Source organism: Leptolyngbya sp. FACHB-60, from assembly GCF_014695775.1.
GTDB lineage: Bacteria > Cyanobacteriota > Cyanobacteriia > Phormidesmidales > Phormidesmidaceae > Nodosilinea.
In genome coordinates this window covers 56,764-112,551 of sequence record NZ_JACJOX010000016.1, presented here as the reverse complement: position 1 = coordinate 112,551, position 55,788 = coordinate 56,764, and the positions used below count along the sequence as shown (strand labels likewise).

The 55,788-nt window shown below is 58.1% G+C and carries 56 protein-coding genes and 1 pseudogene (1 of these 57 only partly in view); 14 read left to right on the top strand and 43 right to left on the bottom strand.

The window, feature by feature from the left end:
- The first annotated feature begins 42 nt into the window (after nt 1–42).
- A complete protein-coding gene (locus tag H6F57_RS04640; RefSeq protein ID WP_190626491.1) occupies nt 43–633 on the top strand; it encodes a GUN4 domain-containing protein in 591 nt (196 codons plus the stop codon).
- Between the two features lie 189 nt (nt 634–822).
- Here the strand turns inward: H6F57_RS04640 and H6F57_RS04635 are convergent, their stop codons facing one another.
- From H6F57_RS04635 to H6F57_RS04625, 3 genes are all read right to left on the bottom strand, one after another.
- Nucleotides 823–1,209 (bottom strand): hypothetical protein, encoded by a 387-nt coding sequence (locus H6F57_RS04635; protein ID WP_190626489.1) that lies wholly within the window; start codon nt 1,207–1,209, stop codon nt 823–825.
- Nucleotides 1,210–1,349: 140 nt separating this feature from the next.
- A complete protein-coding gene (locus H6F57_RS04630) occupies nt 1,350–2,267 on the bottom strand; it encodes an ABC transporter permease (RefSeq protein ID WP_190626488.1) in 918 nt (305 codons plus the stop codon).
- Between the two features lie 9 nt (nt 2,268–2,276).
- Nucleotides 2,277–3,302 carry an ABC transporter ATP-binding protein gene (locus tag H6F57_RS04625; RefSeq protein WP_190626487.1) on the bottom strand — a complete coding sequence of 342 codons (1,026 nt, stop codon included), beginning with the start codon at nt 3,300–3,302 and terminating at the stop codon, nt 2,277–2,279.
- Nucleotides 3,303–3,537: 235 nt separating this feature from the next.
- Here H6F57_RS04625 and H6F57_RS04620 point away from each other — a divergent pair, with 235 nt between their 5' ends.
- Nucleotides 3,538–3,729 carry a toll/interleukin-1 receptor domain-containing protein gene (locus H6F57_RS04620; protein WP_190626486.1) on the top strand — a complete coding sequence of 64 codons (192 nt, stop codon included), beginning with the start codon at nt 3,538–3,540 and terminating at the stop codon, nt 3,727–3,729.
- A 130-nt stretch (nt 3,730–3,859) separates the two neighbouring features.
- Here H6F57_RS04620 and H6F57_RS04615 read toward each other — a convergent pair.
- From H6F57_RS04615 to H6F57_RS04600, 3 genes and pseudogenes are all read right to left on the bottom strand, one after another.
- A pseudogene (locus H6F57_RS04615) lies at nt 3,860–4,461 on the bottom strand (hypothetical protein).
- A gap of 416 nt (nt 4,462–4,877) precedes the next feature.
- Nucleotides 4,878–5,858, bottom strand: a complete 981-nt coding sequence (locus tag H6F57_RS04605; RefSeq protein WP_190626483.1) for a heme o synthase — start codon at nt 5,856–5,858, stop codon at nt 4,878–4,880.
- Nucleotides 5,859–5,949: 91 nt separating this feature from the next.
- Complete coding sequence (locus tag H6F57_RS04600; protein WP_242024853.1) at nt 5,950–7,050, bottom strand: heme A synthase; 1,101 nt, start codon at nt 7,048–7,050, stop codon at nt 5,950–5,952.
- 475 nt (nt 7,051–7,525) lie between these two features.
- On the opposite strand from H6F57_RS04600, the gene H6F57_RS04595 reads away from it, so the two are divergent.
- The 3 genes from H6F57_RS04595 to H6F57_RS04585 all read left to right on the top strand — a co-directional run bounded on the left by H6F57_RS04595 (nt 7,526) and on the right by H6F57_RS04585 (nt 9,171).
- On the top strand, nt 7,526–7,864 hold the full coding sequence (locus H6F57_RS04595; protein ID WP_190626482.1) for a hypothetical protein: 339 nt from the start codon (nt 7,526–7,528) through the stop codon (nt 7,862–7,864).
- A gap of 178 nt (nt 7,865–8,042) precedes the next feature.
- Nucleotides 8,043–8,420, top strand: coding sequence for a hypothetical protein (locus tag H6F57_RS04590; protein WP_190626480.1), 378 nt, complete (start codon nt 8,043–8,045; stop codon nt 8,418–8,420).
- A 7-nt stretch (nt 8,421–8,427) separates the two neighbouring features.
- Nucleotides 8,428–9,171 carry an alpha/beta hydrolase gene (locus H6F57_RS04585; RefSeq protein ID WP_190626477.1) on the top strand — a complete coding sequence of 248 codons (744 nt, stop codon included), beginning with the start codon at nt 8,428–8,430 and terminating at the stop codon, nt 9,169–9,171.
- Here H6F57_RS04585 and H6F57_RS04580 read toward each other — a convergent pair.
- From H6F57_RS04580 to H6F57_RS04520, 13 genes are all read right to left on the bottom strand, one after another.
- Nucleotides 9,168–10,034, bottom strand: coding sequence for an alpha/beta hydrolase (locus H6F57_RS04580; RefSeq protein ID WP_190626474.1), 867 nt, complete (start codon nt 10,032–10,034; stop codon nt 9,168–9,170). The genes H6F57_RS04585 and H6F57_RS04580 overlap by 4 nt on opposite strands.
- Nucleotides 10,035–10,114: 80 nt before the next feature.
- Nucleotides 10,115–10,570 (bottom strand): NUDIX hydrolase, encoded by a 456-nt coding sequence (locus tag H6F57_RS04575; protein ID WP_190626470.1) that lies wholly within the window; start codon nt 10,568–10,570, stop codon nt 10,115–10,117.
- A gap of 3 nt (nt 10,571–10,573) precedes the next feature.
- The gene (bcp, locus tag H6F57_RS04570; RefSeq protein ID WP_190626467.1) at nt 10,574–11,038 is read right to left on the bottom strand and encodes a thioredoxin-dependent thiol peroxidase; all 465 of its coding nucleotides are present in this window, start codon (nt 11,036–11,038) and stop codon (nt 10,574–10,576) included.
- A 104-nt stretch (nt 11,039–11,142) separates the two neighbouring features.
- Nucleotides 11,143–11,922, bottom strand: a complete 780-nt coding sequence (locus H6F57_RS04565; RefSeq protein WP_190626465.1) for an SDR family oxidoreductase — start codon at nt 11,920–11,922, stop codon at nt 11,143–11,145.
- Between the two features lie 270 nt (nt 11,923–12,192).
- Complete coding sequence (locus tag H6F57_RS04560; RefSeq protein ID WP_190626463.1) at nt 12,193–12,609, bottom strand: hypothetical protein; 417 nt, start codon at nt 12,607–12,609, stop codon at nt 12,193–12,195.
- Between the two features lie 131 nt (nt 12,610–12,740).
- Complete coding sequence (locus tag H6F57_RS04555; protein ID WP_190626461.1) at nt 12,741–13,688, bottom strand: ABC transporter permease; 948 nt, start codon at nt 13,686–13,688, stop codon at nt 12,741–12,743.
- 109 nt (nt 13,689–13,797) lie between these two features.
- Nucleotides 13,798–14,883 (bottom strand): ABC transporter permease, encoded by a 1,086-nt coding sequence (locus H6F57_RS04550; RefSeq protein ID WP_190626460.1) that lies wholly within the window; start codon nt 14,881–14,883, stop codon nt 13,798–13,800.
- A 9-nt stretch (nt 14,884–14,892) separates the two neighbouring features.
- On the bottom strand, nt 14,893–16,086 hold the full coding sequence (locus H6F57_RS04545) for a BMP family ABC transporter substrate-binding protein (RefSeq protein ID WP_190626459.1): 1,194 nt from the start codon (nt 16,084–16,086) through the stop codon (nt 14,893–14,895).
- Between the two features lie 288 nt (nt 16,087–16,374).
- Entirely contained in the window at nt 16,375–17,541 is a 1,167-nt protein-coding gene (locus tag H6F57_RS04540; protein ID WP_190626458.1) for an NDP-sugar synthase, read from the bottom strand.
- A gap of 244 nt (nt 17,542–17,785) precedes the next feature.
- Nucleotides 17,786–18,652, bottom strand: coding sequence for a segregation/condensation protein A (locus tag H6F57_RS04535; protein ID WP_190626457.1), 867 nt, complete (start codon nt 18,650–18,652; stop codon nt 17,786–17,788).
- Between the two features lie 87 nt (nt 18,653–18,739).
- Nucleotides 18,740–18,997, bottom strand: a complete 258-nt coding sequence (locus tag H6F57_RS04530) for a hypothetical protein (protein WP_190626456.1) — start codon at nt 18,995–18,997, stop codon at nt 18,740–18,742.
- 97 nt (nt 18,998–19,094) lie between these two features.
- Complete coding sequence (locus H6F57_RS04525) at nt 19,095–19,442, bottom strand: LapA family protein (RefSeq protein WP_190626455.1); 348 nt, start codon at nt 19,440–19,442, stop codon at nt 19,095–19,097.
- Between the two features lie 190 nt (nt 19,443–19,632).
- A complete protein-coding gene (locus tag H6F57_RS04520) occupies nt 19,633–20,436 on the bottom strand; it encodes a DUF3153 domain-containing protein (protein WP_190626454.1) in 804 nt (267 codons plus the stop codon).
- 123 nt (nt 20,437–20,559) lie between these two features.
- Here H6F57_RS04520 and H6F57_RS04515 point away from each other — a divergent pair, with 123 nt between their 5' ends.
- The gene (locus H6F57_RS04515; protein ID WP_190626453.1) at nt 20,560–23,361 is read left to right on the top strand and encodes a cation-translocating P-type ATPase; all 2,802 of its coding nucleotides are present in this window, start codon (nt 20,560–20,562) and stop codon (nt 23,359–23,361) included.
- A gap of 188 nt (nt 23,362–23,549) precedes the next feature.
- Here H6F57_RS04515 and H6F57_RS04510 read toward each other — a convergent pair whose 3' ends face one another.
- The 3 genes from H6F57_RS04510 to H6F57_RS04500 are packed head-to-tail and all read right to left on the bottom strand — an operon-like array spanning nt 23,550 to nt 25,221.
- A complete protein-coding gene (locus tag H6F57_RS04510) occupies nt 23,550–23,855 on the bottom strand; it encodes an urease subunit beta (RefSeq protein ID WP_190626452.1) in 306 nt (101 codons plus the stop codon).
- The gene (locus H6F57_RS04505; protein ID WP_190626451.1) at nt 23,852–24,910 is read right to left on the bottom strand and encodes a S41 family peptidase; all 1,059 of its coding nucleotides are present in this window, start codon (nt 24,908–24,910) and stop codon (nt 23,852–23,854) included. Before H6F57_RS04505 ends, H6F57_RS04510 begins: the two co-directional genes overlap by 4 nt.
- Nucleotides 24,911–24,918: 8 nt before the next feature.
- Nucleotides 24,919–25,221 (bottom strand): urease subunit gamma, encoded by a 303-nt coding sequence (locus tag H6F57_RS04500; RefSeq protein ID WP_073606824.1) that lies wholly within the window; start codon nt 25,219–25,221, stop codon nt 24,919–24,921.
- Between the two features lie 225 nt (nt 25,222–25,446).
- Between H6F57_RS04500 and pgl the strand changes: the two genes are divergently transcribed.
- A complete protein-coding gene (gene pgl / locus H6F57_RS04495; protein WP_190626450.1) occupies nt 25,447–26,202 on the top strand; it encodes a 6-phosphogluconolactonase in 756 nt (251 codons plus the stop codon).
- A gap of 193 nt (nt 26,203–26,395) precedes the next feature.
- The gene (locus H6F57_RS04490; RefSeq protein WP_190626567.1) at nt 26,396–26,830 is read left to right on the top strand and encodes an FHA domain-containing protein; all 435 of its coding nucleotides are present in this window, start codon (nt 26,396–26,398) and stop codon (nt 26,828–26,830) included.
- 91 nt (nt 26,831–26,921) lie between these two features.
- Here H6F57_RS04490 and metK read toward each other — a convergent pair whose 3' ends face one another.
- The 3 genes from metK to H6F57_RS04475 all read right to left on the bottom strand — a co-directional run bounded on the left by metK (nt 26,922) and on the right by H6F57_RS04475 (nt 29,099).
- Entirely contained in the window at nt 26,922–28,076 is a 1,155-nt protein-coding gene (gene metK / locus H6F57_RS04485) for a methionine adenosyltransferase (protein WP_190626449.1), read from the bottom strand.
- A gap of 136 nt (nt 28,077–28,212) precedes the next feature.
- A complete protein-coding gene (locus tag H6F57_RS04480) occupies nt 28,213–28,659 on the bottom strand; it encodes a SufE family protein (protein WP_190626448.1) in 447 nt (148 codons plus the stop codon).
- 176 nt (nt 28,660–28,835) lie between these two features.
- On the bottom strand, nt 28,836–29,099 hold the full coding sequence (locus H6F57_RS04475) for a DUF370 domain-containing protein (protein ID WP_190626447.1): 264 nt from the start codon (nt 29,097–29,099) through the stop codon (nt 28,836–28,838).
- 320 nt (nt 29,100–29,419) lie between these two features.
- On the opposite strand from H6F57_RS04475, the gene H6F57_RS04470 reads away from it, so the two are divergent.
- On the top strand, nt 29,420–31,174 hold the full coding sequence (locus H6F57_RS04470; protein ID WP_190626446.1) for an NFACT RNA binding domain-containing protein: 1,755 nt from the start codon (nt 29,420–29,422) through the stop codon (nt 31,172–31,174).
- 65 nt (nt 31,175–31,239) lie between these two features.
- On the opposite strand, the gene H6F57_RS04465 is transcribed toward H6F57_RS04470, so the two are convergent.
- Nucleotides 31,240–32,424 (bottom strand): class I SAM-dependent methyltransferase, encoded by a 1,185-nt coding sequence (locus H6F57_RS04465; protein WP_190626445.1) that lies wholly within the window; start codon nt 32,422–32,424, stop codon nt 31,240–31,242.
- Nucleotides 32,425–32,427: 3 nt separating this feature from the next.
- Nucleotides 32,428–34,482, bottom strand: coding sequence for a thioredoxin domain-containing protein (locus H6F57_RS04460; protein WP_190626444.1), 2,055 nt, complete (start codon nt 34,480–34,482; stop codon nt 32,428–32,430).
- Nucleotides 34,483–34,616: 134 nt separating this feature from the next.
- Here H6F57_RS04460 and nfi point away from each other — a divergent pair, with 134 nt between their 5' ends.
- Nucleotides 34,617–35,327, top strand: coding sequence for a deoxyribonuclease V (nfi, locus tag H6F57_RS04455; protein WP_190626443.1), 711 nt, complete (start codon nt 34,617–34,619; stop codon nt 35,325–35,327).
- A gap of 36 nt (nt 35,328–35,363) precedes the next feature.
- Here nfi and H6F57_RS04450 read toward each other — a convergent pair whose 3' ends face one another.
- From H6F57_RS04450 to H6F57_RS04410, 9 genes are all read right to left on the bottom strand, one after another.
- Nucleotides 35,364–35,750: a type II toxin-antitoxin system VapC family toxin gene (locus tag H6F57_RS04450; protein WP_190626442.1), complete on the bottom strand. Its 387-nt coding sequence runs from the start codon at nt 35,748–35,750 to the stop codon at nt 35,364–35,366.
- The gene (locus H6F57_RS04445; protein WP_190626441.1) at nt 35,750–36,013 is read right to left on the bottom strand and encodes a type II toxin-antitoxin system VapB family antitoxin; all 264 of its coding nucleotides are present in this window, start codon (nt 36,011–36,013) and stop codon (nt 35,750–35,752) included. The genes H6F57_RS04450 and H6F57_RS04445 overlap by 1 nt, the downstream gene beginning before the upstream one ends.
- Before the next feature lie 69 nt (nt 36,014–36,082).
- The gene (locus tag H6F57_RS04440) at nt 36,083–37,012 is read right to left on the bottom strand and encodes an Npun_R2821/Npun_R2822 family protein (protein ID WP_190626440.1); all 930 of its coding nucleotides are present in this window, start codon (nt 37,010–37,012) and stop codon (nt 36,083–36,085) included.
- Nucleotides 37,013–37,020: 8 nt separating this feature from the next.
- Complete coding sequence (locus H6F57_RS04435; RefSeq protein WP_190626439.1) at nt 37,021–38,010, bottom strand: Npun_R2821/Npun_R2822 family protein; 990 nt, start codon at nt 38,008–38,010, stop codon at nt 37,021–37,023.
- A gap of 1 nt (nt 38,011) precedes the next feature.
- Nucleotides 38,012–38,989 carry a glycosyltransferase family 10 gene (locus H6F57_RS04430; protein WP_190626438.1) on the bottom strand — a complete coding sequence of 326 codons (978 nt, stop codon included), beginning with the start codon at nt 38,987–38,989 and terminating at the stop codon, nt 38,012–38,014.
- Complete coding sequence (locus tag H6F57_RS04425) at nt 38,986–40,200, bottom strand: glycosyltransferase (RefSeq protein ID WP_190626437.1); 1,215 nt, start codon at nt 40,198–40,200, stop codon at nt 38,986–38,988. The genes H6F57_RS04430 and H6F57_RS04425 overlap by 4 nt, the downstream gene beginning before the upstream one ends.
- A 54-nt stretch (nt 40,201–40,254) precedes the next feature.
- Nucleotides 40,255–42,372 (bottom strand): ABC transporter ATP-binding protein, encoded by a 2,118-nt coding sequence (locus tag H6F57_RS04420; RefSeq protein ID WP_190626436.1) that lies wholly within the window; start codon nt 42,370–42,372, stop codon nt 40,255–40,257.
- Nucleotides 42,373–42,438: 66 nt separating this feature from the next.
- Complete coding sequence (locus tag H6F57_RS04415) at nt 42,439–43,806, bottom strand: glycosyltransferase (protein WP_190626435.1); 1,368 nt, start codon at nt 43,804–43,806, stop codon at nt 42,439–42,441.
- A gap of 234 nt (nt 43,807–44,040) precedes the next feature.
- Nucleotides 44,041–46,683, bottom strand: a complete 2,643-nt coding sequence (locus H6F57_RS04410; protein WP_190626434.1) for a DEAD/DEAH box helicase — start codon at nt 46,681–46,683, stop codon at nt 44,041–44,043.
- A 572-nt stretch (nt 46,684–47,255) separates the two neighbouring features.
- Here H6F57_RS04410 and H6F57_RS04405 point away from each other — a divergent pair.
- Nucleotides 47,256–47,708, top strand: coding sequence for a hypothetical protein (locus H6F57_RS04405; RefSeq protein WP_190626433.1), 453 nt, complete (start codon nt 47,256–47,258; stop codon nt 47,706–47,708).
- 92 nt (nt 47,709–47,800) lie between these two features.
- Here H6F57_RS04405 and gloA read toward each other — a convergent pair whose 3' ends face one another.
- The 4 genes from gloA to H6F57_RS04385 form a co-directional block, all read right to left on the bottom strand.
- Nucleotides 47,801–48,232: a lactoylglutathione lyase gene (gene gloA, locus H6F57_RS04400; protein ID WP_242024851.1), complete on the bottom strand. Its 432-nt coding sequence runs from the start codon at nt 48,230–48,232 to the stop codon at nt 47,801–47,803.
- 62 nt (nt 48,233–48,294) lie between these two features.
- Nucleotides 48,295–49,215 carry an SPFH domain-containing protein gene (locus H6F57_RS04395; protein ID WP_190626431.1) on the bottom strand — a complete coding sequence of 307 codons (921 nt, stop codon included), beginning with the start codon at nt 49,213–49,215 and terminating at the stop codon, nt 48,295–48,297.
- A gap of 356 nt (nt 49,216–49,571) precedes the next feature.
- A complete protein-coding gene (gene pheT, locus H6F57_RS04390) occupies nt 49,572–51,212 on the bottom strand; it encodes a phenylalanine--tRNA ligase subunit beta (RefSeq protein WP_190626430.1) in 1,641 nt (546 codons plus the stop codon).
- Between the two features lie 219 nt (nt 51,213–51,431).
- Nucleotides 51,432–51,965 carry a Dps family protein gene (locus H6F57_RS04385; RefSeq protein WP_190626429.1) on the bottom strand — a complete coding sequence of 178 codons (534 nt, stop codon included), beginning with the start codon at nt 51,963–51,965 and terminating at the stop codon, nt 51,432–51,434.
- Between the two features lie 208 nt (nt 51,966–52,173).
- On the opposite strand from H6F57_RS04385, the gene H6F57_RS04380 reads away from it, so the two are divergent.
- Nucleotides 52,174–52,431 (top strand): hypothetical protein, encoded by a 258-nt coding sequence (locus H6F57_RS04380; protein WP_190626428.1) that lies wholly within the window; start codon nt 52,174–52,176, stop codon nt 52,429–52,431.
- A 29-nt stretch (nt 52,432–52,460) separates the two neighbouring features.
- Here H6F57_RS04380 and H6F57_RS04375 read toward each other — a convergent pair whose 3' ends face one another.
- The 3 genes from H6F57_RS04375 to H6F57_RS04365 are packed head-to-tail and all read right to left on the bottom strand — an operon-like array spanning nt 52,461 to nt 54,899.
- On the bottom strand, nt 52,461–53,948 hold the full coding sequence (locus tag H6F57_RS04375; protein ID WP_190626427.1) for an AAA family ATPase: 1,488 nt from the start codon (nt 53,946–53,948) through the stop codon (nt 52,461–52,463).
- Nucleotides 53,935–54,366: a VOC family protein gene (locus H6F57_RS04370; protein ID WP_073606847.1), complete on the bottom strand. Its 432-nt coding sequence runs from the start codon at nt 54,364–54,366 to the stop codon at nt 53,935–53,937. Before H6F57_RS04370 ends, H6F57_RS04375 begins: the two co-directional genes overlap by 14 nt.
- A gap of 20 nt (nt 54,367–54,386) precedes the next feature.
- Nucleotides 54,387–54,899 (bottom strand): TIGR02652 family protein, encoded by a 513-nt coding sequence (locus H6F57_RS04365; RefSeq protein ID WP_190626426.1) that lies wholly within the window; start codon nt 54,897–54,899, stop codon nt 54,387–54,389.
- A gap of 175 nt (nt 54,900–55,074) precedes the next feature.
- Between H6F57_RS04365 and H6F57_RS04360 the strand changes: the two genes are divergently transcribed.
- Entirely contained in the window at nt 55,075–55,602 is a 528-nt protein-coding gene (locus H6F57_RS04360; protein ID WP_190626425.1) for a gamma carbonic anhydrase family protein, read from the top strand.
- Nucleotides 55,603–55,679: 77 nt separating this feature from the next.
- On the top strand, nt 55,680–55,788 hold the beginning of the coding sequence (locus tag H6F57_RS04355; RefSeq protein WP_190626424.1) for a type II toxin-antitoxin system HigB family toxin. 194 nt of this gene lie beyond the right edge of the window; the window shows 109 of its 303 coding nt (coding positions 1–109); its start codon is at nt 55,680–55,682; its stop codon lies off the right edge, out of view.

Here is a 55,788-nt window from a genome sequence, read left to right as displayed (position 1 = left end):
TCAGGGCATGGTTCTGGCTCACAATACCTGTAAGGAGTCGATATGGATGAAGGGTCGCAGGCTGAACTGGCTGCTCGCCTAGAGGCATTAGAGGCCAGGGTAGAAGGCTTTATTCAGCAGGGGATAACAGAGCGCATCGCTCGCCTAGAAGACGCGCTAACTCTTGTAACCGATGTGGAACGCTATCAACCCCTTCAGCGGCTGCTTAAAACTGGCAAGCTGAGAGAGGCTGACGAAGAAACCGTGCGAGTAATTTTGCAGGAGGCAGGCACCCCCGATCGCGAAGATTTAACCCCTGATGCCATTCGCCTGTTTCCTTGCAGTGTGCTGCGGGTGGTAGATCGCCTGTGGACGACCTACACAGGCGGTCGATTTGGCTTTAGCGTGCAGCTTCAGATTTACCAGGCCGTGGGCGGTACCCTTGAATCAGCGCTGGTTCAAGACGCCGCTACCCTCAACCGCCTCGGTGAGCAGGTGGGCTGGCGTCAAAACGACCAGTGGAAGACCATTGACCAGGCTCGCCATGACCTCGATGACCCCGTAGGCTGCTACCCCGTTGTGTGGTGGGATTCTCCCTACGGAGCCAAAATGGTCAACTATTTTCTTAGCCGCCTGTTTACCTGTTCCCTGTAGGGTGCGGACAGAGATGAAGCTTAGAAAACGTCGGGAGGCAAAGCCTTCACTCCGTTCTTTCATGCAGCTACTCAAAGCAGCCGTTAAAAAAATCGCCGCTGAACTCTCAGCGGCGATTTTTCGTTGTTTTGGAGTGTGTCCTTTTTCCAAAGCAGACGACTTACTGTCTTTTACCCTAAAAACAGTGGCTTACTCTTCGCCAGTTTCGGGAGTGATGACCTCAGTCGCCTCAGTCTGGGTAGGCTGGGGCTGCTGACGGCGCATGGCATCCTGCTGTAAGGTGCGGAAATTCAATGCTTCGTCGCTGATACGGCCGCGGTGCTGACGGCTAAAGTCGCTGGGGGTGCGATCGTTCATCAAAACCGCCCGGTGAATTAGATCGAAGGGGCTGCTGCTCTCGCCAAAGATGCCGCCGTTGGCATCGCTGTCCCCAAACCCTTCATTGGTATCGGCACGCGGGGTGCGGCTTGGGTCGGTGGCCGTAGACTGAGCCAAAGCTGCCGGAGCCAGAACTAATAGGCTAGCGGCGGCGATTGCGGCAGCTACCGGTCTAGAGAAAAAAATTGGGTAAGCCATAGGAGCACTCCTTGACACCATAACAACTAAGACTTTGATGCACAGGGAACCGTGCTGTCTACGCTTGCCATTGTAGCGGCTAACTCGCTAGCTGCCGACCCCTGCATGCCAGCTCTGCGATTGGCTCAACAGAGTGGCCACTAAGCAATACGGCGGCGCAGCAGAGGCTGAATGAGCCCTAACGCCAGACCACAGAAAACCACCAAAACCGCTAGACAAGCCCCCAGCGAAACAGCCGCAAAAGGCGTTTGCAGCACTGTGTCACCCAAACCCCAGACTGGGTGCAGATAGACGTAACGAATGGGCTCAATGGCGTAGGTCAGTGGGTTTAAGCTAGCCACTACCTGGAGCCACCGGGGCATAAAGTCTAGCGGAACCAAAGCCGTACTCGAAAAGAGCAGGGGCAGGTTTGTCACAAAGATCACACCGATCAGCTCAATGTGGCCAGGCAGCGCAAAGGTCAATCCTAAGCTGAGGGCCGTCACACCTAGCACCAGCGCCATGACGATAAACAGCACTAGCAGTAACCCCGGCAGGCTAGGCAACCCTGCACCAAGCACAGCGCTAAGGGCCAAAATTGCCGCCGTTTGCACCAGGCTCAGGGCAGCAATAAACAGCGCCGACGCCACCACAATGGAGTAGCGCGAGGCCAAGGGTGCCACTAAGAACCGGTTCAAAAAGCCAAACTCGCGGTCAAACATCACCGGTAGGCCAGCGTTGAGCGCACCCCCAAAGGCGGTAAACACAATGATACCTGCCCCCAAGAACTGGCCATAGTTGCGGCTTTCGCCAAACAACCCTGCCGGCACGTTCTGAAACAGCGCCCCAAACAGCACTAGCCAAATTAACGGCTGAATTACTCCGGCCACCAGGGTAGTCGGGCGGCGCTGAAGCTGAATAAATAGTCGCCGGGTCATGGCGAGGGTCTCTTGCAAAAAGGCTCCCGAGACCAGCCCTTGGGATTTGATCAGGTCAGCCTTCCAAGCTTTAAGGTCTGAATTCTCAAGGCTGGGGGCAGCCTCGCGCCGGGGGGATGGAGTGGGAATAGTGGTGCTCATGGTGTTATCCTAGCGTCCCTTCATGGCCTGTTTCTTTTCTTTCTTAAGGTCGCGCTGGCCTACGGCAGCCAGCTCCGCATCCATCAAGGTGCGGCCTGTGGCGGCCAGATACACATCGTCAAGGCTAGGGCGCGATTGGGCAATGCCAAATACTGGCAGGTCAGCGGCTTTGAGCGCCTGCTGTACCGTCAACAGCACATCGGGCTGACGGTCAACCACTAAGTTGAGAGAATTCCCCTGAGCCGAGTTGACGATCACCTCGCGCACAAAGGGCAGCTCAGCTAGCATGGTGCGGGCATCGGCGGCTTCGGCATCAGAGGTGAATTCGCGAATGCGCAGGGTGATGCGATCGCCCCCAATCTTATCTTTCAAATCGCTGGGGGTGCCGGCCGAAATCACTCGACCTCGGTCGATGATGGCGACGCGATCGGCCAGGGCATCGACTTCTTCGAGGTAGTGGCTGGTAACTAAAATTGTGGTGCCCGCCGCCCGTAGCTGCCGCAAGAAGCCCCACACTGCCGATCGCGTCTCAATGTCGAGGCCAACCGTGGGCTCGTCGAGCACCAGCAGATCAGGCTGATGGAGCAACCCAAGGGCCAGATCAAGACGCTTTCGCAACCCCCCAGAGTAGGTGCCAGTCTTTTTGTCGGCCCAGTCACCCAGCTCTAGCAGGTCGATCATCTGGTTGATGCGAGGGCCAGAGACACCCCTAGGCATGTGGTAGATATCGGCCTGAAGTCGCAATAGCTCGCGCCCGGTCAGCACCTTGTCGAGGGCAACTTCCTGGGCGATATAGCCCAGGTACTGGCGCACCAGCCGAGGCTGCTCGACTACCGAAACACCCATCACCTCAAGGGTGCCGCTGTCGGGGGTGGCCAGGGTGCAGAGGCAGCGGATGGTGGTGGTTTTGCCCGCTCCGTTCGGCCCTAACAGGCCAAAAATTTCGCCGGGCTCAATGGTGAGAGACACATCCCGCACCGCTTCCACCGCCCCGTAGGACTTCTTCAGGTTTTGAATTGTTACCGCCGCGGCCATCTGTAGAGCTAACCCCAAACGTATTGGTTCCTACATTGGTTATTCTACAGAACTCCACAGAGCGGCGGGGGCAATTGGGTTTGTAAGCAAAATCTAAATGTTTATCAGGAACTCGGTCTAGAAGCGGTTTACTTAGGGGGGGACGCTTTTCACCTCAGAAAAATCCGGTCTCTTTGGAGAAAACAGGGTTGAAAAATTAGAATTCCAAACCTCCTTACATTCCTCTAGTCGCTCTATGCCGGCCTTTGAAGACGCCTTTATTTGCTACGGACGGTCTGACAGTAAAGCGTTTGTGATCGCCCTTAAAGAGCAGCTCAAGGCCAAAGGCTTGGGGAATATCTGGCTCGACCTCTATGAATTCCTGCCGCTACCGAAACAGTGCCAAAAGTGTAGCCAGGCGATCGACGACAAGAAACCGCTTCTGTGAGCTGGTGGGATTTTAGCTGTAGACCCAATACCTTTCTCAGCGCTGTTGAGCAGGCTTTAGGAAGCAGCACTGCTTTTGGGAGCAAGCGTAGAATCGAGCGGCTTTGGAGCCAAAGAGTTCATGGCAAGACTCAGAAGCTGGTGGAGCTGAAGTACTGCTGCAGGCGATCGCGCATCTGATCGACCGGCAAGGATAAATCTACGATCTCTAACTTACCGTTGGGCTGGTAGTGCTGAATCAGTTCAAGAATCGCTGGATCAGTCTCAGGTAGTGGTGTGGCGATCGAATCCGCTAGACGCCCACTACCTGACAACACAATCGCCGGTCTGCCCGTCGCCAAATTTTCTTTCAAGTCGACTAAGGCTATCTGGCCGCCGTTGACCAAAATGGTCAGCGCCGGGCAGCCAACAGAAATTTGGGAGGCAAACTCGGCCAGCCAAGGCGACTCACTGCCCCACTCATCACCAGGGATGAGAAAAAAGTGGGTGTGGTTAGGCTCTAGGTCATGGAGGGAATCGTCGTCGTGGCGATCGCTCGGCAACCGAGCCTTACCCTGGGGCACCACCCCAATAGGGGAAATTTGCCACCCATGGTGCGGCGTGCTTGACCCATAAGGTGAATTGGTCCGGAATCGGTGCCGCCATCAAGCACCGTTAGGCCCAAAGATTGGGCTAGACGTGCAAACACCTGGTCAAAGACCGTTTGCAATCGCTCGATGCTCTCGGCAGACATCAAGCTAGTCCCTCCGATAATCACCAGAGTAGGCTGAGCTATGGGCAACTCCATGCAGTCTAGGGCCTGTAGACTCGTGGTTTGATCCGATAGCGACAACACCTGAGCACTATTGCCATTGGGGAATTGAACGTCGCTAATTTCAGGAACAAAGGGGCGCAGCATACGGCGGCAACACAATTTAAGACACTATCTCAAAGGAAACGTATTTATACGCTTCATCGTGGAGCAACCCACCACCCGTTTGCCCAACGGCTATGCTCGGCGCTATGTAAAGCACCGCAAACGATAAATTCATAACAGGGATTATAGTCAGCTTCGGCTTTCTGGAGACACACTCGTCCTCAGAAAGCTTGTAGGCTGTTCCCTCAGCCTCCTTGTGTTGATGTGCTCATTCTGTTTGCTCGGAAATTGACTTAGAAGGGCAGCATGCTGATTAAGGGCTCTAGATGGCTTGAAAGGCTTGCCACCAGGGCACGGGTCACGGGCCAGCTATCGACTACCATGCCGGCCGACAGCAGCATCATGTAGAGAATGGAGAACTTGAACAGTCCTTTGGCCAAGTCGCGATCGCTCGGCGCTTGCAGCAATGCCCAGGCCCGCTGAATGAACATAACTCCTAGCACTAGGGCGATCGCCGCATACACCGCACCAGTCGCTCCTAGGGGAAACGTCATCATCAGCGTCAGGGGCACCAACACCAGGGTGTAGTACCAGATCTGCTGCGCCGTGGCCTCGTCGCCTGCGATCACCGGCATCATCGGCACGTTGACCTTGGCGTAGTCATCTTGAATTAGCATGGCCAGTCCCCAAAAGTGGGGCGGCGTCCAGATAAACACGATCGCAAAAAATAGCCATGCCGCCAGGGGCAGATCGCCCGTCACTGCTGCCCAGCCCACCAGGGGTGGAATCGCTCCGGCAGCGCCGCCGATAACGATGTTTTGAGGCGAAGATCGCTTCAGCCAGAGGGTATAGACCCCCACGTAAATGGCAATGCCCAGCATGGCCAGCCCGGCGCTCAGCAGGTTGGCCACCCAGGCTTGCAGGCCAAAAGACAGCACCGCCAGCACCCCAGCAAACACCAGCGCGTCGCGCACCTGAATGCGTCCGGCGGGAATGGGACGGTGGCGAGTGCGCTCCATGTCAAAGTCAATGTCGCGATCGTAGACGCAGTTGATGGTCTGAGCCGAAGCCGCTGCCAGGGTGCCGCTCAGCAGGGTCACCATCAACAGCACCGGGTCGATTTCGCCCTGGCTCGCCACCCACATCGCCGCTGCTGTCTCAATCAGCAGCAGGGGGATGATGCGGGGCTTGGTGAGCTGCACATAGCTCTGCACAACGGCCTTAAAGGTCTCGTGGTGCCGAGTGGGGGCAGTCCATGTGGTGGTCTGATTCATGCAAAAAATCCTAAATGGTTTTAAAGCCGTAGCTGTCAGCTCAACGGGTTCGAAAAAGGTGGTAACAACCTCATTACGACGGCGAACGTCTTTAGACCTCGGCGGTAGAAACTGTGGGAGTAGAGGGGGTTTCGGCGGTGCCCAGACGACCATCCTCAGGGGGCGACTCTAGGCGACTCTGGGACAGATCGCTGCGCGCATCGCGCCAGGCCAGCACCGTAAAACACACTAGGGTGCCCACCAGCGCTGCCCCCAAGGTGTGGTGAGCTACCGTCAGCGGCTCAATTTGTAGCCGGAGCCGAAAGGTCGCAATGCCCATCACTAGCTGAAGCACCAGCAGCACGCTGACCAGGCTGCCTAGCCGCCTTAAGGGATAAGTTAGGGCTGGAGTGCGCCACACTGTCCAGGTCAGCGCCAGCACCATGGCTGTGGTGGGCACAATGCCCAGCAGATGGCTATTCATCACCTGGCACAGCTCCTTGAGCCCTAGGCACTGGTGCGCCGCCCAGCGTGACCCTACCAGGCCCCCCAGCAGGCATTGGGTGTAGACCACGGCCAGTGCTGCTAAGCCAATCCAGGGCAAACGACCCACGGTGCCGGTGCTGCGGTAGGGCAGTAGGCAGCAGGCAATGACTAACATGGCGCTAAAGAACAGTAGTGCCGTACCTAGGTGGGCTGTGACAATGTCAAAGCGCAGCAGCTGGGTTACCGTCAGGCCCCCGAGCGCTCCCTGCACACCAATGAGCGCCAGCGCCCCTACCGCTGCCCAGGGCAGCCAATCGGGCACCTGCCGTCGATACCACAGGCTGAGAGCGACCAGCCACAGGGTGCTGAGACCAATTAGGGCGGCATCGAGCCGGTGGAACCACTCTAAGAACACCTGGAGGTTCATCTGCTGCTGAGGCACCAGTTGGCCGTAGCACAAGGGCCAGTCAGGGCAGGCCAGACCCGCATTCATTACCCGGGTAGCGCTGCCTACAGCCATGAGGGCGAGGGTAGCCACGGCAATCTTCCAAACCAGTCGACGAATGCGATCGACCGGGGTAGGAGCAGCGTTATTGTTGGGCCACAGCGCTTCACGGGCTGTAGCCGGGGATAAAAGCGAGGGAAAGTTTGCGGCCATGCCATCTCCAGCGGTAGCAATGCGATCGGGGAACGGGCTTCGGATGGCGTTTTGGGGCGTTGTCCCCAAGCTGCTGAGCCGAGCGAAGCTCCGTAGGAGTAAACACTCAAGCGTATGATTACAGAACTAAATACATACCTTAGTCCTCATACCTGGGTTGTTACTTACTACTTTAGAGAGGTAAACCCTTGATTTGGCAAAGCTTTAGGGTTTTCTTTGGGATTTGAATGGTGTGCCGGGTGGCTATATATAAACTGGCTTTGTGCCGTAGCAAGACACACAACGTAACCTATCGTTACTTTTGACGAAGGTTCGGGGCGAGGCTGGGGCGACAGGGGTGAATGGGTGAATGGGTGAATGGGTGAATGGGTGAGGGCGATCGCCAGTCTAGGCACCCACCCTAATCGCCCAGTGACACCCAGGTGACACAATGGGGTGGCCCAATTGTTTGGCTGGATTAGCTCCAATGAGTGAAACGTTTTGGCTTCAGTGGCCAGCCAAACCGACGACTCTGTTTAACCGATCGCAACGAGATACTGCATCTATGAGCACCCCCCTCACCTTCAACCTGCCCCAGGGATCTGTTCGCTTTACCTTTTCGGTAGAAGCGGCCCAGTCTCTTAAGGCCTCTCTAGACGAGCTGATGACTGCGCTGAAAAGCGCTGCTGCCCAGGGGGGAGACACCAGTCGTCGGATTCCCCAATCGCTGATGGAATATCGCCACAGCGGAGAGGTGTTTCTGGAGGTGTTTTGCAATCCCAACATTTGGCCCAGCCCCTTTGCGGCCAAGGTGCTGCTGACCTTGCGGGACGATCGCATTCGCGTCACCACCGAGGCCGAGCTGTCGCAGATCTATGACGACGTCATCACGTATCTGGGCTAGAGGGTACTAAGTTGCCTCTCTATACCCCAGGTGGGATAGTAGCCTGAGATGCCACATCCAATCGGAGAGGCGCGATAGAATATGAGCGCCAAAGACCGCCGGAGCGGCATTGGTTGCGTTTAGAGCGGTCTGCTTTGACCATCAAGCGCTTGATTTGGAGTTTTTAAGGCAGCAAGCTATGTACCCTGATGACCTGTCTCAAACCTTGCAGAAGGGAATTCGCGTTACCCTCGGGGCCACCGCATCGTTGATTGAAGCCATACAGGACCCCGAAACCTCAAGCCAAAAGTTTTCTGAACTGGGCGGCGACGTCAACCGCCTCACCGAAGAGTTAGAGGTCAAAGGCGAGGTCACCGAGCGTGAGGCCCGGCAGTTTGTGGATGGATTGCTCAGCCAAGTGCCTAACCCTTTTGGCGGCTCTAACTCGGCAGCCGGTGAGACCACAATCACCACCGTGGCCAGCACTGTAGTCGACACCGCTGTGCAGAGCGATCTAGAGGCCCTTACCCTTGAGCTGGCGACAATTCGCCGTGAGATTGAGGCGCTCAAGGGCTAAGGCAAGCATGGTTGGCACCGCCACATCATCTCCAAAGGGCAAAGCTGAAGCTCCGGCGATCGCAGAAGACACTGATCTGGCGATCGCCGAGCGAGAGATCTACTTTATCAGCGGTCTCGGTGCCGACTGGCGGGTGTTTCAACGCTTGCAGCTAGAGGGCTATCGGCCCGTGCACATTCTTTGGCAGCGCCCTCAACGCCATGAATCCATCGAGCAGTATGCTCAGCGATTGCTGACTCAGGTGACGGTAGAAAACCCGATTCTGGTGGGGCTTTCCTTTGGCGGGCTAATGGCGATCGAGATGGCGAAGCTCTGTTGCCCGGAGCAGGTGATTGTGATTTCTAGCGCGACTACTGGGGCGGAAATCCCGGCCTACTTTAAGGTGTTTCGCTGGCTGCCGGTGCAACTGGTGGTGCCCTTTAAGCAGCTGCTGTGGGCAGTGCATTGGCTTTTGACCTGGCTGTTTGGCCTCAACAACCGCGATGACTGCTCACTGTTTAAGCAGGTGTTGGTCGATACCGATCCCTGGTTTCTCAAGTGGGCCATCAATCAGGTGGTGAGCTGGCAAAATCAGGTGGTGCCTGAGGGTTTGGTTCACATTCACGGCAGTAGCGATCGCGTCTTTCCCTTTGGCTACCGCAATGCCGATGTGGTCGTGCCCGATGGCGGCCATCTGATGGTGCTCACCCGGGCCGAAGAACTGTCTCAACTGCTGATGAAGACGCTGACAACTAGCCCTGTGGAGAGCTAAGGCACCGTTGAGCTGGGTTGAGTGGGTGCCGCAGGTGTCTTGCGCACCTGAAAGGGCAGCTCGGGGAGCTTGAGCTGATCGAGGGCGGTTGCAATCTCCTGCTCATCCACTCCTAAGGATGTATGGGCGGCGGTGAGTTCGCGGTATTGGGGATCGGGCAGGAGGCGCAGCCAGGTCTGGGTGAGCTGGTGAGTCACGGAGTCAGCGGCGGCAGCCTCTAGCACCAGGGTCGGCAACCAGAGTTGGCCTAGCCCCTGGTGTAGCAGTTCGCCGTTGATGGCGGCGGTGCGGCGCTGAAAAAGCGTTTTGCAGGCAGCAGGGGACTGACGCAGGCAGCGGCGGCGATCGCGCAGCGCTCTGACCCAGGCGGCTTTACCCAGCCAGGGCAGCATCAGGGGCAGGGGTGACCAGGGGGCCACCAGCCAGCGATCGCGCTGCCAGCGGCCTCGTAACGTGCGATCGTTCACTCCCTCGGGAGCTATCACCGTCAGGCTCTGCACCTGGTCGGGGTAGGTGAGGGCATACTGGCCTGCTACCCAGGCTCCTAGAGAATGGCCCACCAGTCGAAAGCGATGAATGCGTAGGGCGCTCAGCAAGCTGTGCAATGCTTCTACCTGGAGGGCCACCGAGTAGGCTTTTCCCTCTCGCCACGACTCGCCAAAACCCAGCAAGTCGGGGGCCAAGCAGTGGTATTGAGGAGCCAGGCACTGCATGGCCGGTAGCCACTGGGTGCTGTCTTGCCAAGACCCATGTAAGAAAATCACCGTTTCTGCCTGGGTTTTGCCGCCCTCATGCCAAAACAGGTTGCCGCTGGGGAGCTTCATGCGGCCAGTGCGAATGGGAATCTCAGCGGGTAACGGCATAGGGACGCGGTGGGTAGATGGCACTAGGGTAACCGGAGGGTAGTGCCCAGTCCGTCAGACCCAGCAAACTTACCCAAAGCTTAGGCTAAAACCGTTTCTCCCTTAAAGAAATCTTGCAAATGCTGACGGTGGTCGTGGGAGAGGCGATCCCACGGCAGCTCTTCGCGGCTAAAGGCGGAGGCCTCCAGAATTTCACGGGGATCAGCCGGATAGGGCTTGCCCGTCACCCGCACCGCCACCGTCACGCACACCGAATGAAATCGGGGATCGCGTCCTGGTTGGGAGTATACCCCCACCAAACGCTCTAACCCCACGGTCTGGAGCCCGGCCTCTTCTTTCAGCTCGCGGGCGGCGGCGGTGATCACGTCTTCGCCCCAGTCAACAATGCCGCCGGGCAGACTCCACAGGCCGTTGTCGCGGCGGCGTACCAGCACAACGGTGCCATTGGCCATTAACGGAATGACGCAGGTACCGAGGATAGGGCGGCGCAGCAGCAGCCCCAGCAGGGTACGTAAAATATGGGCGAAGTAGGCCATGGGCTAGAGGGTTTCCAGGTCGGAGAGCACTTCGTCGGCGTGGGTTTCGGCTTTGACTTGGAGGTAAATTTTCTCCAGGTTGCCGTCGGAGCCGATGATAAAGGTGCTGCGGGTAATACCCATATATTCTTTACCCATGAACTTTTTCAGGCCATAAACGCCGTAGCGGCTGGCCACTTCGCCGCCCTCGTCCACCAGCAGCGGAAAGGGCAGGCTGAACTTGTCAATAAACTTGCTGTGGGTCTTGGCGTCGTCAGTGCTCACCCCCAGCACGATGGCATCCTTACCCTGGTAGTCGGCGTAGCGATCGCGGAACCCACAGGCTTCTTTGGTGCAGCCGGGAGTGTTGTCGCGGGGGTAAAAGTACAGCACCACTCGCTGTCCCTTAAGGTCGGTCAAGCTATAGGTCTTGCCGGTAGCATCGGGCAGGCTAAAGTCGGGAGCGGGGTCGCCAGCGGAAAGGGTCATAATCGATATTGCGAATGAAGGGACGATTGTGCCATCGCTCATTGTATAGCGGTGGTCGGTTGCTCAGGTGTTTGCAGCTGACTCAAGCGAACGACTTGCGGAAATTACTCAGCTTGCCGATGGGTGTGGAATACGGAGGCTTGAGCGGTCGGCATCAGCATTACGTCGCTGACGTTCACATGGGCTGGGCGAGTGACGGCAAACACAATGACGTCGGCCACATCGTCGCCAGTTAGAGGGGTCATGCCCTGGTAAACGCCCTGAGCGCGATCGCGATCGCCGTCAAAGCGCACCAGGCTAAACTCGGTTTCGACCAGGCCGGGGTCAATATTGGTGACCCGCACCGGAGTGCCCAGCAGGTCAAGCTTGAGACCCTCCGACAGAGATCTAACGGCGGCCTTGGTGGCGCAGTAGACGCTGCCACCCGGGTAGGTCTGCCGCCCGGCGATCGAGCCCACATTTACCACGTAGCCGCGCCCGCGCGCTACCATGCCCGGCACCACTGCCCGCGTCACGTAGAGCAATCCTTTGATGTTGGTGTCGATCATCGCTTCCCAGTCGTCTAGGGGCGCTTCGTACTGTTTGTCGAGCCCCCGGCTGAGCCCAGCGTTGTTGATCAAGATGTCGATCGCCTGCCAAGCCTCTGGTAATTGTGCGATCGCCTCACTGACGGCCTCTCGCTGGCGCACGTCTAGCACCACTGTCAGCACTTCCGCAGCATGCTGTTGCTGAAGTTCGGCGGCTAGAGTTTGCAGCGGTTCCCACCGGCGGGCGGCCAAAATCAGCCGCGCTCCGATAGCCGCAAACCGGCGGGCACAGGCGGCCCCAATGCCACTGCTAGCGCCGGTAATTAGAACGGTTTGGTTTCCGATTGAGGTGGCCATAGCAGAGAAAAATTAAATGCTGATTGTTCAGATCGTTGCAGCGACAACCCTAGACAGAAATAAAGTACTTTTCCCGAAACAAGGCCTAGGGTGGCATGGGAATGCGCTATCGCGCCAGCGTAACGCATCAGGCTGTCGCGGTGCAGTGACTCTCTGTGCGATCGCCTCAAAGACATTCCGTAGACGAAGATATCCCTACTGTCTGCTGCTTCTCAATGGGTGAGGCCCCGCATTCCCGCGTAGGTGGTAGCTTCTGCTCGGAACAATTTGCTAAGAGGCTGTCTCCGGCTCTGGATTCTTCACGCTGGCATCGATCTCATCGAGGGTTTGCAGCACCAGTCGCTTGGCCTGCAACTCCCAGCCCAGCTTTTGCACCTGAAAGGCCACGTAAAACCCAATGCCCGTGGCAATGAAATCCAGGGGTTGCTGGCCTGAAATACCCAGCAGCAGCCCCAGCCCGCCGATGCCCCAAAAGGGCAGGGCCACCGTCTGACGGTTTTCTTGGATGAGCTTGGCAACAAAATTGTTGGGAATGCTTGCCGCCACTTCATCCCGCACGGTCTGCTGCTGGGGATAGGGGACAGCAAAGCTAAACTTGCGGCGCAGTTTCTCAATCTTGCGGGCGTCGGTGCTGTACTCTGTCAGCTCGTCTTCTGCCATACGAATGAGCTGCTCAGCTTGGGTCATGGGTGATATCTCAGGCTAGTTACAAGGGCGGCCAGGGTTCGAAGACGCACGCATCAGGGTTGCGCCGGCTTTCATTATCCCACTGCAATGTTCCTGCGAATAATTCTCTCTGCGGATGGGGAGGCAGGTCGCTAATCGCTTTGGCCTAAGGCCCCCGGAGCACCAGTTAGGGTGCGTTTGGGTGAGCAGGTGACAATCATGATCAGCAGGGTCAGAATGTATGGGGCGGCGTTGAACAAGTAATAGTACGAATCAATACCCACCGACTGAAATGCTGGCCCTAGCGCCTGGGCCCCGCCAAATAGCAGGGAGGCCCACAGACATTGCCACGGCTGCCAGCGGGCAAAAATAACCAGGGCCACCGCCATCAACCCCTGCCCACTGGAGATGCGCTCGGTCCACACGCCAGGGTAAAACAGCGACAGACTCGCCCCGCCAATGCCTGCTAAAAAGCTGCCCGCCACAATGCTGGCCATGCGCACCCAAAAAATCGAAATGCCCATAGCTAGGGCGGCGTCGGGGCTGTCGCCCACGGCTCGTACGTAGAGGCCCCAGCGGGTGGATTTGAAGAACCAGCTCATCAACGGCACGATCGCCACCCCCAACAAAAACAGCGGGCTGATTTGCAGCGCCGACTGCACCTGGGATAGGCTGCTCCAGCCGCCTGCTGCCAGGGTGGGCAACTGAGGCGCCTGGGGTTGAATGAAGGGCTTGCCAAAAAAGTTGGCTAGCCCGCCGCCAAAGATAATCATGGCGATGCCCACCGCCACATCGTTGACCCTTGGCTGCTGCGCCAGCCAACCGTGGATTGCTCCTAACCCCATGCCCGCCACTCCCGCCGTCAGCACTCCCAGCCAAGGGGCCAGGGTGGGGCCAACTATGCCCGAACTCAAGTAGGAGACGGCATAAGCGCTCATCGCTCCCATCAGCAGGGTGCCCTCTAAGCCCAGGTTAATTTTGCCGCTTTTCTCCGTCAGGCATTCGCCCAAACTGACTAGCAGAAAGGGCACGCTACCCCGCAGGGTACCGGCCAAAATGCCCAGGGGGACGCCCCACCAGCCCAGTGCCTCCGTTGCCATTGCTGCCCCTCACGTATTGATAATTCAAGCCATGCTCGGTAAGCTTCCCGTCGCTCATCCTGCGGGTGATGAGTGCCTAACCCATCCACCCATCCACCCATCCACCCATTTACCCAGCCATAACCGCGCCTTCAGCCTGTACCTCCCGCTCCTGAAACACTTTGAAGCGCCCGTAGAGCGATTCGCTGTAGAGCACACAGAGAAAGACGATGCCCTGAAAGACCATCACAGTGGCGTCGGGCAGGTTGTGCGATCGCTGCAAAATGCCACCGCTGGCCAAAATACCCCCCAGCAGCACCGACACTAGCACCGTGGCCAAAGGGTTGTGGCGGGCCACAAAGGCTACCAAAATCCCGGCGTAGCCATAGTTCGACACAATCGATTCGTTCAGCCGCTTTTGCACAGCGGCCACTTCTACCATGCCCGCTAGCCCGGCGCAGGAGCCAGCTAGGAAGCACACCGCCAGGGTGAGCTTGCCCACCGGCAGCCCGGCAATGCGGGCGGCGCGCACATTGCCCCCAGCGGTGCGGGCAGCAAAGCCAAAGGTGGTGCGCTGCATCAAAATGTAGGCTAGGGCCGAGGCCACCAGGCCGTAGATTAACCCCCAGTGCACCCGGGTGTCGGGCAGATTGCCCAGCCAGGCGGCTGGAGCAATCTCAAAGCTGGAGGGCTTGCTGACAAAGGCGGGGTCGCGCAGGGGACCTTGCACAAGGTGATTGATCAGGGCGATCGCAACGTAGTTCAGCAGCAGGCTGCTGATGGTTTCATTTACCCCCCGATAGTGGCGCAGTGCCCCTGCCACCATAATCCAAAGGCCCCCAGCCACGAGGCTGCCCAGGGCCATAGCCAACAGCACCAGGCTGCCCGGCAGGCTCGGCCCTAGGGCCAAACCCACTAACACCGCCGCCAGGCCCCCAATTACCAGAGCCCCTTCGTTGCCGATAATCACCAGCCCTAGCCGGGCCGGTAGGGCTGTGCACAGGGCCGTCAGCATCAGCGGTGAAGCGCGCAGCAGGGTGTTTTGCCAGGCGCTCCAGCTGCCAAAGGCGGCTCGATAAATGGAGCTATACACCGCTAGAGGGTTGGCCCCGGCCAGGGCACAAAACACCCCAAAGATCACCAGGGCAGACAGCACTGCCCCCACGGGCAGAGCCACCGGTTCTAAGGATCGCCGCCAGGTTGTTGTAGACGCCATGGTGATGTCCTAGCTAATGGACCCAATTACACCCTCGACAAAGTAGTCCATTTTCTCAAGCTCAATATTGTCGATTTTGAGCTGCTGGTCGGCGGGCAAAATTTCGCTGCCGGTGTTGCTCATCAGCGGCCCATCGTAGATCACCACCTCCCCAGACTTGATGCCAGCCAGGGCGGCATCGCCAGCGGCCTTCGCCTCGTCGCTGACAGCAGGGCCGTAGGCCGAGAGCTTACAGAAGTTGTCGGCTAGCCCACCCCGCAAAATGTGAGGGATGTTTCCCGCCATCAGGGTTTTGCCTGCCATCAGGTCTTTGCCCAAGGTGGTGTAAATGCTAGACCAATCCCACTCGGCCCCGGTTAGATAACCCTTGGGAGCCAGGGGGCTCTGGTCGGCGTGGTAGCCCGAGGTCATCACCCCGCGCCGTTCGGCGGTTTCCATCACCACTTTGGGGCTATCGACGTGGCAGGTGATCACTTCAATACCCTGGTCGGCCATGCTGTTGGTGGCTTCGGCCTCTTTCACCGGCACTGACCAGTCGCCGGTAAAGATCACCTGGGTGGTGGCATCTGGGTTGACTGACCTGGCCCCAAGGGTAAAGCTGTTGACGTTGCGCAGCAGCTGCGGAATGGGCTTAGCCCCCACAAACCCCAACTTGCCCGCCGGGCTCATGTGGGCTGCCACTACTCCAGCTACGTACTGAGCTTCGTCGATGTAGCCAAAGTAGCTACACACGTTTTTGGGGTGCACGCCCTCCTGGTATAGCCCTCCGGCGTGGAAAAACTGCACGTCGGGAAATTCTTCCGCCAGGGCGAGAATGTGGGGGTCGAAGTAGCCAAAAGAGGTGGGGAACAACGCTTTGGCCCCGTCGATTTCGATCATACTGCGCATGGCTTCGGCAACCGCCGTGGTTTCGGGCACGCTAGCCTCTTCCACCAGGCGAATGCCGGGCACATTGGCAGCCATGGCCGCAGCCCCCTGGGCATGGGCCTGGTTGTAGCCAAAGTCATCCTTAGGCCCGACGTAGATAAAGCCCACAACCAGTTCTTCTGGGGCAGACCCATCGGTGGCCGCGCTGCCCTCGGTGCTGGGCGACTGGGCGCAGCCGGTGCTAAATTTGGCCGTCAGCCCAAAGGCGGAGGAGGCTAACAGCCCCCGCACCACCTGCCGTCGCGATAGGCGAAAAGAACGGTTGCGATCGCTCATTGTGGTTACGACTCTCTCCAATACAGGGGTAGAACATACTAGCGTTAGACTCACAGCTCTACCTACGAATCGGGACGCTCTTGACGCTGGCTCGATTCGCCTGGGGCTGTCCTAAGCTTTTACACTATCTCTCTAAGAATTGATAAAAGGTTCCAAAGTAGTTGTATCAGAAACAACACTTCGTCGGCTCCGCCACTATCCTAGGATAGAGATTAGCTAAAATAAAGCCCCAGAGTATGTCGCTCTGGGGCTTTATTTTGGGCTGATTAAGGGTTGACGACAGTGGCGCTAAATGTGCTGCTCTAGCAGCTCGGCGATCGCCCGATGCTCTACCGGCGGCACTAGCGGGAACTCCTGACGGGTGTCGGTAATCAGCCAGTCGAGGGCAGCGGCTTTCATGTCGATAGAAGCGCCGGTTTTGTCCACGCAGTAGCGGCCAAACACCAGCTTGTCCACTAGGCGCACGCCGGGGCCAATGCGCGAATATTCAAAGATCACGCTCTTGTCGACGATCGCCCCACTGCAGATCGAGCAGTTGTTGCCGATGGCGCTGGGGCCAATGATGGTGGCCCCGTCTTCGATGTGGGTCATGCCGCCGATGTAGACCGGCCCTTCGATGTTGACCTTATCCCAATTGGCCTTCACATTCAGCCCTACGTAGACGCCGGGGCGAATCTCGTGACCGGGGATATCCACTAGGTTGACCACGCCAGTGAGCACGTCTTGAATGGCGCGCCAGTAATCAGGCACCTTGCCGATGTCGACCCACTCAAACTCCATGGGAATGCCGTAGAAGGGGGCATTGTTGGCCACTAGCTTAGGCAGCAGGTCGCCGCCAATGTCAAACGATGTGCCCGAGGGAATGTAGTCAAATACCTCGGGCTCAAAAATGTAGATGCCAGTGTTGATCTCGGTGCTGAGGGCTTCTTCGACGGAGGGCTTTTCTTGGAATGACTTGACCCGCCCTTCAGAATCGGTGACCACGACGCCATAGCTGGGTACCTGCTTGAGGGGCACAGTCTTGGTGATGATCGTGGCAATCGAGCCCTTTTCGCGGTGGCGGCGCACGGCCTCAGACAGGTCGAGGTTGATTAGCGCGTCGCCGCAAAGCACCACAAAGGTGTCGTCAAAAAAAGGCGAAAAATCTTGGATCTTGCGCATTCCCCCAGCGGAACCAATGGCGTCGCCCACCAGTTCGCCATTTTCTTCGATGCGACCCTCAAATGAGTAGGCCAGCTCAACCCCAAAGCGTTGCCCGTCGCGGAAGTAGCCCTCAATTTCGTTGGCCAGGTGGCTGACGTTCACCATAATTTGGTCGAAGCCGTGCTGGCGCAGCAGTTCGAGCAAGAACTCCATCACCGGTTTCTGCATGATCGGAATCATGGGTTTGGGAATGGTGTAGGTGATGGGCCGGACACGGGTGCCTTTACCGGCAGCCAAGATCATGGCTTTCATACGAATAAGATCCTTAAAATTTATGGGGTTATGATCTGTAGAGCAGTTTGGCTAGTTAAGGCCATAGCCGACTACTCAGAAAAAGCTGGAAATAACGTTAATCTAGGGCAATTGCACTTGGTCATGCTAACAGCGCTTAAAACCAGAGCACCGGTAACCCATCGACCTTCAACGAGTCATTACACTTTCTTTAAAGTAGCCTGGCATCCCTAGAAACGGTAACCTTCGTGCGTGCCTCTCCGTCTTAGTCAGGCAGAATAAAGGCTGGCAGTTCGGCCTCTGCGGCGGTGAGAGGGGCACGGTTAAGATTTCTGACTCGTAAATCGCTGTAGAACTGATCTTGGCCGAGCTCTACCTTCGACTGGGCTGAGAGAAACAGCAGGCCCCAAAACACCCCAACCTTCTCATGCACCGCAGCGGCGTGGGGGGTGTCAAAGTCGTGGGCGTCTTCGAGATCGGCGGGCTTGAACTGGGGCCAGTGCTGGAGCAGCAGCTCAAAGTCGATCCAGAGAGTGTCTTCGCCGAGCTCGTCCCAGTACTGGTCGAGGAAGGCTTCGAGGGCGGCAGCAATTTCAGAAAGGTTTTCCTGGTGGGCCAGCTGGGCGATCGCCCGCACTGCCTGTCGCTGGGGCTGGGGCCGCGCCCGCCGGGCACGAATGCGCGGCTGGTGGTCGGCCATCACCGTGGCCATAGTTTCGAGCTGCTGAATCAACTCGTGGAGCGTGACCTGCCGCCGCTGGGGAATGGGGGCCACGGCGCGACGGTGTAGGTGCCGCTCCAGGTTACGAGGCAGGGGCACTAGGTCAGGAATTTCTTCTTCCCAAACCTCTTCGGGGTTGGCTTCGGCTTCGGCCTCGGCTTCGGCCCTTACCATGGTGTCGGCCTTGAGTAGCACCAGCATAGAGGCGTAGAGAAACCCCTGGCCCGACTCCGAGAGGTTGGCTTCGTAGGGGGTGCGGCCTTGGCTGGCCAGGGTTTCAGACTGGGCTTTGAGCAGTGACAAAAAGCGATCGATCACGTCGATCACTTTGACATCCCACGGGTCGATTTCACCCTGGTCAGCCAGGTCGATAAGAAATGCGATCGCGGTTTGAGCCAGGGATGATGACATAGGTCAGGCGGTGCAGAAAAGCTTGGATGTCACTAGACAGCCCCCGCTGTCTGAGTCGCCATGACGCGGCTATCGGCTCATGATAGCTCAAAGGCCCGTTTTACCTAACGACTCCATCACCGCATCGATTAGCGCTTGTCCCCAAATCATCGCCATTACCCCGCACCCAAGGACGACGAAACCGACCCTGGCAATCTGCATCGAATCGAGACTCAATGGAGAGCCGTAGGAGAGGGGCAGCGCAACTAGCACAGCGCCCAATGCAGCACCCCCGGCAAACCGCGAGGCCCACCTGAGGGGCGAGAGCTGAGTATCCTTAGTAGGGTCATTATTGTCTGGCATCATGTCGCTTTCTCTAGCTCAACATCGAGTCCATCAGCCAGATCATAACAACTGAGGTCGATGGCAATCTGTCCCATACCTCCAGCCCCGCTGGTTGCAACTAAGCGATTGCTTCTCCATCTTCGACCTGAGCGGCGGGCAGCAACAGGCTCTGTTCTTCGAGCTTGACCTGGTAGCGCTGCACGTCCTGCTCCAATTCCTGAATGCGAACTTCTCGCTGCTGCACCTGCTTACCAAAGGACATGTAGCCCTGCACCTGTGCCCAGACGCTAAACACCCAGGCAAACACCGCCCCAATGCCCATTGCCATAATTAGCTCGACGCACAGCGGTGCTTCCACATCCAGCCCGGGGGCGATGTGAATCAGCACTCGCTCAGTGTTCTCAATGCCAAATAGCACCAGGGCTAGGGCAATTACAAAGATAACGACGAAATTTATCTGCCTCATGGCTCCGGGCCTCCCACCGCTAGTCAAATTCGCTAGGTCTATTTAACCAGGCAGACTTTGTTTTTGGGTAAAGGTTTTTAGGAAATGAGAGGTGAGTAAAGTCAAGAGATGAGGAAGATGGGGAAGGTGAGGGAGTTTGGGTTCTGCTGGCGTAGCGCTCTACAAGTCGAAGGAAAGGGTGGGGGAGTGCTTAGGGGGTAGGGAACTTGGGTTTGAAGATGCGGTAGCGGAGGCCATAGCCAGCGAGCACTAGAGCGGCTATACCGAGGGTGCCGAGGGCGATCGCGTTGGGCAGCCAGAACGCGGCATCAATGAAGGTGATCTGGCCTGGCTCAAGCTGCCAGGTGGCTCCGGTAGCGTCTTGCTGAATAGGGGGGGTGGCGGTGGGTGCAAGTTGGGCCAGGCCCCAGGGCACTTGCAGTCGAAAGCGCAGGTCTGCCCAGGGGGCGGGGTCGGCTGAGCTATCGCCGTTGGGAGGCAGCTGGCGCAGGTCGAGGGTGTAGGTAAGGTGGGTGCGGCTGGCCAGCAGCCAGTTGGTTTGGTCGATGTCTAGGGCAAAGGGGACGGGCTCCCAGCCGGGCACTTGTAGGTAGGTGGGGCGGTCTGACGGGGGTATTTCTCCGGCTGCGGCTGATTCGATCGCTAAGTCGCTGGCACTAGCAAAGAGCTGCTGAAAGCGATCGCCCAAGTCGTTAGCGGTACCAAAAGGCACAGTGAGGGTAACGGTCTGCGAGTTTTGGCTGAGCTGGCCGCCGAGGGGGCGGGATCGCACCTTCAGCTCCTCTAGCCAGGGGGCCAGGGTGGGCTGGGCCAGGGCGGCTCCGCGATCGCTCAAATCAATCGTTTGCGAAATCTGGCCGTGGCTCTGGTGGTCAAAGCGTAGGGTGAGGTCGTAGCGCAGGCAGCCGCTGAGCAGCAGGGGCAGCAGCAGCAGCAGCGTTTCCCGGAGGGGTAACTGCGCGAACCGCCTCAAAATTTGGTGAACAAACTGCATTGGCCTTCGGTCAACCCCCAGCGTCATGTGCCAAAATCACTTTCAAAATCAATTTTTGTGCCCGGTTCCGTAGCTCTTGGCCAAGGCTATACCATTAGATTCAACGGTAGCCGGTAGCGTTGCATGAATGACCTCTCTCCAAATTCTACGACCGCCTGGCATTCGGTTGGCATTGACGAGGCCATCAGTCAGTTAGACAGCAATGACGACACCGGCCTCACGGCTCAAGCGGTGCTCAATCGCCGCAGCCAGTATGGCTCCAACGAGCTAGAAGAAGTCGGGGGCCGCCCCGCTTGGAGCATTTTGCTCGACCAGTTCACCAACATCATGCTGCTGATGCTGATTGCGGTGGCGGTGGTGTCGGGGGTGCTGTCCTTTAGAAATCAAGAATTTCCCAAGGATGCGATCGCGATTTTTGCGATCGTCATTCTTAATGGTGTGCTGGGCTACCTGCAAGAAAGCCGGGCCGAGAAAGCCCTCGCCGCCCTCAAACAGATGGCGTCGCCCAGTGTGCGGGTGCAGCGCGACGGTCGCCTGCAAGAGGTGCCCTCCCAAGACCTGGTGCCCGGCGACATTATGCTGCTGGAGGCGGGAGATCAGGTGGCGGCTGATGGTCGCCTGCTAGAAGCCAGCAACTTGCAGCTGCGCGAGTCGGCCCTGACCGGCGAGGCCCAAGGGGTCAACAAACAAGCCACTCGCACCCTGGCGGCTGACACAGGCCTGGCCGATCGCAAGAACCTGGTGTTTCAGGGCACGGAGGTAGCGCAGGGCCGGGGTCGTGTGCTGATCACCGGCACCGGCATGAAAACTGAGCTGGGCCGCATTGCCGCCATGCTGCAAGGGGTCGAAACCGAGCCCACTCCGCTACAGCAGCGCATGACCCAGCTGGGCAATGTGCTGGTCACCGGGTCGCTGACTCTGGTGGCTATTGTGGTGGGCGCTGGCGTGTTTTTTGGCGGCTGGGGAGCCTTTGAGCGCCTGCTAGAGGTGGCCCTGAGTATGGCCGTGGCGGTGGTGCCCGAGGGCTTGCCGGCGGTGATTACCGTCACCCTGGCGATTGGCACCCAGCGCATGGTGCGCCGCCAGGCCCTGATTCGCCGCCTGCCTGCTGTCGAAACCCTGGGTTCTGTGACCACGATTTGCTCTGACAAAACCGGCACCCTGACCCAGAACAAAATGGTGGTGCAGCAAATGCGCACCCTCTCCCAATCGCTGCAAGTTACCGGGGAGGGCTACGCCCCCGAGGGGGAATTTATTAGCCAAGGGCAGCCCGTAGACCCTCGCCGGGTGCCCGATGTCGGTCTGCTGCTGGTGGATGGCCTGCTGTGCAATGACTCTGTGCTGCAAAAGGAGGCCGGCGACTGGGCCATCATGGGCGACCCCACCGAGGGAGCCCTGGTGGTGATGGCGGCCAAAAGCGGCCTCGATCGCCATCGCCTGGGCCATGAATTGCAGCGGGTTGTAGAGTTTCCCTTTTCCTCAGAGCGCAAGCGCATGAGCGTGGTGTTTAGTGGCGTAGATACCCTGGCCGCCGATCTGGCGCTGCCCAAAGCTCTGGCTAACGTTCCCTATCTCATGCTGGCCAAGGGGTCGCCCGAGATGCTGCTCGACTGCTGCACCAGCGGTTTGAAGGAGACAGAGCAGTTTGAGCTAGATCAGGAGATGCGATCGCGCATTCTAGACAACAGTGCTGAAATGGCTGCTCAGGGGCTGCGGGTGCTGGGCTTTGCCTACCGCCCCATCACCACGGTGCCCGATGAGGGTGACCCCGATCTGGCCGAGCGCGACCTGGTGTGGCTGGGCCTAGTGGGCATGATCGACGCCCTGCGGCCCGAGGTGCGGGTGGCGGTGCAGCGCTGCCGGGCCGCTGGCATTCGCCCGATGATGATTACCGGCGACCACCAGCTGACCGCGATGGCGATCGCCCAAGACCTGGGCATTGCCGATGCCGAGGCCAAATCCCTCAGCGGCGCTGAGCTAGAGGCCATGAGCCAGGCCGAGCTAGAGGCCGTGGTCAAAGAGGTCAACATCTATGCCCGAGTGTCGCCTGAGCACAAGCTCCGCATTGTCAAAGCCCTGCAAAAAGACCACCAGATCGTCGCCATGACCGGCGACGGCGTCAACGATGCCCCAGCCCTCAAACAGGCCGAGATCGGCATTGCTATGGGCATTACCGGCACCGACGTGAGCAAAGAGGCCAGCGACATGGTGCTGCTTGACGACAACTTTGCCACGATCGTTGCCGCCACCGAAGAGGGCCGGGTGGTCTACACCAACATTCGTCGCTTTGTGAAATACATTCTTGGCTCCAACATTGGCGAACTGCTCACCATTGCCCTGTCGCCGCTGCTGCTGCCGATTTTAGATGTGCCCCTGAGCCCGCTGCAAATTTTGTGGATGAACCTGGTCACCGACGGTTTTCCAGCTCTGGCTCTGGCGGTAGAACCGGCCGAACCCGATGTCATGGAGCAGCCTCCCCACGACCCCCAAGAGGGCATTTTTGCCCGTGGATTGGGGGCCTATATGCTTCGCATCGGCGTAGTGTTTGCCGTTATCTCGGTGTCAATGATGGTGTGGGCCTACCATTGGTCTCAGCAGGGCGGCGACCCCGATCGCTGGAAGACGATGGTGTTTACTACCCTCTGTTTGGCTCAGATGGGCCATGCGATCGCCGTGCGCTCTGGCAGTCGCCTCACAGTAGAAATGTCGCCCTGGTCAAACCCCTTTGTGCTGGGCGCGGTAATTCTAACCTGCGTGCTCCAACTTATGCTGATCTACGTAGAGCCACTGCGAAATTTCTTTGGCACCCACCTGCTCAGCCCCTTCGAACTGCTGATCTGCTTTGGCTTTAGCACCCTGCTATTTGTCTGGGTCGAGGCCGAAAAAATCTACCGCCGCATCCGAGGTAAAGTCGTGAGGGACTAGCATTATTCATTCAATCACCCCTCTACATCATGAGCCTTACGCAGGCCCTTGCCTCTCCCGCTGGCTCACTAAAGCTCCACTAAGTGAATCTGACCGTCGTAGGTGGCTCAGTTGCTCTCAGATAAAAGTCTTTGAGCTGGCGCTTAGACTTTAAAATTATTCATTGCTACAGGGCGACAAAATCTGGGCTACAGCGCCCCTTCGACCTGGGCATTAAACCCGTAGACCCGTCGCTCCCCAGCCAACGGCACCAGAGTCACATCGCGCTCATCGCCCGGCTCAAAGCGCACCGCAGTTCCGGCGGGGATATCGAGCCGCATCCCCCGCGCCCGATCGCGCTCAAAGCTCAGCGCCGCATTCACCTCAAAAAAGTGAAAGTGAGAGCCGACCTGAATGGGGCGATCGCCCGTATTGGCCACCGCCAGCGTCACGGTAGCTTTACCCGCGTTGAGCTCGATCTCACCCTCAGCGGGCAGCAGTTCTCCAGGAATCATGTCGGGCCTCCTAGGTTGGCAATTAAGTCTTGGCGCTTTTGCTGAAGCGATCGCTCAACTCTGGGCAGGGTTTCCTCTAGCTCGCGGCGGGCAACGCCCTTAGGATCTGCCTCTAGCAGGTGGTTGAGGGCCATCAGGTGAGCCGTATCGAGAGCCGTTTCTGCCGGTACCTTAACGGTGGGGATCACCCCTGTACCATCCCAATTTTTGCCGGTGGTGGGGTTGATCGCCTGACCCGTGGGCATAAACACCCAAAAGTGGTCGTGCAGGCGAAAGCCACGCCCCGGATTGGCCCCGCCGCGCGTGGTTTCACCCACCACGGCCCCGCGCTTCAGCACTTGCAGGTTGTAGGCAAACTCCTCCGCCGCTGAGAAGGTCTCAGGGCTGGTGAGAGCAAAGACTGGCTTGTCGAGGTAGCGCTGCCCTGGCACGTAGGGCACCGTCCACCACTGGTGGGTTTCGTCAGTCTCACTCCAGTACAGGTCGTTGAGGTGAACGGGTGGGTGGGCAGGGAGTAGGTAGCTGCACAGCAGCGCCACTGTAGCTGGGGAGCCCCCCTGGTTGTGGCGCAGGTCAAAGATCAGGGCATCGGTGTGGGCCACCAGAGTCATGGCGGCGGCCAGGGTGTCGCCGGCAAACTCCGGCGGCTCAAAGCTAAACAGCTGAATGTAGCCCACGTTGCCCGGCAGGCGCTCAACTTTGTTCAAGTCAAAATTGCGGCGGCGGCTGGCCTGATACTGGCGCTCAATCTCGGCGGCGTCGGGTGCGGTGTCAGGCTCCAGGTGAGGCAAAGGAACAGGGCTGAAATGCAGGCGCAGGTTGCGATCGCCGCTCATCTCCTGCAGCTGAGCCGTTAGCGTATCGGCCAGCTGCTGCCCGCCGGTAATCTCGCCGTAACCCCCAGCCTCTAAGCGCTGCTCAATGTCAGCCTGAATTTTTTCCGCCACCTCCGGAAACACATAGGCATCGAGCTGGGTCACCAATGCTCCCAGCACAGCCTCGATCGCATTAGCGTCCAGTACAATCTCCCCTGGGTTAGAGCCAGAAACAGCCATAGATCGCCCTACCGAATGGGTTCGTGAACAGTAACTAGCTTGGTGCCGTCGGGGAAGGTAGCCTCCACCTGCACATCGTGAATCATCTCCGCTACCCCATCCATCACATCGGCCCGGCTCAGCAGGGTGGTGCCATAGCTCATCAGGTCGGCCACCGTGCGCCCATCGCGCGCCCCCTCTAAAATGGCCGCAGAAATGTAGGCAACGGCCTCGGGGTGGTTGAGCTTTAGCCCTCGGTCTTTACGGCGTTCGGCCACCAGGGCCGCAGTAAAAATCAGCAGCTTGTCTTTTTCCTGAGGGGTCAGTTGCATGGGGCGAGATGCGATCGCAGGGTACAGAGCTAACCGTAAGCTTTCAAGGTTTTGGGCGGCTTGTCAACCAACGCCTTCACCCAACTGAGTTCTGGCTTCAAAATTAAAGCTTAAGCCATCGGCGGTGGGGTAATAACTACGTTAGTCTGCTGGTGAGAAACAATCAGAATGTTTTGAGTGTCTAGCCCCGAGACCCGCTAGAGCCCTATTTGGTAACCCCTGCCTATGACCGCGCCGCAGCTTGAGATCTTGCCTGACAAGCCTGCCCTGGTGCAGCGGGCTCTGGCCCTGGTGGTCGAGGCCATCCACAGCGCCGTAGCCGACCACGATTACTGCACCCTGGCCCTAGCAGGTGGCAGCACCCCCAAGCCCCTCTACAGCGGCCTGGCCGAGCAAGACCTGCCCTGGGAAAAACTCTACATTTTTTGGGGCGACGAGCGCTACGTGCCCCTCGACCATCCCGATAGCAACGGAGGCATGGCCAAGGCCGCCTGGCTCGACCAGGTGCCCATTCCGCCCGACCACATTTTGTATGTTCCTACCCTGGAGGGGGATCCAGCAGCGTCGGCCCGCCAGTACGAGGCGATGGTCAGGTCGACTTTTGGCGGGCTCCAGGGCCTCGGCCCTAATCAGGTACCCCGCTTTGACCTAATTTTGCTGGGCATGGGCGACGATGGCCACACCGCATCCCTCTTTCCTCACACAGAGGCGTTGGGGGTAGACGATCACCTGATTACCGTGGGCCAAAAGGGCAATGACCCTCGCCTCACCTTTACCGCCCCGCTGATTAACCACAGCCATCGGGTCATGTTTTTGGTAGCCGGGGCTGACAAACAGGCTGCCCTGGCCCAGGTGTTTGCCACCGATGGTGACGACCAGGCCTATCCCTCTCGACTGGTGCGTCCCCAAGGAGAACTGCGTTGGCTGCTCGATCGCTCAGCGGTAGGCGACCTCGACCTGGCAGCGATTGCTACGAGCTAAAGCTACTGACCAGGGGTTTCACTCCTCTCTGAATTGCTGCGGTACTGAACTATTATCTAAGCAGGCTGCTCAACAGTCCTGGAGATAGATGGCGCCTACCAACCGTCAGCGGCTGAGAATCCTAAAATGGGGGTTGGCTTCGTCAGACTCTTCTATGATTAGACACTACAGGGATCGTTTTTGATTGAGTAATGTGATTACCCTCTCGCTGCTCCATCCTCTGCACAAAACTCCAGTGCAGAGCTGGTCTTTTGACCAAGAATCGGTGATTCGCATTGGTCGATCGACCGATAACAACGTGGTTCTATACAGCGCTGTGGTCTCTCGCCACCACGTCGAAATCCACCGCACCGAGGCCGGCTGGGCGGTGAAAAGCATCGGCACCAACGGTACCTACCTCGACGGTCGTCGCATTACCGAAGTCGCTGTAGAAGACGGCCTTGTCATTCGCCTGGCGCGATCGGGGCCAAACATTCAAATTCACATGTCTGAAGAAAAGCGCGACCCCCTAAAGGAATTGCTGAGCCGTCGCCGCACTGAAGACGCTAAAGACCACGACCACGGCACCCAGAGCGAGCCCAACGACGAATCCGCTCTGCCCCACCAGATCACCGTCATCAATCAGTAGAAGGTTTTATCAATTTATAAACTCAATTACAAAGGGGGGTGACGGTCAGCTGACCGCCCCCCCTTTGTGTCGTGCTTGCTTAAGTCACGCCCTAAAGAGCGGTCTTGAGCAAGTCGGCTTTGTCGGTTTTTTCCCAGGTGAAGTCGGGCAGTTCGCGGCCAAAGTGGCCGTAGGCCGCTGTCTGCTGGTAAATGGGACGGCGTAGATCGAGCATGTCGATCAGGCCCTGGGGGCGCAGGTCAAAGTGTTTGCGCACTAGCTCTGCGATCGCCCCGTCAGCAATCTTGCCTGTGCCAAAGGTGTTAATTGAGATCGAGGTGGGCTGAGCCACCCCAATGGCGTAGGAGACCTGAATTTCGCAGCGATCGGCTAGGCCCGCCGCCACAATATTTTTGGCTACGTAGCGCCCAGCATAGGCCGCCGAGCGATCGACCTTAGTAGGGTCTTTGCCCGAGAATGCGCCGCCGCCGTGGCGAGCCATGCCGCCGTAGGTATCGACAATGATTTTGCGCCCGGTGAGGCCGCAGTCGCCCACGGGGCCGCCGATGATGAACTGTCCGGTGGGGTTGATGTGATACTGGGTATCGGCGTGAAGCCAATTGTTGGGCAGCACCGGCTTAACGATCTCTTCCATCACCGCTTCGCGGATGTCGGCTTGAGAAATATCGGGGTCGTGCTGGGTCGAGAGCACCACCGCCTCGACTGCCACCGGCTTGAGATTGTCGTAGCGCAGGGTTACCTGGCTCTTGGCATCGGGGCGTAGCCAAGGCAGTACGCCGCGCTTACGCAGGGAGGCCTGCCGCTCTACCAGCCGGTGGGCGTAGTAAATCGGGGCGGGCATCAGGGTATCGGTTTCGTTGGTGGCGTAGCCAAACATCAGCCCCTGGTCGCCTGCGCCCAAATCTTTGTCGGTGGCTACATCGACGCCCATGGCAATGTCTGACGACTGCTTGCCAATGGCGTTGAGCACCGCGCAGGAGGCCCCATCAAAGCCCACATCGGAGCTGTCATAACCAATGGCCAAAATCACGTTGCGCACAATGTCTTCTAAATCGACATAGGTGTTGGTGCGCACCTCCCCAGCAATCACGGCCATGCCGGTTTTAACCAGGGTTTCGACCGCTACTCGGGCATGCAGGTCTTCTTTAAGAATGGCGTCTAAAACGGCGTCGGAGATCTGGTCAGCCATTTTGTCGGGATGGCCTTCAGACACCGACTCAGAGGTGAAAATACTGTACTCGCTCATGGAATTAGGCCCAACCAGTGGCAGAAGGAATGCAGACGAAATTCAACCAAGGCTGAATCGCATTCCAAAGTTTACCAAAGTTTGAGGAAGTGCCAGAGCCGTGGCCTGTCTACCCTTATGGATGGCGGGGCTGAAGTTAGCTCAGCAGCGCCCCCGGGGCCGCCCCATCGTGCAGTCCCCGAGCCCTTTGCTGCATGGTCTTAAAAATGTTGTAGAAGCCGTTGGCCCGCGACGGTGTGAGGCTGACATCGAGCTGAGTGTCTTTGATGAAATCGGGAGTGAGAGTGACGATTTCGTCGGGGGTAAGGCCGTTCAGGGCTTTGATCAGCAGTGCCACCAGCCCTTTGGTGATCTGAGCATCAGAGTCAGCCTGATAAACCACTTTGCCATCAATTAAATCAGCTACCACGAACACCTGGGAGACGCAGCCTGGCACCTTATTTTCGGGGGTTTTGTACTCTTCGGGCAGGGGGTCGAGTTTCTTGGCAAACCACAGCAGCTGCTCGTAGCGACGCTTGGGGTCAGCGGCCTTTTGAAAGCGGGCCACAATTTTCTCAATAGATTCAGGGCGATCGGCGGGCATGGCGCGGGTAGGGTAACGACCTCCTAGTAGTCTACCAAGCGGTGTCGGAGGATGAGGGGATGAGGAAGATAGAGGAATGAGGAGATGGATGAGTTCAAAATTGAGAATTCAAAATTTTGAACTTTTCACTTTACACTCCTCTCCTACCGCCTCACCTTCCTCAACTCCTCATCGTTCTACCCCTTCCCGTCGCCATCTTTGCCGCTGACAAAACGGTGGGCGACGGTCTCGGGCTGAATGGCGGACAGAATGGTGTGGCCTGAGTCGGTGATGATGACGGCACGGGTGCGGCGACCGTAGGTAGCGTCGACGAGCTGCCCCCGCTCGCGAGCGTCGGAGATAATGCGCTTAATGGGGGCAGACTCGGGGCTAACGATGGCAATCACCCGATTGGCCGATACGATATTGCCAAAGCCGATATTGATAAGCTTGATGTCCATAATATATAGAAGGGCGATAACGGGAGGTGCTAGTGCTAACGCCAGGGTTATCCCCGACTGGCCAGAAAACCCGAGGCTTTTTGGCACTATGCTCTACATTTGAGCCCAGATCAGACTTATTGCCATACTAACGAATCCATCTAGTGCTGAGGGCTAATATCGGGCGAAATTTCAGATTTTTGGCGATTTCGTTCCCTAGGCTACATCTTTCGGCCTAGGGGCAGCTCAATCGGGTCTTCTTAGCCCTTTATCGGGTTTCTCTAGCTAATCTAGCTTTAGGAGTGCCCTGCTTACCCTGTCTCAGCTTGGAGGATTGTGTTGTGCAGCCGGTTGACTTTACTACTCTGATGGCCCTTTGCCAAAGCCTTGAGGCTGACTGGGTGCCCGCCCGCTGCGAGACGGTGGTGCAGATCGACACGACCACCCTGGCGCTGGCGCTTAGAACTCTCGATCGCCGCAGCTGGCTGACGATTTCTTGGCACCCCCAGGCAGCGCGGCTGCACATAGGTGATGCGCCACCCAAGGGTCAGGATACGTTTACCTTTAGCCAGCAGTTGAAGCACCAGATCAGCCAGCTGGCGCTGGTGGCGATCGCCCCTGTTGCCCCTTGGGAGCGCGCAATCGATTTGCAGTTTGGCCCTCGCCCTGGCGACCCGCCCCAGTGGCACCTGTACGTTGAAATCATGGGCAAGTACAGCAATGTCATTCTGGCCAATGCTCAGAACCAGATTGTGACGGCTGCCCACCAGGTGAGCGATCAGCAGTCGCGGGTGCGGCCCATTCAAACCGGCGACGCTTACGTGCTGCCCCCGGCGATCATGAATACGCTGCCCAGCCTGAAGGAATCCCAAGCCTCTTGGCAGGAGCGGGTGACGCTGGTGCCCACTACGCTCAAGAAAATGCTGATGCAGAGCTATGGGGGGCTGAGTTCGTCACTGGTGCGATCGCTCCTCTCCGCCGCCCATCTAGCCCCTGACCAAGCCGCCGATACCCTAACCCAGGCCGACTGGGATCGTCTATTTGACGCGTGGCAGCGGTGGCTGACCTGTTTGGAGAAGAGGGATTTTTATCCCGGCTGGGCCGAGGGGGGCTACACGGTGCTCGACTGGGAGGGGGTGGCCCCGGTGGCAGATATCAATACTCTGCTCAACCAGTACTATGCCCGCGAGATCGCCCTGCAACAGTTCGATCGCCTCAAAAATCAGATTCAGCAGCGGCTCAAGGGTGTGCTCGACAAGCTGCGGCTCAAGGGCAACACCTTTGGGCAGCGCCTCGACCAGTCGGCCCAGGCCGACCAATATCGCCAGCAGGCCGATCTGCTAATGACCTACAGCCACCAGTGGCAACCTGGGCTGACCCAGCTCACTGTGGAGGATTTTGATACTGGAGCGCCCGTTACCCTCGCCATTGACCCCGACAAAACGGCAATTCAGCAGGCCCAGCGCCTCTACAAACAGCATCAAAAACTGAAGCGAGCCAAGGATGCGGTGGCTCCGCTGCTGGCCGAGGTGCAGGGCGAATTGGCCTATCTAGAGCAGGTAGAGGCGGCCCTGACCCAGCTCCCCACCTACGACGAACCGGCGGATTTGGAGGCGTTGATCGACATCCGCAACGAGCTGATTCAGCAGGGCTATATGGCCTCGCCCGACTACCGACCCACTGACCGCAAGGCCAACGAAGAAGGCTTCCGTCGTCTACAGACTCCCGATGGCCTGCCGGTGCTAGTGGGCCGCAACAACCGCCAAAACGATCTGCTGATCTCAACTGTGGCCACCGACTACGACCTCTGGTTTCACACCCAAGAAATTCCTGGCAGCCACGTGCTGCTGCGGTTGGGGGCGGGGGATGTGCCCAGCGATCGCGACCTGGCCTACGTCGCCGACTTAGCCGCCTACTTTAGCCGTGCCCGCCAGGCCGATCAGGTGCCGGTGATCTACACTCAGCCCCGCCATGTCTACAAGCCCAAGGGCGTGCGCCCCGGCATGGTGATCTACAAACACGAAACGGTGATTTGGGGCCAGCCCCGCCGGATCGAGCAGCAGCAAACTAAACTGCTGGAGCCTGTAGAGGCTTAGCGAATTTTGTTCATCATCACCTGAGGAAAAAGGGCTAGAAAGGGATGTTTGAAGATTTACGGCACCTACATCAACGGCGGCACCGTCAGCCCTTTCAGTGTCTTGGCGGCGGGGAGTAGCCCCTTGCCCTGCACCAGCACCACAAAATTTCCCAGGCCCATGGGGTTGATCAGCTGGTGAAGTTTCTCGCGGCGTTGGATGGCGAGGTTGACGGTGGTGGGGTCGCTGGCCTGAATTTGACCTAGAGCAGCGAGGCGATCGCCCAAGCCCAGCGCCATTAAAAACATGCCCTGCTGCGTCGCCTCCAGGGTTTCTAGGCCGCAGTGCTCACCCTGGCGTTCCAGCGCGGTGAAGTTGACATGGGCGGTAATGTCTTGGTGGCCGAGGTGACTGTAGGGATTGTCGTGGTGGGCGTGCTGGTAATAGCACTGGAGCGTTCCTAGGGCACGTGCCCGGCTATAGTAGCGGCTGGCGGGGTAGCCGTAGTCAACGGTGAGCACATAGCCCTGTTGGAGTTTGGTGGCAACCGTTTTCATCCAGTCTAGGGCGGCGAGATGAACTTCGGTGCGATAGCCGGGGGTGTATTGGGGATCGGCTAGGTCGATGCCGACAAAGGCAAAGTAGTCGGCTAGACGCGGGGTTGATGGAGCATCTAAGACTTCTACTACAGGGGCGTCTGGGCCGTCGGCTAGGGTGATATAGACTTCTTGCAATCCCGATTCTGTCATCACGACCTGGTGCACGGGCAGGGCATCGACCAGTTCGTTAGTAAAAAAACAGCCAGTGATGCTGTTGTCAGGAATGTCTTCTAGATTCAGCCAAGTGACTCGTCCAGCCCAGGGTGACAGGCGCTGCTCTTGGGCGGCTCGCAGCCGGTCAGACTTTTCGACAATTTGATAACTCAGAGCAGCAAAGCAATCAGGAAAATGGTTTTGCAGAGCACCCAGCGCATCGGCGGCGATCAATCCCTGGCCAGCCCCCATTTCCACCAGCGAGAAGGGATTGGGGCAACCCAAGTTCTCCCACATTTCGGCGAACTGGATGGCCAGCAACTCACCAAAGTCGTGGCCTAAGTGGGCGGAGGTAACGAAGTCTCCTTCGAACCCCAGGATGGTTTCTTTGCTTGTGTAGTAGCCGCCTTGGGGATGGTAGAGGGCTAGCTCCATAAACTCAGCGAAGGAGATGCGCTGGTGGGGCGACTGGCGAATGCGATCGCACAGCGCCTGGTACAAATCTGGGTTGTGAGGCATAGATTAGCGGGGCCGGAGGGTTTGCAACTGCTGCCGTAGTTTATCCACAGAATCTGCTACAGCTAAACAGGTAGTGCCTCGGCACACCATACCCACAGCCTCAGCGGACAGATCATTGGAAACCGTGAAAACAGTCGTTGGCCAGTATTCTGCCGCTAGTTCAGGAATGATTTCTGCTACAGCTTTGACCACGGTGCTGTTGCGAAACCAGTTGAGTCCCGCCAGCAAACTGGGGCAAGCGCGAGGAATCTTTTCTATGACGGTGCCAAAGGCTTGCAGGGTGCGATCGGCGCGGTCTAAATAGTCCAAGTTGTCGGTGAGCAGAGATAGACGCACGAGGTTGGCAACGGCTACTCCATTCGCCGCTGGTGCCGCGCTGTCTTGATAGGGGCGCTCCTGTACCAACAAATCTTTGCCAGCGGCGGTGCTGACATAGCCCCCCTGGTCAGCGCTCCACAGTAAATGGTCGAATTCCTGCTGGGTTGAAATCGCTAGTGTCAGCCAGTCGGTGTCGGTAGCGGAGCCTGGAATGGCCAAGGTAGCCTGGTGCAGGTCGAGAAATGCTTTGATCAGCAGGGCGTAGTCTTCAGATTGGGCCTGCACTTGGGGAACGCCGTCGTAGCCCAAACGGTGCAACCGACTACCGATCCACTGGTGCTGGCGAATGTGCTCGGCGGCGGTTACAGCGGTGGCCAGATAGTCGGGGCTTTGCAACACCGTTGCCGCCCGTGCCAAGCCAGAAATCATCAGGCCGTTCCAGGCCACAATCAGCTTGGTGTCGGTCACGGGCGGAATGCGGCCCGGCCAAGTCTGGGTTTTAGCCGCCTGATTATTGATTGCTGGGGGAAAGGTCTTTAGCTCGGCTGCCGGGGTGCCGTAGCGCAGGGTAAAGAGCTGACCGAGAGCCGATTCGACCTCGCTGGAGAGGGGGCCAAGGTCAAATCTTTGCAGCACGATTTGCCCCTCAAAGTTGCCCTCAGGGGTCACCGCAAAGGCATTGGCCAACGCCCGCAGCTGGTCAGGGGTTAGCGTCGATTCCAACGTCTTGTAGGGCCAGGCGTAGAAGGCACCTTCTTCTGGCTCGATGTCGTTGGGGGTGACAAAGCTGTCGGCATCCTGGGCAGCATAAAAATAACCGACTGAGGCGGTCATTTCACGCAAGAGCCAGGTGTGGGTAAGGGCGATCGCCCGCTCAAAGGCCGGTTCTCGCTGCCCGCTGGCCCACAGGTCAGCCAGATACTCCACAATCATGCCGTTGTCGTAGAGCATCTTCTCAAAGTGGGGCACCGTCCAGCTTGGGTCTACGGTGTAGCGGTGAAAGCCGCCGCCCACGTGGTCATAAATGCCGCCTAGGGCCATGTCTTGTCCCCGCTGGCCGCAGAGGTGGGCGACATCTAGCTCCAGATCAAATCGCCGCCCGCCCAACACTGCTGCCGCGTAGGGAATCATTGGAAAGCAGGTGCCCTGACCTGAAGGCACCAGAATTTTGGCGTTGGCGGTTAGCCCTGCATAGAGCACATCCGCCGATGGAATCGTCGGAGTCTCCGGCAACTGCGCTCCCTGGTGCAGATTGCCCATCACCGCCTCGGTGATCTCGGCCAGACGGGCTTTCTCGGTGTCGTAGAACTGACGCAGAGTTGTGAGCACCTGTAAAAAACCAGGTCGCCCATACTTCTGCTCTAACGGAAAATAAGTGCCCCCATAAAACGGCACCCGTGTTTCAGGATGCAGCATTACGTTCAGCGGCCAGCCCCCTTGCCCAATGAGCATTTGCAGCGCCTGCATATAGATGCTGTCGATATCGGGCCGCTCTTCGCGATCGACTTTGATAGGGATGAAGTTGGCGTTCATGTAGGATGCGATCGCCTCATCCGAAAAGGCTTCCCCTTCCATCACCGTGCACCAGTGGCAGCTAGAGTAACCAATCGACAGAAAAATTGGCTTGTCATCGACCTTGGCTCGCTCCAGCGCCTCGTCGCACCAGGGCCACCAGTCGATTGGGTTTTCGGCGTGCTTTCGCAGATACAGACTGGGCGAATCTGCTAGACGATTAGCCATAAAGGTGAGGCGGTGAAGGGCATGATCACCCTAGCATGGCGGCAGTTGGAGGGTTTACGGTCTAGGGTTTGAGATTGGGGTAAGGGTACAAAGCATTTACAAGCACTCATTTAGGATCGGCAAAGCACAATACTATGCAAATTCAGTTTCCAGAGAACTGGCCGACGACGCCTGCTGAGGCGATCGCCCTTCAGCAGACCCTCGCACCCCAGATTGTCCTCGAAGATCGCATCCCCAACCCCATTCGCTACGTTGCCGGGGTGGATGCCGGGTTTGAGGATGAGGGCGAAACCACCCGCGCCGCTGTGGTGGTGCTGTCGTTCCCCGATCTGACTCCGGTGGATGAGGTGCTGGTGCGGCAACCTACCGTATTTCCCTACGTGCCGGGGCTGCTGTCGTTTCGGGAGGTGCCTGCGGTGCTGGCGGCGCTGGCCCAGCTCAAAACCGAGCCAGATGTGATTCTCTGCGATGGCCAGGGGATCGCTCATCCTCGGCGGTTGGGGATCGCGTCGCATTTGGGGTTGTTGTGCGATCGCCCTACCGTTGGCGTCGCCAAGTCGCGCCTGGTGGGCACCCACATTGAGGTACCGCCCGACAAAGGTATCTGGGTACCGCTGATGGATCGGGGCGATCGCATTGGAGCCGTGCTGCGCAACCGTGCCAACACCAAACCGCTGTACATTTCTCCCGGTCACTACACAACGCTAGAAACTGCCATCGATTTGGTACTTCGATGCAGCACGAAATACCGCCTGCCCGAAACCACCCGCTACGCCGATCGCCTCGCCTCTTCCGGCACAGGGCAATCGGCGTTAGGAGAAGTTCAGCAGGGCCGATTGTTTTAGGTCGAATGGGATAAAGCGATATCTAGATGGCAAGCGTTATGCCTGAGCGATATCCGTTTGAGAAAAGTCGTTCCCCTTAAACAGCAGAGGTTCATTTCTAGACTTGGCCAGAGCGTAGGCAAAGCAATCGCCAAAGTTGAGGCCTGCCAGATGTCGTCCTTTGCCGTAGTTGCGCCAGGCCGTTGCAGCCAAATCAGCTTGCAGCCGATCGAAGGCCACTACGGTTATTTCTGCTTCGTAGACAAACAGTTCTAGCTCGGCGCGGCCTAAGGCCTGCTTGCGAGATTCAATTACCAGACTGCATTCCACCAAAGTAGGGGCTGAGATAAGGCGAGTTGTGGCGGCAGCAATCTTTTCGTTAAAGGTTTCCCGTTCAGCTTCGGCAAAAAGAATAGCCACGATCGCTGAAGTATCGATCACCATTAGCTAGGTAGCCCGTGCTCGTCGTAGCCCAAAATTTCGTCTGCGCTACGGTTGTCATAATCAGGCAGGGCAGCACAGCGCAGCGCAATCTCATTGAGGCGATCGGCCAAGGGGCGGGGCTGTGGAGCAGTTTTGCCGGCCTTAAATTTAGCCAAAGCCTGTTGAAGCGCCATTTTGACAGCATCGGTTAGACTTTGGCCGGTCAGTTCTGCCAGTTCTTGTGCCATACGGTGAGCTTGAGGATCTTGGATGTTCATGCCCACTAGAAGACCCAATGAATTGTTGGTGCTATTTTACTCTTTATCAATAGCGCGCCATTCGTTCGGCCATGGCTAGCGTCCCAAACGACTTAGTAGCCTTCCTGCCTTGCGGCTCAAGGTGGTTATTGGGGAAGGTGCGATGGTGGGCACTTCTACCGGGCGGATGCCGGGGTCGCGCAGGTAGCGGTAGTGAGCCCAAATATCCCAGTAGGGACAGCCCGGTTGAATGCGATAGCCAGCCCAATGTAGATAGTCGAGAGGCTTGTTTACGTTGGGATCACTCAGCGTCATGCCCTCTTGGACAAAGTGAGGGCTGCCCGCCCAGTTGCCAGGGCCGCCGCCGGGCTGGCGCACCAGGTTAAACCGTCGCGCCATGCGCTTCAAAATCAGGTAGTTGATAATCGGCTGGTCAGAGGTTTTTTCGGAGAAGTCGAAGTAGTCGGGATGGGCGGCGCATTCAGCAAAGGTGTCGTAGAGGTCTTGCTCACTGACCAGTCCTTTTTTAGAACCCCAAAAGCCACAGTTGAACATATCCTCTAGCTCAGCAGCGGTGAAGACCCCTTGCTCAACAATGGCGGGGGCAAACACGTTGCGAATGCCGCCCCGATGCTGGTAGTCGTAGCTGATGAAGTCGTGGTCGTCGAGGGCGTCGAGGACTTTGGCGATCGCACTAAACACGACCACATCGGTATCGATGTAGAGAAAGCGATCGAAGGGGCCAAACCAGCAGGCCTGCTTGCGAAACTGGTTGGGCCGGGCAAAGAACCCCTCGCCAAAAATGCCGTGCAAATTTTCTGACAACCGCTGAATGAACTCTAAGTCGGGGTAAACCTCAACCCCGTAGTCGCGGCCCAGCACCTCGGCCACTTGGTGATAGTCGTCGTTGTAGGGAATCAGCATGACCGGGATGCTGGGGTCATGGGCGCGAATGCTATTAAGGCAGGCGATCGCGTGGTCTAGCACTTTGTCGTTGGCTGTAATGTAAATGCCGCGCGAAGTCATAGCAATCCTCAGGGGAGCAACTGGGCCAGGGGTTTAAAGTACCGTCGCCAGCCTTGGGGCTTGGCTGTCACTAGTTTGCCCGCCAGTGTTGGGCGATTCTCAGAATTGTGCAGATAGCGGTAGTGCAAGAACACATTGCGGTAGGGAAGGTCAACGTTCTCGCCGTTGCAGAGACGGGCAAACAGCTGTGACGACAGGCCGATGTAGTGCAGATACAGCAGCGGCACGCCCTTGTCATAGACGCGGTGATTCTCAGTGGTGAAGTGTTTGGAGGTGACAGAATTGCCGCTGCGTTCCTCCGCTGGCAGGGTCAGCGCCAGGTTGCAGGAGTTGACCCGCTGCCGCATGACTAGGTAGTTGAGAATGGTTTGGTCAGGGGCCATGGGGTACAGCACTGCTGCTTCCCCAGCCTTCAGCCTATTCAAAATGTCTTGGCCCTGATTAGGATCAAATAACCCTCGGCGACTGCCATAGAACCCTGAGCAAAACGCCTGCCGCTGCAACTGCTCCTCAGAAAACAGCTGCTCCATCCAGCCAGAATCTACGTCGTACACGTGGCTGAGGTCTTTGTGCTGAAAGTCGTAGGTGACCCAATCGTACTCATTCAGCGCGTTAAACACCGGGATTGGATCGCTGAGCAGTAGCGTATCGGCATCCATATAGAGGAAGCGATCGAAGGGGCCATCGAAGGCGCAGAATCGGCGGTGGGTGCCCATGCGGTGAATGCCTGCGCTGTCGATCGCATCCCACCGTTGCCGAGCAGTGGGATGGGTGGCCCAGATTTGCTCTACCCAAGCATCCCACCGCTGGATGGAGGTTTTGTTGCCGTACAGGGTGACCTGAGGGCGTGACTCGGCTAACTCCCGCAGCCGATCCACTTGATCGTCGTAGGGATAGATGCACACCGACATCCCCGGAGCAAAGACTTCGATGCTGTTGATTAGGGCGACGATTTGGTCATAGACGCGATCGTTGCCGAGGGTACAAATGCCGTCCATGTTATTCACCTACCCAGTCTGACAGCCAGTTCATCAGGTTTAGCTTGTGGAGAATTATTTGGCGGGCTTCGGCGATCGCATCCCTCGCCTCTAGCCACGCATCGGGGCTGGCCGTCACCTCACGAATGTACTCAATGCCCTTCTCATCTAGACTGGGCAGGCGCAAAAAGCTGCCGGGGGGCAACAGTTTATCCGCTGCGCCGCCGCCGTAGTAGATGGGTAAACACCAGGCAAGCAGGGCATCCCAGAGTTTTTCGCTGGCATACCAGTCGTTGTCGGCAAAATTCTCAATCGCCAAGTTGTAGGTGTAGGGGGCCATGCCCGACCACTTATTGCTCAGTTCTCCGGCGGTGCGCGTACCTGGCGGCAGGTCGCGTCCGTAAACCTCGACGGGCACGCCACTCTCCTGAAGCGCCTGCAAAAAGGCCAGCCGCTGGCGATGGCTCTCGGTGCGGTTAATGCCGGAGGTAATCCAGCTACAGGGGCTAGGCTTCTCGGGTGGTGGGGCCTCATTCAGCTCGCGGAAGGAGACATTGACGTACCAAATCGCAGGCATGTAGGTCGGGGTAGGGGCCGAGTCGTCTGGGCCAGAGACGTAGCCGCAGTAGTCGCGGGCGTAGGCGTAGTTGAGCAGATTCTGCGATCGCACCTCCGGCAAAGGCGGCTCGCGCAGCAAAAAGGCCGTGCGCTCCTTCGGCACCTGGCTAAACTGCGGCGGCAGTTGATTAGCATTTACCGGAGCGGCAAGCTTGGCAAAGGGCAACGCGTTGAGCAACCGCTGTGACTTTGACTGGGGTTTGGGGGCTAACCGCTCGTGAAAGTTGAACTGATACAGCAGTAGGTAGTCGGGCTTTGGGTTCTGCGATTGCAGCTGCATGTTGCCCCACACCCCAAAGGGCTCTGGCGTTTGCTTCCACAGCCAGTCGCACTGAGTGAGGCTGCCGTAGCTTGACAGCATGCCGACAATGGGGCGGGTCATGGGTTTTCTCCCAGCAGTTGGGGATGGTATTGAGCTTCTACGTGAGACAAAATTTTCTCAATGCGGGCTTCCCATGAATAGGGTTGAAGGGCAGCTATATTCGGAGCAAACCCCTTAACCGGGCGGGGGTAGTGGGCCAGCACCTGCCTCAGACTGTTTGCAAATGCCAGGGGTTGATTGGGGTCGCACCAGTGGGCAATCTGTGCGGCCAGGGGCCAGTTTTCGAGCGATGGAATGCGGGTGGCTACCACCGGAGCGCCTGAGGCGAGGTAGTCGAATAGTTTGAGGGGCGAGGTAAAAGTAGCGGCCTTGCCTAGCAGGTGGGGATGGGCTAGGGCATCAGCGGCTTGCAGCAGATGGGCTAGGTCCTGCTGTGCTAAAAATCCAAGCACATCTACATTTTCTAAGCCTAGGTTCGTGATGCGATCGCGGTAGTGCTGCTGCTGGTCAACGGGGCCACCAGCCAACGCAAATTTTACCTGGGGAAACTGGGGTGCAATTTGCAGCAGTAAATCGACACCCTTGAACTCGTGTAGCGCTCCGGCGTAGACGACGAGCTGGGTGAATTTTGGGTTGAGGAGGCGATCGCGCCACTCCTGCGCCGCCCCTGGATGCCGCGTCAAAAACTGCGTGTTAAACCCGTTGGGCACCGTAACTACCTTTTTCTCGGGCACCCCGTTGCGCACAATGCTTTCTTTCACCGTGTCGATGACGGTGACTACCACCTGCAACAGGGGATGGGTTGCCATCTCGGGCTCGAAGGGTTTTTCGGTGTGGTGGTGGCACTCAAATACCACCGGCACCCCCTGCTTCAGGGCGGCTTTGGCGAAGTTCCAGTCGCGGGTGTGGACGAGGGCGGTGCGGGCGGCCAAGTGCAGCGGCCAATAGTATTTGCAGGCTACGGTGCTGGCGTTGGTGAGCTTGTGCTTGACCCGGTCGATGGGCCAGGGCATCGCTAGAGGAAGCAGTTCTAGCGAATTTAACGCCCTAGTTTGAATGTTGAAAAAACGAGCAAACTCTTCATCCACGGGCTGGGGCTGCGGGTTCACCCAGCGCCAGGGTTGCCAGGCCGTTGCGCTGCGATCGACAAAGGCGAGCTGGGTAGGGTAGCCCAGGTTAGCGGCGGCGTTGGCGCACTGCACGGTTTGAATCAGGTGGGCCGCTGGCTGGGGTAGGGTGTCGCGGATGAAGAAGAGGTAGGGGCGGGGCATGGGGTGGGGAGTGAGGAAGGTGGGGAGGGTGAAGAAGATGATGAGGGAAACGTATTAGCTTTGTTCGCGGAGCGTCTCCGGAGACATTTTGAGTTTTGAATTCAGCAGAGTTTCAGAGATGGGAGACGGGGATGGCGGAAGGGAGGATGGGGAAATGGGAAGATCGTCGTCGGTGGACTGTTTTTCGATGGTTTCGAGGGTGGGGAGTAGGTTGAGGGCGGCGCGGTAGGCTTCTTGGATGAGTTCTGCGGCTTCGGGGCCGTCTTCAACTAGACCGTCAGCTAACAGCTGGAGGGAGCCGAGTACGACGTTGAGGCCCGATCGCAGGTCGTAGGAGGTGGCGTTGGTAATGGATGGGGGACTAGGGTAGGAGCCGGTTTCGTGAGCGAACTGCACGGTGTAGAGGTAGGTGTAGCGGCCCTGGCGTTGCAGCAGTTGCTCGTGGGTGCCGAGTTCGACCACGCGGCCCTGGTCAAGCACGGCGATTTGGTCGGCTTTGCGAATGGTGGAGAAGCGGTGGGCAATCACTAGGGTGGTGCGATCGCGGCTCAGATCTTCCAGGGCTTCTTGCACTAGCTGCTCTGACACCGTATCGAGGGCGCTGGTGGCTTCATCGAGGATCAAAATCGGCGGGTTTTGCAGCAGGGCGCGGGCAATGGCGATGCGCTGGCGCTGGCCACCTGAGAGCATGACGCCGCGATCGCCCACCACCGTGTCAAAGCCCTGGGGCAGCTGGCTAATAAATTCGTAGGCGTTGGCCCGTCGCGCCGCTTGCGCTACCTCAGCGTCGGTGGCCGCAGGCTGGGCGTAGGCAATGTTGTCGCGCACGGTGGCGTTAAACAAAAATGTGTCTTGGCTAACGATGCCCATGGCCCGCCGCAAGCTGCCCAGGTCAAACTCGCGCAGGTCTACGCCGTCAATGGCGATGCGGCCTGCTACCGGGTCGTAAAAGCGGGGCAGCAGATCGGCTAGGGTAGACTTGCCTGCTCCCGAGGCCCCCACCAGAGCCAGGGTGGTGCCCTTGGGTAGCGAGAGGGTGATCTCGTGCAGCGACCAGTCTTTCGCAGTGGGATATTTAAAGGCAATGCCTTCAAAGGTAATGCCCTGGCTAAGGGTGGTGAGGCCGCGATCGCCCTGGGCCATGAAGGGTTTATTGTCGCGGCGCAAAAAGTCGTGGACCAGGTCAACACTGGCGGCGCTGTTGGCCAGCTGGCTGCGGGCCGAGTTGAGCTGCCCCACAAACTGAACCACTCGCGACAGCACAAACAAAAAGGTCAGCAGTAGGGTGGCCGTCGCTGCCGAGCCGCTACCGAGCCAAAACTGGCTGATCAAAATAATCGCCACCAGGGCCAAAATGCTGAGAATTTCATTCAGCGGACCGATGATGGCAGTGTTCATCTGCGATCGCAGGGCAGCCTGTTCTCGTCGCTCGATTAAGGCTTCTACCTGGGCAAATTCTGCGGTTTCGTTGGCGGTGGCTTTCACTAACCGCATTCCGTTGAGCATTTCTAGGGTGCGCACCGAATAGTCTTTAGAGGCATCGGCCAGGGCTTTGCCGTACTCGCGGGCGCGGGCGATTACGTAGCGGTTCAGCACCAACACCCCAGCCATGAGCACCACGGCCGCTAGGGTCAGCGACCCCGAGATCGACAGCAGCACCACCCCAAAAAACAAAATATTCAGCGACGCCCGCAGCAGGTTGATCACCGCATTGATCGAGGTCACCGCCCGACCAATCTGATCATTCAGCCGCTGAATGATATCTCCCGTGCGCATGGTGTTGTGGTAGTCGATATCGACGCCCAGCAGCAGGTCGAGCCCGGCCCGGCGCAGGTCGCAGGTGAGGCGGCGGCTGAGCCCTTCGCTGGTGACGCTGCTCAGGTAGTTGGCCAGATTTTTGAGCAGAATGGTGAGCACGATAAAGCTCAGCATGGCCACCGCCCGCCCTGGGCCAGGCAGGCCTAAAAATGGTTCGGTCACTTGCTCTAGCAGGGGGGGAAGGGCGATCGCCCCGGTGCTTTCCTGAGTGCCCAGTAGCTCAAACACCGCTGGCACAATCAACGTGGTGCCCACCCCGTTAAACACCGCCCCCGAAAAGCCCAGCCCAATGGCGGCCAAAATGCGCCAGGGGTAGCGTTTCGCGTAGTTGAAAAGGAGCTTTTGGGCGGTCATGGAGTGTTAGGGAGTAGAGGGGGGAGGGAGTGGATGAGTAGGGGAACGGATGACTTCAGTCTGCGGTCAGGGTGGGCTGGGACATTCTGGAATATGGCTTTGCCGATGCATTTTGGCGACGATGCTTTGCTGAATGGCCTGGTGCAGGCCTGCGCCCATGGCGGCCATGCTGTAGTGGGTGAGGGTGCGATCGCGCGCCCGTTTCCCTAGCTCAAGCGCCTGGTCATAATTGGCAAAAATTGCCGTAATCTGCGCTGCCAGCTGCGTGGGGGCATCGGCATCAACTAAATAGCCGCAGCCGTTGAGAATGGTGGGAATATCGCCCACCCGCGTCGCCAAAATCGGCTTTGCCATCGCCATGCCGTCCGTCAGCTTGAGCGGAAACTGGGCTTGGGCGGCGGGGGTTTGGCGCTGGGGCACCACTACCACATGGGCGGCGGCGATCACCCTGGGCATGTCGGCGTAGGGCTGCTTGCCCAGGTGAATAATGTGCTGGGGCCAGCGATCGATCAGGGTGCGATCGTAGTCGTCGTAGGGGCTGCCGCCGACGATCACCAGCTTCAGATCGGGTTCGTTGAGCCGATCCATCGCGGCCAAAATATCCTCCACGCCTTTGTAGGGGCGGGGCGCGCCAGGAAACATCAGCACCCGATAGTCGCTGAGACCATAAGCGGCCCGGCTGGCCGCCGCGTCGTAGCGATCGGGGTTAAACAGCTCAACATCTTTGCCGTTGGGAATGATCACCCCGCCGAAGCGCCGCCGCAAAAAATCGTTGTGGGTGGTGACCAGATCAGCCTTAGCCACCAGTCGTTCTATCCACTGCAAGTAGAGCGGATGATCTGGGTTGCGAAGCGCCCCCTCAGATTTCAGCAGATCTCGCGCTAGCTGCCGAGGCTGGGGATGGTAGCGGTAGGCGTCGCCCCCGTGCCAGCTCAGCTCCCAGTCGTCAATGTCGATGAGAACTGGGCGGCGGTGCTGCGATCGAGAGAACTGGCGGTGCAGTAGGGCCAGGCCAAAGCTACTGGGCTTGGGCTTGTAGGCATAGATAATGTCACCGTTGAGGTGGCGAAAAAGCCTGCCCACGGCCCCTAGACCAGGAGAAGGCGTCGTCAGAAAAATGGTGTGGACGGGAATGTCGCAGGCTCCAGGCAGCACCCGATTTGCCCTGCTTATAGCCTGCGACATTCCAGAAGCAGGAGCCGACTCGGAACGCGTACCCGTCTCAGCATCGCTCTCTGCCGAAAACCCCACAATCTCCACCGGGTAGCCCATGCCTTGCAGCGCCTGCCCCAGCAAAAACGGACGCACTGCGCCGCCCCAGCGCCCAGCGCCTCGACTCGATAAATCGCTAACTAAAATCGAAATCTTGGGTCGCGTCCCCAATCCATGAAGAGGGGACTCAGCAGCGCTGAACTGGGGGCGGTGGTCGAGCATGGTCTAAGGAGCCAAACGGGGCCAGCGGCTAGGGGATATCTACCTAGAATGGAAACGCACCCCTATAGCTTGCCCACCTTCGGCACTGGCCTTGAGGTGGGCGCTGCACCCGCCACGTTTTCCGACTACGACACTACCTCTCGCCGCTGCGCTTCCCGATCACGCTATTGACCACGCTGCAACAAACGAAGATGACGGCTCGCGCTCGGCACCGTTACCCAGGCTGCTTGTGGCTCAACCAATATCCTCATTGACCGGGAAACGGTTCATCAGGTCTTTGGCCTCGCGGGCGTTGCTGCGCAGGGTTTCGCTGATGTAGGGCACGTGGGGTATTTGCGACAGCACATCTAGAGTGCGGCGCAGAATGCGAACGATGTCGCCCTCGTCGAGGCTGGTGTTGTCGCATAGTGTTACCCAGTCAACTCCGTTGGCCCACTGCTCGACTAAGCCCACCAGATCGTACTCCAGCCAAATGGGAGCGGTAATGCGGCGGCGGTGCTGCTGCTGATAGAGCTGTCGGCGCAGATTGTGCAGCCCGCCCAGAGCCTCTTCTACCGTGCCGGAGAGTTTATAGCGGCACCAGCTGTCAGGCCGCGAATTTTCGGTGACCAGGGCGGCAAAGGCGGCGGCGAGTTGAGCGGTATTGAGGTGGTCAAACTCGCCTGACTCCAGGGCTAGGGCCAACCACAGCTCGTTGTCGCCGCGAATCGCGGCGGCCATTTCGCCCAGCTCGGTGGGGCGATTGTCCTCGAGTCCACCAAAGTGCTTGAGCACCTCCATGATGTAGAGAAATTCTTGCCAATAGTGGCCGGTGTGTTGGGAGAATTTTTGCTGGCGATCGCGCCATTCATCCTCCAACTCGCGCAGCCGCTTCTGGCGCTTGAGCAGCCCTTTGGCGTTCTCCCACTCGCTGGCGGGGTGGTTGGCCAGGGTGTGCTCGACCTCGCGCATGCGATCGAGTTGCTCTTGCACTTCGGGGGCCAGCATTTCGAGCGAGGGGGGTGTGGCCATGGTGGCGGCGATCGCAGCGGTGTAGTCGTCACCCCGGCGGCGCTGGCCCGGCGTGGGGGGGAGATCGGTCGGCGGGGCCAAGGTATCGACCGACTGCAAGCGAGGAATATCGGCGTGCAGGCCGACCACATCGGCGGCGGTGACCACATACCACTGGTTGGCTTTGGTGAGACACACTAGGTAAGGGAACTGCCCCGACCCCTGCACCTTAGTAACTAACACGGCGGGCACCGGCTCGCCCACAAGAACGTGCTTGCCCTTAAGGGAGAGGAGCGTACCGGCGATCGCAAAGGGCACCATCTTGCCCACGTCGTCAGCCAGCACCTGGGCCGCCTGCTGTTGGAGGGTCTTGAGCAGTCGGCGTTCTTCTTTGAGGCGCTCTTTGAGTTTGGCGTACTCGGCCAGCAAGCCTTCGTCAAAGGCGGCGAGCTGGGCCCGCTGGTGGGCGATCTCTCTCTCCAGCTGATCGATCGCCTGTTGCTGGGGCACTAGATGCAGGGTAGCCAGATATTGGCCAAAGCTGCGCTCGATTAAGTCCTTCGCCTCATCCAGCGAGTGGGTTTGCAGCAAGTTGAGCACCATGCCGTAGCCGGGGGTAAACTGGCTGACCAGCGGATCGGCCCCCGAGGTGGCCAGGTGGACCGCCTCCCGCGACCCTTCAAAGGGGCTTTCGACGGTGACCACGTGCCCCTGGAGATCCATGCCCCGCCGCCCGGCGCGCCCCGCCATCTGCAAAAATTCTGAGGAGGTGAGCAGGCGGTGGCCGCTGTCGGTGCGCTTAGAGAGGCTGGCGATCACCGTGGTGCGGGCGGGCATGTTGATGCCTGCGGCCAGGGTTTCGGTGGCAAATACCACTTTGATCAGCCCCGCCTGAAACAGTTCTTCGACCAACCCTTTCCACAGGGGCAAAATGCCCGCGTGGTGGGCGGCAATACCCCGATACAGCGGCCCCACCTGGCCTGCCCGCCCAGCGTCGGGGTTGTGGGCGAGAAAAGTGTCAATGCGGATCTTGAGTTCCTGCGCTTCCTCGTCCGTTACCAGCGACAGGTGGCTGACCTCATCCACCGATTTGTCGCAGCCTCGGCGGCTAAAAATAAAGTAGATGGCGGGCAGCATATCCCGCTCTTGTAGCTGACCCATGACAAAGGGCAGACTCACCCGCCCGCCGCCGCGCCGACCTGCCTGACGCTGGGGAGCCCGCTGTTTTTTGAGCTGGGGGTTAATCGCCTTTTGGGAAGCATCCAGCAGCGGTACCAGTCGCTTGCCGGTGCAGTAGTGAAATTGCAGCGGCACTGGGCGAAAGTCGGAATAGATTAGCTCGGTAGGGCCGTGGACTTTTTGCAGCCAGTCGGTGAGCTGGCCAGAGTTTTCGACCGTGGCGGAGAGGGCCAAGAGCTGAATTTCGGGCGGGCAGTAGATGATCGACTCTTCCCAGACGGTACCGCGCTGGCGATCGTTCATATAGTGGCATTCGTCGAGCACCACGGCTTCGACCTGTTGCAGCGTCGTACCCGTTTCGCCAATGCGGGTGCCATAGAGCATGTTGCGAAAAATTTCAGTGGTCATCACCACGATGGGGGCGTCGCGATTGATGGAGAGATCGCCCGTCAGTAAACCAACCTTTTCGTAGCCAAACTGGTCGCGAAAATCGCGCAGCTTTTGGTTAGAGAGTGCTTTAAGGGGAGTGGTGTAAAACACCCGCTTGCCGTGGTCTAAAGCACGGTAGATGGCATATTCGCCAATCAGGGTTTTGCCCGAGCCAGTGGGGGCGCACACCACCACAGACTTATCGGCATCGAGGGCCACCGCCGCTTGGTGTTGAAAATCGTCGAGGGGAAAGGGAAATAATTTGGCGAGGTCTAGCACGCGGTTGGCACGATAGTAAGGGAATCACTATTCTAGTGTGCCAAGAGATTGACAAAACGGATTGCCATGGTGGCTTAAACTTAGCGGCTTTCTAGGCAAAAAATGGGGCAATTTTTATAGCTATTCCCAATACATTAAAGCCAGATTGGTCAATGTTTAAGCTGCAGTCTAGGGGATCATGAAAGCGCTTTTACATGTCCTAGGACTCATCGTTACGGGTCTAGGCCTGCACCGGTTAGCCTAAGTTTTCTGGGGGCGATCGCCCCAAACCCCTACTTTTGGCAAGATTCATCGCTGATTTCTCAGTGCTGTTGCCCTTTGCCTGGCAAGTTCCATAAGGATTACTGCGTGCATCACATCAGTCGCCATTAGTTGCCGACTGATGGCGATCGCCTGCCGGGTCAGTCTTCAACTATCGCTCGCCTAGCCTCTAGCGGTCAGCGAAATCTCACAAAACCTTTACCCAAGTTCCCGGCTCTACCCCAAAATTTGGCAGGTTTTTGCGCCAAAAGGCTGAAAATCGAACTAGTCAGGCAAGCTTGTTTGACTCAACCCGTTACCGAGGAGTGATGATGAAACTGAATGTAGCCCTGTTGTCTGCGGCGGTGGTGGGTGCTGTGGCATCCCAAGCCCAAGCTCAGCAAGTCCCCAACTACTATGTGGGTGCTGGTGTGCGCGCTGGTTTTAATGACGACACATCTTTTGTAATCGACTCTAAAGCCAAAGTCACCGAGCTGGGCGATCGCACTACCCTCTCGGTGCGTCCCTCCCTCGTCTTTGACAACAGCACCGAACTGCGGCTGCCCATCTCCGTAGACTACGCCCTTGATCAGGCTCTTTACCCCTACGCCGGGGCTGGAGTTGCCTACAACGCCGACGGTCGCTCAGGCATTGACCCGATGATTACCGCCGGGCTTGACTGGGGCATTACCCGCAGTGTGGTAATCGATTTCAACGCCAGCATGTTGTTTAAACCTGGCGACACCGACGCTGAGATCACGGCCACGGTTAACTACGCTTTTTAAGGCTCGCTAGGAGGGGTGCAAGGTTTCAGGTTTCGGGTGTAGGGCCGAACCTTGAACCCTAAACCTGAAACCTTAAACCCTGCCTATCTCTCCTAACCAACCGCCATCTCCGGCTCTACCGCTTTGCGGTGCCCTTCGGAGGTGCCCAGCTGAATCAGCTCGACCTTGTAGCCATCAGGGTCTTGCACAAAGGCGATTACCGTCGAGCCGTGCTTCATCGGGCCGGGCTCGCGTACCACCTCGCCACCCTGGGCTTTGATGCGATCGCACGTCCCATAAATGTCGTCTACGCCCAGGGCAATGTGGCCATAGGCGGTGCCCAAATCGTACGACTCTACGCCCCAGTTGTAGGTCAGCTCTAGCACGGTGTTGTCAGCCTCCTCGCCGTAGCCCACAAAAGCCAGGGTAAACTCGCCGCCGGGGTAGTCTTTTTTGCGCAGCAGCCGCATACCCAGCACATCGCAGTAAAACTTGAGAGACCGATCCAAGTCGCCGACCCGCAGCATGGTGTGTAGTAGTCGCATGGTGAGTTTGCTGTCGTAATTGATCTTTATCATTATGACCATGACACTCACCGGCGTGGTAGCTACTCCTCGGGTGCCGGTTTAGCCCGCAGGTTGCCCAAGGCTTGGGATAGCTCTAGCGGAAACAAAATCACCGTATTCGACGGACTAGCCCCCAATCCATCAATGCTTTGCAGGGTGCGCAGCTCCAGGGCGATGGGGTTGGCCTCCATGATTTGGGCGGCAGCGGCTAGGCTTTGGGCGGCTAGGCGATCGCCATCCGCCTTCGTTATCGTCGCCCGCTTTTCTCGCTCTGCTGAAGCTTGGCGCGACATCATCCGTTTCAGATCCTCCGGCAGCTCAATGTCTTGCAGACGAATGGAGTCGATATGCATGCCCCATTCCTGCACCTGGGCCTCCACGATCGCCCCAATCTGGGTTTGAATCTGCTCTCGCTCCGACAGCAGATCATCGAGCGAAAGGCCGCCCACCACATCCCGCAGCGCCGCCTGGGCATATTGCGACACCGCGAAGCGAAAGTCTTGAATCGAAATCACCGCTTTTTGGGCATCGCTCACCTGAAAAAACAGGGCACTGTCGATTTCGGCGGGCACGTTGTCGCGGGTAATCACCTTCTGACGCGGAATGTTGATCACCAAAGTGCGGGTGTCGATAAACTGCACCGACTCCAGCACCGGCACCACATACAGCAGCCCCGGCCCCCGCACATCCTGAATTTTGCCCAGCTGCAAGATCACCCCTCGCTCCCACTCGGCGGCCACCCGCACTCCGCTCACCACCACACTCCACAGCACGGCGACAACGGCTCCGGCAGTCAGCCCCACCGTGCGCTGGCGCAGGGGTAGCCCAAAGAAGATCAGGGCAAACAAGACCGCCACGGGCACCAAAAATAGCACCTGGCGCACCCCTCGCCCCAGGGAAACGTGGCCTTCAGTCGGTTTGGCGTAGACCCGACTGGGGCCGTCAATAGAAGAGTCACTCATGGTGTTGCCGCTGGATGATGATGACCAGACTAGCCAAACGGCAGGGGAACGTAATCGTTGCGTCACGATTTTGGTAGCAACCGTAATATTTGGTTATGGCGCTTCTCTCTAGACTTGGCCTACTAAGCGCCCCAGCTCTACGTGGTATTTGGCATTGCTGAATCGAGGAATGAACCGGCAAAACCTTTAAACTCTGCATGGCCCCCTCAGCCTCTCCAATTGGGGGAGACAGAGTCTCAAAGTCCCCCATTCTTGGAGGGCTGGGGGCAAATATACTTGCGTTAAGCAACGCTTAGTATTTCATTGGGCAGGCTGCCGCTGGCCGATGCATTAGCTTCCAACCTGACCAGCCTAGGTCAACGCCGCCTATCAGAAATCACAAGCTGGCTGGCGGTATAGTCTAGCTCCCCAGCGCAAACCGGCTCGGGGAACGAAAAGTGCTCCAGCACCTGTGGATGAATTTCGCCGAACTCTCCCACTGGCTGTCGCTGAATCAACACTGTAGCCGCCCGTCCAGGGATGTAGTATGGAGCCTCGCAGACGGTCAATTCATAATTCAACCCCAAGGCGTTAAGCATGGTCTGCATATAGGCTTTGGCAGTGGTAAACGAGGCGCGGGCATCTAGGCTGGCAAACCCCCAGTGCTGGCTTTCGTCAGGAATATCCGCCGCATTAAATCGCAGCACTTCCCCAGTTTCATAAATATTGATCGGTTTAGGTGCATTAATGTTGCGGGCTAGAATGTCCAGTAGCCCCGCTTGCAGGGTGGTGCGGGTAGCGCTAAACGTGCGGCTTTTGGCATTGCCGGTTTGCACATAGGTAGCCCCAAATAGATCGAGAATTGCTGGATCGGTGAGCACAAAACTCTTTACTTCCATCAATCCCATGCGTTGAGCCAGATCGCCCACCTTAAACATGGCCTGGCGTAGGGCATCGGCTTCCCCCAAATGAAATTTGACGGCTAGGGGTTCGGCCTGGAGCGTGCCAATGCCGATCGCCACCAGTAAATCTCCCGCTAGATCAACCTGGCTAAAGACATCGGTGCGATAGGTGGGTACATGCACCACATCGGTACCACTCACCTCTAAATCCATGCGGGAGAGCACTTGACCCAAGCCGCTCTTAGCAATAGCGGTGCCCATAATTTCGTTGAGATACTTGGCCGAAAACTGCACGGAGCGGCGAGCCAGGCTTGGGGTGGTGAAAGTGCCCTGGGGAGTGGCGATCTCTACGGTTTGTACCTCAGCCCCAGTGTCTAAAAAGTTGTGGGCCAGAATGTTGGCCGTCTCTAGCACCGTTTGGGCCAGAATGCCGGTGACGTCAATGAACAAATTGCAGGTGTTGGCATCTACTTCTCCTACCCCCGCTGCGTTGATGATGGGCGGCATGGAGAGTACGGTGCCGCTGGCATCGCGCAGCACGAGGGCATAGTCATTGCCCGGCAGAGTATGACCATAGGACTTACCCGCTGGGTGCTCGTGCAGAATCTGTCGGGCAGTTATGGGTTGAGTGCTGTGCAGGGGCACAAATGACAACTCATCTAGCGATGCTGCTGCGTAGGTTAAGTCGCCGCTGATTTTGTCGAGGTCGTAGACGCCGATCGCAATTTTCTTGCGCTGGCGGCCAAAGGTTTGGGTCACCTTCTCCTGAAACTGCACCAGCACCTCTAGCCCACCGCCTTGCAGATCGGCCCCTCGCACAACCAGGGCAGCAATGTGGGGCCGTAGAGGCAATACCTCAGGGTGGATGGTGACCCGGCGACCCGAGGCGAGCAGCTGTTCGGGGACAGTTCGGGGTAGGCCGTTATAGATATTAATGGCGCGGGTGAACCCTTCTGCCGCTAGCAGATCGGGCCGCTCGGCGGTGACTTCGACCTCTAGAGTTTGGTCGCCCAGGGTGGCATCTAGGCCGTAGTCAAAGGCTTGCTGGGCCAGCTGCTTAGGGGCAGTGGGGGTGAGCCGTTGTAGGTAGGTGAGGGGAAAGGTGACAGTGGGCATGGAGAAGGCGGGTGAGATGGGTGAGCTGATCCTCCCATAGGTTGAAGGGGCTTAGGTTACAAGCGGGCAATAAAAGCACCCCGCCCGTAGGCTTCTTTAAGAAGCCTACGGGCGGGGTGCTTAACAAGGCTAAGTTGGACTCGCCGCTAGAATTACCAGAGCAAGCTTAAGCATTCACGGCTGAAGTACTCGAAGCAGTTAGTGCTGTGATAAAGCCGCCTATGCCAGGTTGCTAGTAGCTAGCTCTTGGTCGCGGGTGCCGCTCGATTCGAAGGCTTCGCCATCCAGGAAGGAGCGCAGCATCCAGGCCATTTCTTCATGCGCTTCCATCAGGCCGGTCAGAAAGTCTGAGGTGCCCTCGTCATGGAATTCTTCGGAGGTTTGGTCAACAAACCCACGCAGGTTGCGAATGATCTGCTCGTGATCGGAGACGAGACGCTTAACCATTTCTTGGGCAGAGGGCAGATCTCCAGGATGCTCTTTCAAAGAAGCATTCTTGAGAAATCCTTCGGCGGTGCCCAGGGGGTAGCCGTTGAGCTGGCGCACCCGCTCAGCTACGGAGTCAATGCTAATGGTGAGGGCTTCGTAGTGCTCTTTCCACAGTTCGTGGAGGGTGCGGAATTGAGGGCCAACTACATCCCAGTGGTACTTCTTAGTTTTAATCAGTAACAGGTAGGCGTCGGCCAAAACCTTGTTGAGGATTTCGGTTACACCCTGGCGCTCTTGTTCGGAAAGGCCAATGTTGATGCTCATAGTTATGTCTCTTCGGAGTCCGTTCTCCTTTATCTAACCGCAGCGGCTTAATAGTCTCATCTGCCTAATGCGGGACATTGGGGTTCAAAAGCCCCTAACTTGAGGATGTTTTGCGATGGTATGTCCTTCGTAGGTTAGATGTGTGAGGTTAGTGACGATCCTAGTTTGGAGATTGATTGAACGATCGCCGTTTAGAAATATTTTTGCTATGGCTAGCTCATCTCCGCTGACGGGAGTAATTTTAGTAGATTGCGCCAAGGCGAATGCCAGTGAAGGGCTGGCGATCGCTACTGAGCGCTGTGGTTACGGCGACGACACCGCCCAATTTCAGGCGGCGCTGAGGTCAGCCTGTGGCGACATGAATATTGCGATCGATGGCCTCTCAGATTTAGTGGATAACAAGCCGACGGTGCTGATACCAGAGCCTGGTGAAGTCGTTGCGCCAGATAGCCCCAGCGAACTGTAGCGGTTTCACGGTGCGGACTTAGGCTAACGCTAGGCTTTTTTAGATTTGGTTCGCTGCGATAACCCTTTTTGATCAGACTTGGGCGATCGCGCCGCCTTTGTCTTGGGCAGTTTCAGACCCGGATGGTGCAGGGCCAGGCTTTGGTGCAGCCCTTCGACCGTCAGCAATGGGGGGTCAGCTTGCTGGGCCAGGGCAACGGCAGTCTGGGCTAGGATAACGATTTCACCACCGGTTAACGGCAGCTGCTGAGCAATCTGAGGCCACCGCAGGGTGCGCTCTTTTTTGACGCCCGTGGGGATAGACCGCTTCCACAGTAGCTCACGGGCGGCGGCATCGGGTCTGGGGAACTCGATTACTCCGGTCATGGCCTGTCGCCACGATGGTTTGATGCTTTGCAGGTAGGGGCTAGCTAGGAGCGTTAACCCCGGCTGGCGGCGACGCTGAATGCCCCACGACTGCACCAGAGCCGCTTCGATGGTGGGGTTGCGACCAAACCAGTGGGGCGCATTTTTGAGCAGCAGCACGCAGGGCGGCAGGTTGACCAAATCGTCGAGTTCGGGGACGTTGCCCTCTTCGTCGGGGGCGATCGCCGCCAGGTCAACCATCACTAGCAGCAGCTCTAGCTCGGCGGCGAGCACCTTCGCAGCGAGGGTCTTGCCGGTGCCGTTGGGGCCGGCCAGTAGCACCATAGTGCCGTCAGTGGCGCGGGCGGCGGCCGCTACGGTTCTGAGCTGGGCTAGCTGAGGCTCGGGTAGCACCAGGCTATTCCAGCTTTCGGCCGGAACTTCTGAGGCTTCCTCCGCTTCTATCGCAGGAGCCATGGCCCAGGCATCGAGGGTGGCGGGGTCAGGTTCCTCAGAGAGCAAATAGGTGGTGAGATCTTCGGTGAGGCGCAGGTGGCGGCTGAGTAGGGTTGTGTCTTCGGCGTTGAGCCACTCCACCAAACCCAGGTTTGACAGGCGACTGTTGGGGGCAATCAAGGGGCGCGATCGCCGCCACTCCTGGTCATTTCTACACAGCAGCCGCAGGCACAGATCGACCGTGGGCAAATCCCAGTCAGACTCGTCGTGTTGGTAGTGTAGGTAGCTGTAGAGCCGCCCAAACCGCTGGTTGACCTCGGGGGCCAGGGCCAGCAGCAGCACGTTTTTTTCAAACATCGTCAGCTGGAGGCGATCGCGCAGCTGGGGCAGAGCTAGCACCACTCCCTGCCGCTGGCTGGCCAAAATGCGGGCCTCTAACTGCTGGGCATAGCTGCCGCTGGGGCGCTGGGTCTTGGGTGGGCGGGCGTTGTCGTAGTTGGGCTGGCCGTTGAGGCTAATAATGCCCTTCCACCAGTGGCGGGTGACCCGGTCTTCGCCAGAGAGGGCAAAGTCGTCCAGCTCTTGCAGCTCGCGCTTTTGCCGCGATACGGCCACCATCAGCAGGCGATCGAGCCAAGCCAGCTCGGTTTTTAGGTAGGCCCAGTTGTCGGTAAACGGAGTCATTTTCTCAAAAGTCGACCCCTCAGGGTTGGACATAGCCCAGCACTCGAATAAATTCCAAAGGCAGCCCGTCGGCATCGGCGAGAAAGGCCACCTCATAGACGCGATCGCCGATGATTTGCTGCTGGGGTTCCAGCAGCACCTTGGGCATCGCCGCCGCCGATTGCTCAAACCGCTGGCGCAGCTCCTCTAGCCACAAAGGCAGGCTGGAGGTCGCCTCGGTGAGATCAAAGGATAGATGATAATAGCCACTGTAGTGCTCATCGCCAAAGGCATCAGCAGCGGGGCGCGGCTCCGGCACCTGAATTAGCTCAATGCGGCCCCCCAGACCCTCCATCCAGCAGGCCAGGGTAATGCCAGCGGTAAAGCGTTCGTGGACGGTAAATCCCAGGGCTTCGTAGAAGGCGATCGCGCGGTGAATATCCTGAGTGCGAATTGACGCGTGGTGGAGCATCGGGCGGGCGGCTCAGAGAGCTACTCAAAAAGACGGAAATAGGGATAGCGCACCGGCACGCCGGGCTCTTTTTCAAGGCTGAAGTTGATCACCGCCCAGCGGGAATCAGCCTCGGCGGGGGGGCTAAACTCTACCGGCAGACCGTAGAGCTTGGGCGCAGTAGAGGTTTCCATCTGCCCGCGCCAGGGGTTGTTGCGCTCTAGGTAGGAATTGACCAGCTCTTGGTAGCGCTCGGCGATAATCACCCGCGTGGCCCGATAGCCCTGGGTGTAGAGGCGATCGAGCGCCTCGTGAATCTCAAAGCGAATGCCGTCAGGATGGGTGTGTTGGCGATACCATTCACCCTCCCACCGACGCCAGTGCCGACCCGACTGGAGATGCACTAGCTCCTTGGAGTCGGGGTTAGCCTCAAAGGCACCGTGGCGGGTGCACAGGTACGTGTCGGTCAGCGTCAAGGCCGGAATCGCTTGACGGCAGTGAGGGCACTGGATTTCTGGCCCATAGATGGGGTACTGCAAGGCGGAGTTGACCATTGGGCTGAAACCAGACGTGTCCTCTGTAGGACAAATATAAAGGGCGGCAAACAAATGCGGCAACGGACGTTAGACGTATTATACCTGTGGGAACTCGGCTCTCTCCGTAGTCGGGGCATCCCATTCGCTGAAACCGCCAACTTTTTTTAGAACACCTTTGGAGGTTTCTCTGGTTATGGCCTCGTCCTCTAGCTCGCTCTGGCCTCGACCCGACCTGTCTCAGGCGGCGTTTGTGGCCCCCAACGCCACGGTGATGGGCCAAATTACGCTCCATGAAGGCTGCAACATTTGGTATGGTGCCGTGCTGCGCGGTGATGTCGAACGCATTGAAGTCGGTGCCTATAGCAATGTGCAGGACGGCGCAATTCTCCACGGCGACCCCGGTCAGCCGACGGTGCTCGAAGATTACGTCACCGTCGGCCACCGGGCCGTCATTCACAGCGCCCACATTGAGCGGGGCTGCCTGATTGGCATTGGGGCGATCGTGCTGGACGGGGTGCGGGTGGGCACCGGTAGCATTATTGGGGCCGGTGCGGTGGTGACCAAGGATGTGCCGAAGCGATCGCTCGTTATAGGCGTTCCCGGTAAAGTGGTGCGCCAGGTCTCCGATCAGCAGGCCCTAGAACTGCTAGAGCACGCCCAAAAGTATCACCAACTCGCCCTCGCCCACGCCGGGCGCAGCAACGACCTGGGGTTTGTTTGAACCATTGCATATCCAAACTGCCAGGCCGGCAGTAAACTTCGCAATTTGCTAAGATTCAGAGTGACTTACCCAAGCTCATGCACATTATTACTCGTGCTCGTCTGGTAGCGTTTTGGGAGAACCACCCTGACTCAAAACCCAGCTTACTGCTTTGGTATAAGCTGACGTTTATAGCCAGATGGCAAA

Coding starts and splice junctions, on each gene's coding strand:
- H6F57_RS04380 (WP_190626428.1), top strand. CDS start 52,174: ATGGCTAGCTCATCTCCGCTGACGGGAGTAATTTTAGTAGATTGCGCC.
- H6F57_RS04605 (WP_190626483.1), bottom strand. CDS start 5,858: ATGAATCAGACCACCACATGGACTGCCCCCACTCGGCACCACGAGACC.
- H6F57_RS04540 (WP_190626458.1), bottom strand. CDS start 17,541: ATGAAAGCCATGATCTTGGCTGCCGGTAAAGGCACCCGTGTCCGGCCC.
- H6F57_RS04420 (WP_190626436.1), bottom strand. CDS start 42,372: ATGACCGCCCAAAAGCTCCTTTTCAACTACGCGAAACGCTACCCCTGG.
- gloA (WP_242024851.1), bottom strand. CDS start 48,232: ATGCGACTACTACACACCATGCTGCGGGTCGGCGACTTGGATCGGTCT.
- H6F57_RS04385 (WP_190626429.1), bottom strand. CDS start 51,965: ATGAGCATCAACATTGGCCTTTCCGAACAAGAGCGCCAGGGTGTAACC.
- H6F57_RS04370 (WP_073606847.1), bottom strand. CDS start 54,366: ATGCTCCACCACGCGTCAATTCGCACTCAGGATATTCACCGCGCGATC.
- H6F57_RS04430 (WP_190626438.1), bottom strand. CDS start 38,989: ATGACCCGCCCCATTGTCGGCATGCTGTCAAGCTACGGCAGCCTCACT.
- H6F57_RS04405 (WP_190626433.1), top strand. CDS start 47,256: ATGAAACTGAATGTAGCCCTGTTGTCTGCGGCGGTGGTGGGTGCTGTG.
- H6F57_RS04555 (WP_190626461.1), bottom strand. CDS start 13,688: ATGGCAACGGAGGCACTGGGCTGGTGGGGCGTCCCCCTGGGCATTTTG.
- nfi (WP_190626443.1), top strand. CDS start 34,617: ATGCAAATTCAGTTTCCAGAGAACTGGCCGACGACGCCTGCTGAGGCG.
- H6F57_RS04460 (WP_190626444.1), bottom strand. CDS start 34,482: ATGGCTAATCGTCTAGCAGATTCGCCCAGTCTGTATCTGCGAAAGCAC.
- H6F57_RS04530 (WP_190626456.1), bottom strand. CDS start 18,997: ATGATGCCAGACAATAATGACCCTACTAAGGATACTCAGCTCTCGCCC.
- H6F57_RS04360 (WP_190626425.1), top strand. CDS start 55,075: ATGGCCTCGTCCTCTAGCTCGCTCTGGCCTCGACCCGACCTGTCTCAG.
- H6F57_RS04630 (WP_190626488.1), bottom strand. CDS start 2,267: ATGAGCACCACTATTCCCACTCCATCCCCCCGGCGCGAGGCTGCCCCC.
- H6F57_RS04510 (WP_190626452.1), bottom strand. CDS start 23,855: ATGATTCCTGGAGAACTGCTGCCCGCTGAGGGTGAGATCGAGCTCAAC.
- H6F57_RS04500 (WP_073606824.1), bottom strand. CDS start 25,221: ATGCAACTGACCCCTCAGGAAAAAGACAAGCTGCTGATTTTTACTGCG.
- H6F57_RS04625 (WP_190626487.1), bottom strand. CDS start 3,302: ATGGCCGCGGCGGTAACAATTCAAAACCTGAAGAAGTCCTACGGGGCG.
- H6F57_RS04620 (WP_190626486.1), top strand. CDS start 3,538: ATGCCGGCCTTTGAAGACGCCTTTATTTGCTACGGACGGTCTGACAGT.
- H6F57_RS04440 (WP_190626440.1), bottom strand. CDS start 37,012: ATGACTTCGCGCGGCATTTACATTACAGCCAACGACAAAGTGCTAGAC.
- H6F57_RS04580 (WP_190626474.1), bottom strand. CDS start 10,034: ATGCCGTTACCCGCTGAGATTCCCATTCGCACTGGCCGCATGAAGCTC.
- H6F57_RS04520 (WP_190626454.1), bottom strand. CDS start 20,436: ATGCAGTTTGTTCACCAAATTTTGAGGCGGTTCGCGCAGTTACCCCTC.
- H6F57_RS04515 (WP_190626453.1), top strand. CDS start 20,560: ATGAATGACCTCTCTCCAAATTCTACGACCGCCTGGCATTCGGTTGGC.
- H6F57_RS04505 (WP_190626451.1), bottom strand. CDS start 24,910: ATGGCTGTTTCTGGCTCTAACCCAGGGGAGATTGTACTGGACGCTAAT.
- H6F57_RS04535 (WP_190626457.1), bottom strand. CDS start 18,652: ATGTCATCATCCCTGGCTCAAACCGCGATCGCATTTCTTATCGACCTG.
- H6F57_RS04565 (WP_190626465.1), bottom strand. CDS start 11,922: ATGGCCACCTCAATCGGAAACCAAACCGTTCTAATTACCGGCGCTAGC.
- H6F57_RS04575 (WP_190626470.1), bottom strand. CDS start 10,570: ATGGCCTACTTCGCCCATATTTTACGTACCCTGCTGGGGCTGCTGCTG.
- H6F57_RS04450 (WP_190626442.1), bottom strand. CDS start 35,750: ATGGTGATCGATACTTCAGCGATCGTGGCTATTCTTTTTGCCGAAGCT.
- H6F57_RS04585 (WP_190626477.1), top strand. CDS start 8,428: ATGGTTGGCACCGCCACATCATCTCCAAAGGGCAAAGCTGAAGCTCCG.
- H6F57_RS04465 (WP_190626445.1), bottom strand. CDS start 32,424: ATGCCTCACAACCCAGATTTGTACCAGGCGCTGTGCGATCGCATTCGC.
- bcp (WP_190626467.1), bottom strand. CDS start 11,038: ATGACCCTTTCCGCTGGCGACCCCGCTCCCGACTTTAGCCTGCCCGAT.
- H6F57_RS04545 (WP_190626459.1), bottom strand. CDS start 16,086: ATGAGCGATCGCAACCGTTCTTTTCGCCTATCGCGACGGCAGGTGGTG.
- H6F57_RS04525 (WP_190626455.1), bottom strand. CDS start 19,442: ATGAGGCAGATAAATTTCGTCGTTATCTTTGTAATTGCCCTAGCCCTG.
- H6F57_RS04365 (WP_190626426.1), bottom strand. CDS start 54,899: ATGGTCAACTCCGCCTTGCAGTACCCCATCTATGGGCCAGAAATCCAG.
- H6F57_RS04395 (WP_190626431.1), bottom strand. CDS start 49,215: ATGAGTGACTCTTCTATTGACGGCCCCAGTCGGGTCTACGCCAAACCG.
- H6F57_RS04480 (WP_190626448.1), bottom strand. CDS start 28,659: ATGCCCGCCGATCGCCCTGAATCTATTGAGAAAATTGTGGCCCGCTTT.
- pheT (WP_190626430.1), bottom strand. CDS start 51,212: ATGCCCACTGTCACCTTTCCCCTCACCTACCTACAACGGCTCACCCCC.
- H6F57_RS04475 (WP_190626447.1), bottom strand. CDS start 29,099: ATGGACATCAAGCTTATCAATATCGGCTTTGGCAATATCGTATCGGCC.
- H6F57_RS04435 (WP_190626439.1), bottom strand. CDS start 38,010: ATGGACGGCATTTGTACCCTCGGCAACGATCGCGTCTATGACCAAATC.
- H6F57_RS04425 (WP_190626437.1), bottom strand. CDS start 40,200: ATGCCCCGCCCCTACCTCTTCTTCATCCGCGACACCCTACCCCAGCCA.
- H6F57_RS04590 (WP_190626480.1), top strand. CDS start 8,043: ATGTACCCTGATGACCTGTCTCAAACCTTGCAGAAGGGAATTCGCGTT.
- H6F57_RS04635 (WP_190626489.1), bottom strand. CDS start 1,209: ATGGCTTACCCAATTTTTTTCTCTAGACCGGTAGCTGCCGCAATCGCC.
- H6F57_RS04375 (WP_190626427.1), bottom strand. CDS start 53,948: ATGTCCAACCCTGAGGGGTCGACTTTTGAGAAAATGACTCCGTTTACC.
- H6F57_RS04640 (WP_190626491.1), top strand. CDS start 43: ATGGATGAAGGGTCGCAGGCTGAACTGGCTGCTCGCCTAGAGGCATTA.
- H6F57_RS04415 (WP_190626435.1), bottom strand. CDS start 43,806: ATGCTCGACCACCGCCCCCAGTTCAGCGCTGCTGAGTCCCCTCTTCAT.
- pgl (WP_190626450.1), top strand. CDS start 25,447: ATGACCGCGCCGCAGCTTGAGATCTTGCCTGACAAGCCTGCCCTGGTG.
- metK (WP_190626449.1), bottom strand. CDS start 28,076: ATGAGCGAGTACAGTATTTTCACCTCTGAGTCGGTGTCTGAAGGCCAT.
- H6F57_RS04595 (WP_190626482.1), top strand. CDS start 7,526: ATGAGCACCCCCCTCACCTTCAACCTGCCCCAGGGATCTGTTCGCTTT.
- H6F57_RS04560 (WP_190626463.1), bottom strand. CDS start 12,609: ATGACCCAAGCTGAGCAGCTCATTCGTATGGCAGAAGACGAGCTGACA.
- H6F57_RS04550 (WP_190626460.1), bottom strand. CDS start 14,883: ATGGCGTCTACAACAACCTGGCGGCGATCCTTAGAACCGGTGGCTCTG.